The 57,671-nt window shown below is 37.8% G+C and carries 59 protein-coding genes (2 of these 59 cut by a window edge); 34 read left to right on the top strand and 25 right to left on the bottom strand.

Annotated features, from left to right (window positions below):
• From H6G06_RS19350 to H6G06_RS19325, 6 genes are all read left to right on the top strand, one after another.
• Nucleotides 1–814 carry the 3' portion of an acetylornithine/succinylornithine family transaminase gene (locus H6G06_RS19350; RefSeq protein ID WP_190563044.1) on the top strand. Its footprint begins 455 nt before the window's first position, so only the last 814 of its 1,269 coding nucleotides appear in the window; its start codon lies beyond the left edge, outside the window; its stop codon occupies nt 812–814.
• A gap of 114 nt (nt 815–928) precedes the next feature.
• A complete protein-coding gene (locus tag H6G06_RS19345; RefSeq protein ID WP_190563043.1) occupies nt 929–1,987 on the top strand; it encodes a YwqG family protein in 1,059 nt (352 codons plus the stop codon).
• A gap of 92 nt (nt 1,988–2,079) precedes the next feature.
• Nucleotides 2,080–2,448, top strand: a complete 369-nt coding sequence (locus tag H6G06_RS19340; protein ID WP_190563042.1) for a cupin domain-containing protein — start codon at nt 2,080–2,082, stop codon at nt 2,446–2,448.
• An 85-nt stretch (nt 2,449–2,533) separates the two neighbouring features.
• Entirely contained in the window at nt 2,534–3,589 is a 1,056-nt protein-coding gene (locus H6G06_RS19335) for a YwqG family protein (RefSeq protein ID WP_190563041.1), read from the top strand.
• Between the two features lie 23 nt (nt 3,590–3,612).
• Entirely contained in the window at nt 3,613–4,614 is a 1,002-nt protein-coding gene (locus H6G06_RS19330) for a pentapeptide repeat-containing protein (RefSeq protein ID WP_190563040.1), read from the top strand.
• A 177-nt stretch (nt 4,615–4,791) separates the two neighbouring features.
• Nucleotides 4,792–5,745 (top strand): DUF4351 domain-containing protein, encoded by a 954-nt coding sequence (locus H6G06_RS19325; protein ID WP_190563039.1) that lies wholly within the window; start codon nt 4,792–4,794, stop codon nt 5,743–5,745.
• A gap of 42 nt (nt 5,746–5,787) precedes the next feature.
• Here H6G06_RS19325 and H6G06_RS19320 read toward each other — a convergent pair whose 3' ends face one another.
• From H6G06_RS19320 to H6G06_RS19310, 3 genes are all read right to left on the bottom strand, one after another.
• Entirely contained in the window at nt 5,788–6,471 is a 684-nt protein-coding gene (locus tag H6G06_RS19320) for a Uma2 family endonuclease (RefSeq protein WP_190563038.1), read from the bottom strand.
• Between the two features lie 41 nt (nt 6,472–6,512).
• Entirely contained in the window at nt 6,513–7,259 is a 747-nt protein-coding gene (gene tsaB, locus H6G06_RS19315) for a tRNA (adenosine(37)-N6)-threonylcarbamoyltransferase complex dimerization subunit type 1 TsaB (RefSeq protein ID WP_190563037.1), read from the bottom strand.
• Between the two features lie 109 nt (nt 7,260–7,368).
• Nucleotides 7,369–7,617, bottom strand: a complete 249-nt coding sequence (locus tag H6G06_RS19310; protein ID WP_190563035.1) for a Ycf34 family protein — start codon at nt 7,615–7,617, stop codon at nt 7,369–7,371.
• A gap of 86 nt (nt 7,618–7,703) precedes the next feature.
• Between H6G06_RS19310 and H6G06_RS19305 the strand changes: the two genes are divergently transcribed.
• Nucleotides 7,704–8,975 carry a tRNA nucleotidyltransferase/poly(A) polymerase-related protein gene (locus H6G06_RS19305; RefSeq protein WP_190563033.1) on the top strand — a complete coding sequence of 424 codons (1,272 nt, stop codon included), beginning with the start codon at nt 7,704–7,706 and terminating at the stop codon, nt 8,973–8,975.
• On the opposite strand, the gene H6G06_RS19300 is transcribed toward H6G06_RS19305, so the two are convergent.
• Nucleotides 8,959–9,423, bottom strand: a complete 465-nt coding sequence (locus H6G06_RS19300; protein ID WP_190563031.1) for an SRPBCC family protein — start codon at nt 9,421–9,423, stop codon at nt 8,959–8,961. The genes H6G06_RS19305 and H6G06_RS19300 overlap by 17 nt on opposite strands.
• A gap of 213 nt (nt 9,424–9,636) precedes the next feature.
• Entirely contained in the window at nt 9,637–11,214 is a 1,578-nt protein-coding gene (locus H6G06_RS19295; protein ID WP_190563029.1) for a B12-binding domain-containing radical SAM protein, read from the bottom strand.
• A gap of 940 nt (nt 11,215–12,154) precedes the next feature.
• Between H6G06_RS19295 and trpS the strand changes: the two genes are divergently transcribed.
• Both trpS and H6G06_RS19285 read left to right on the top strand, forming a co-directional pair.
• Nucleotides 12,155–13,162 carry a tryptophan--tRNA ligase gene (gene trpS, locus H6G06_RS19290; RefSeq protein WP_190563027.1) on the top strand — a complete coding sequence of 336 codons (1,008 nt, stop codon included), beginning with the start codon at nt 12,155–12,157 and terminating at the stop codon, nt 13,160–13,162.
• Between the two features lie 229 nt (nt 13,163–13,391).
• A complete protein-coding gene (locus H6G06_RS19285; RefSeq protein ID WP_190563025.1) occupies nt 13,392–14,306 on the top strand; it encodes a methylenetetrahydrofolate reductase in 915 nt (304 codons plus the stop codon).
• A gap of 113 nt (nt 14,307–14,419) precedes the next feature.
• Here the strand turns inward: H6G06_RS19285 and H6G06_RS19280 are convergent, their stop codons facing one another.
• The 4 genes from H6G06_RS19280 to H6G06_RS27070 all read right to left on the bottom strand — a co-directional run bounded on the left by H6G06_RS19280 (nt 14,420) and on the right by H6G06_RS27070 (nt 16,859).
• On the bottom strand, nt 14,420–15,088 hold the full coding sequence (locus H6G06_RS19280) for a DUF262 domain-containing protein (RefSeq protein WP_190563023.1): 669 nt from the start codon (nt 15,086–15,088) through the stop codon (nt 14,420–14,422).
• A complete protein-coding gene (locus H6G06_RS19275) occupies nt 15,081–15,908 on the bottom strand; it encodes a hypothetical protein (protein WP_190563021.1) in 828 nt (275 codons plus the stop codon). The genes H6G06_RS19280 and H6G06_RS19275 overlap by 8 nt, the downstream gene beginning before the upstream one ends.
• 199 nt (nt 15,909–16,107) lie before the next feature.
• Entirely contained in the window at nt 16,108–16,560 is a 453-nt protein-coding gene (locus H6G06_RS19270) for a PIN domain-containing protein (protein WP_190563019.1), read from the bottom strand.
• Nucleotides 16,557–16,859, bottom strand: a complete 303-nt coding sequence (locus H6G06_RS27070) for a hypothetical protein (RefSeq protein ID WP_199306799.1) — start codon at nt 16,857–16,859, stop codon at nt 16,557–16,559. Before H6G06_RS27070 ends, H6G06_RS19270 begins: the two co-directional genes overlap by 4 nt.
• 206 nt (nt 16,860–17,065) lie before the next feature.
• On the opposite strand from H6G06_RS27070, the gene H6G06_RS19260 reads away from it, so the two are divergent.
• Complete coding sequence (locus H6G06_RS19260) at nt 17,066–17,779, top strand: Uma2 family endonuclease (protein WP_190563017.1); 714 nt, start codon at nt 17,066–17,068, stop codon at nt 17,777–17,779.
• 77 nt (nt 17,780–17,856) lie between these two features.
• Here H6G06_RS19260 and H6G06_RS19255 read toward each other — a convergent pair whose 3' ends face one another.
• From H6G06_RS19255 to H6G06_RS19245, 3 genes are all read right to left on the bottom strand, one after another.
• Entirely contained in the window at nt 17,857–18,987 is a 1,131-nt protein-coding gene (locus H6G06_RS19255; protein WP_190563015.1) for a CO2 hydration protein, read from the bottom strand.
• Nucleotides 18,988–19,189: 202 nt separating this feature from the next.
• Nucleotides 19,190–20,689, bottom strand: a complete 1,500-nt coding sequence (locus H6G06_RS19250) for an NADH-quinone oxidoreductase subunit M (protein WP_190563089.1) — start codon at nt 20,687–20,689, stop codon at nt 19,190–19,192.
• Nucleotides 20,690–20,840: 151 nt separating this feature from the next.
• Entirely contained in the window at nt 20,841–22,697 is a 1,857-nt protein-coding gene (locus H6G06_RS19245; RefSeq protein ID WP_190563013.1) for an NAD(P)H-quinone oxidoreductase subunit F, read from the bottom strand.
• A 658-nt stretch (nt 22,698–23,355) separates the two neighbouring features.
• Between H6G06_RS19245 and H6G06_RS19240 the strand changes: the two genes are divergently transcribed.
• The 12 genes from H6G06_RS19240 to H6G06_RS19185 all read left to right on the top strand — a co-directional run bounded on the left by H6G06_RS19240 (nt 23,356) and on the right by H6G06_RS19185 (nt 36,063).
• Nucleotides 23,356–23,664: a carbon dioxide-concentrating mechanism protein CcmK gene (locus tag H6G06_RS19240; protein WP_015212739.1), complete on the top strand. Its 309-nt coding sequence runs from the start codon at nt 23,356–23,358 to the stop codon at nt 23,662–23,664.
• Between the two features lie 221 nt (nt 23,665–23,885).
• Complete coding sequence (locus H6G06_RS19235) at nt 23,886–24,230, top strand: carbon dioxide-concentrating mechanism protein CcmK (RefSeq protein ID WP_015212738.1); 345 nt, start codon at nt 23,886–23,888, stop codon at nt 24,228–24,230.
• Nucleotides 24,231–24,236: 6 nt separating this feature from the next.
• Nucleotides 24,237–24,536 carry a beta-carboxysome shell vertex protein CcmL gene (locus H6G06_RS19230; protein WP_190563011.1) on the top strand — a complete coding sequence of 100 codons (300 nt, stop codon included), beginning with the start codon at nt 24,237–24,239 and terminating at the stop codon, nt 24,534–24,536.
• A 211-nt stretch (nt 24,537–24,747) separates the two neighbouring features.
• A complete protein-coding gene (locus H6G06_RS19225; protein ID WP_190563009.1) occupies nt 24,748–26,424 on the top strand; it encodes a beta-carboxysome scaffolding protein CcmM in 1,677 nt (558 codons plus the stop codon).
• 199 nt (nt 26,425–26,623) lie between these two features.
• Nucleotides 26,624–27,391 carry a beta-carboxysome scaffolding protein CcmN gene (locus H6G06_RS19220; protein ID WP_190563007.1) on the top strand — a complete coding sequence of 256 codons (768 nt, stop codon included), beginning with the start codon at nt 26,624–26,626 and terminating at the stop codon, nt 27,389–27,391.
• Nucleotides 27,392–27,440: 49 nt separating this feature from the next.
• The gene (locus H6G06_RS19215; RefSeq protein WP_190563005.1) at nt 27,441–28,235 is read left to right on the top strand and encodes a beta-carboxysome assembly protein CcmO; all 795 of its coding nucleotides are present in this window, start codon (nt 27,441–27,443) and stop codon (nt 28,233–28,235) included.
• 325 nt (nt 28,236–28,560) lie between these two features.
• Entirely contained in the window at nt 28,561–29,502 is a 942-nt protein-coding gene (locus tag H6G06_RS19210; protein ID WP_190563003.1) for a LysR family transcriptional regulator, read from the top strand.
• A gap of 162 nt (nt 29,503–29,664) precedes the next feature.
• Entirely contained in the window at nt 29,665–31,293 is a 1,629-nt protein-coding gene (locus H6G06_RS19205; protein ID WP_190563001.1) for a mucoidy inhibitor MuiA family protein, read from the top strand.
• Between the two features lie 132 nt (nt 31,294–31,425).
• A complete protein-coding gene (locus tag H6G06_RS19200; protein ID WP_190562999.1) occupies nt 31,426–32,661 on the top strand; it encodes an AAA family ATPase in 1,236 nt (411 codons plus the stop codon).
• Nucleotides 32,662–32,686: 25 nt separating this feature from the next.
• Nucleotides 32,687–33,730, top strand: a complete 1,044-nt coding sequence (locus H6G06_RS19195) for a hypothetical protein (RefSeq protein ID WP_190562998.1) — start codon at nt 32,687–32,689, stop codon at nt 33,728–33,730.
• The gene (locus H6G06_RS19190) at nt 33,727–35,307 is read left to right on the top strand and encodes a DUF262 domain-containing protein (protein ID WP_190562996.1); all 1,581 of its coding nucleotides are present in this window, start codon (nt 33,727–33,729) and stop codon (nt 35,305–35,307) included. The genes H6G06_RS19195 and H6G06_RS19190 overlap by 4 nt, the downstream gene beginning before the upstream one ends.
• Before the next feature lie 66 nt (nt 35,308–35,373).
• Nucleotides 35,374–36,063 (top strand): Uma2 family endonuclease, encoded by a 690-nt coding sequence (locus H6G06_RS19185; protein WP_190562994.1) that lies wholly within the window; start codon nt 35,374–35,376, stop codon nt 36,061–36,063.
• Between the two features lie 18 nt (nt 36,064–36,081).
• On the opposite strand, the gene H6G06_RS19180 is transcribed toward H6G06_RS19185, so the two are convergent.
• Nucleotides 36,082–36,282 carry a hypothetical protein gene (locus tag H6G06_RS19180; protein ID WP_190562992.1) on the bottom strand — a complete coding sequence of 67 codons (201 nt, stop codon included), beginning with the start codon at nt 36,280–36,282 and terminating at the stop codon, nt 36,082–36,084.
• 107 nt (nt 36,283–36,389) lie between these two features.
• Between H6G06_RS19180 and mnmE the strand changes: the two genes are divergently transcribed.
• From mnmE to H6G06_RS19165, 3 genes are all read left to right on the top strand, one after another.
• Nucleotides 36,390–37,784, top strand: a complete 1,395-nt coding sequence (gene mnmE / locus H6G06_RS19175; RefSeq protein ID WP_190562990.1) for a tRNA uridine-5-carboxymethylaminomethyl(34) synthesis GTPase MnmE — start codon at nt 36,390–36,392, stop codon at nt 37,782–37,784.
• Between the two features lie 430 nt (nt 37,785–38,214).
• Nucleotides 38,215–39,384 carry a formate-dependent phosphoribosylglycinamide formyltransferase gene (gene purT / locus H6G06_RS19170; RefSeq protein WP_190562988.1) on the top strand — a complete coding sequence of 390 codons (1,170 nt, stop codon included), beginning with the start codon at nt 38,215–38,217 and terminating at the stop codon, nt 39,382–39,384.
• Nucleotides 39,385–39,506: 122 nt separating this feature from the next.
• Nucleotides 39,507–39,959 carry a DUF7980 family protein gene (locus tag H6G06_RS19165; RefSeq protein ID WP_242039780.1) on the top strand — a complete coding sequence of 151 codons (453 nt, stop codon included), beginning with the start codon at nt 39,507–39,509 and terminating at the stop codon, nt 39,957–39,959.
• Nucleotides 39,960–40,039: 80 nt separating this feature from the next.
• On the opposite strand, the gene H6G06_RS19160 is transcribed toward H6G06_RS19165, so the two are convergent.
• Nucleotides 40,040–40,849 (bottom strand): prohibitin family protein, encoded by an 810-nt coding sequence (locus tag H6G06_RS19160; RefSeq protein WP_190562986.1) that lies wholly within the window; start codon nt 40,847–40,849, stop codon nt 40,040–40,042.
• A 343-nt stretch (nt 40,850–41,192) separates the two neighbouring features.
• Here H6G06_RS19160 and H6G06_RS27555 point away from each other — a divergent pair, with 343 nt between their 5' ends.
• The 4 genes from H6G06_RS27555 to H6G06_RS19150 all read left to right on the top strand — a co-directional run bounded on the left by H6G06_RS27555 (nt 41,193) and on the right by H6G06_RS19150 (nt 42,799).
• Entirely contained in the window at nt 41,193–41,624 is a 432-nt protein-coding gene (locus tag H6G06_RS27555) for an acyl-CoA dehydrogenase family protein (protein WP_338422963.1), read from the top strand.
• Between the two features lie 17 nt (nt 41,625–41,641).
• The gene (locus H6G06_RS28045) at nt 41,642–42,220 is read left to right on the top strand and encodes an acyl-CoA dehydrogenase family protein (RefSeq protein WP_338422962.1); all 579 of its coding nucleotides are present in this window, start codon (nt 41,642–41,644) and stop codon (nt 42,218–42,220) included.
• Nucleotides 42,208–42,468, top strand: a complete 261-nt coding sequence (locus H6G06_RS27545; RefSeq protein ID WP_242039779.1) for an acyl-CoA dehydrogenase family protein — start codon at nt 42,208–42,210, stop codon at nt 42,466–42,468. The genes H6G06_RS28045 and H6G06_RS27545 overlap by 13 nt, the downstream gene beginning before the upstream one ends.
• An 85-nt stretch (nt 42,469–42,553) precedes the next feature.
• Nucleotides 42,554–42,799 carry a DUF7219 family protein gene (locus tag H6G06_RS19150; RefSeq protein ID WP_190562984.1) on the top strand — a complete coding sequence of 82 codons (246 nt, stop codon included), beginning with the start codon at nt 42,554–42,556 and terminating at the stop codon, nt 42,797–42,799.
• Between the two features lie 568 nt (nt 42,800–43,367).
• On the opposite strand, the gene H6G06_RS19145 is transcribed toward H6G06_RS19150, so the two are convergent.
• The 4 genes from H6G06_RS19145 to H6G06_RS19130 form a co-directional block, all read right to left on the bottom strand.
• The gene (locus tag H6G06_RS19145; protein ID WP_190562982.1) at nt 43,368–43,922 is read right to left on the bottom strand and encodes a DUF1634 domain-containing protein; all 555 of its coding nucleotides are present in this window, start codon (nt 43,920–43,922) and stop codon (nt 43,368–43,370) included.
• 2 nt (nt 43,923–43,924) lie between these two features.
• Nucleotides 43,925–44,761, bottom strand: coding sequence for a sulfite exporter TauE/SafE family protein (locus tag H6G06_RS19140; protein WP_190562980.1), 837 nt, complete (start codon nt 44,759–44,761; stop codon nt 43,925–43,927).
• Between the two features lie 88 nt (nt 44,762–44,849).
• The gene (locus H6G06_RS19135; protein ID WP_190562979.1) at nt 44,850–45,491 is read right to left on the bottom strand and encodes a cadmium resistance transporter; all 642 of its coding nucleotides are present in this window, start codon (nt 45,489–45,491) and stop codon (nt 44,850–44,852) included.
• Between the two features lie 87 nt (nt 45,492–45,578).
• The gene (locus tag H6G06_RS19130; protein WP_190562977.1) at nt 45,579–47,033 is read right to left on the bottom strand and encodes an APC family permease; all 1,455 of its coding nucleotides are present in this window, start codon (nt 47,031–47,033) and stop codon (nt 45,579–45,581) included.
• Nucleotides 47,034–47,829: 796 nt separating this feature from the next.
• Between H6G06_RS19130 and H6G06_RS19125 the strand changes: the two genes are divergently transcribed.
• Nucleotides 47,830–48,483 carry a hypothetical protein gene (locus H6G06_RS19125; protein WP_190562975.1) on the top strand — a complete coding sequence of 218 codons (654 nt, stop codon included), beginning with the start codon at nt 47,830–47,832 and terminating at the stop codon, nt 48,481–48,483.
• A gap of 139 nt (nt 48,484–48,622) precedes the next feature.
• On the opposite strand, the gene H6G06_RS19120 is transcribed toward H6G06_RS19125, so the two are convergent.
• Nucleotides 48,623–49,390: a phosphatase PAP2 family protein gene (locus tag H6G06_RS19120; protein WP_190562973.1), complete on the bottom strand. Its 768-nt coding sequence runs from the start codon at nt 49,388–49,390 to the stop codon at nt 48,623–48,625.
• A 461-nt stretch (nt 49,391–49,851) separates the two neighbouring features.
• Here H6G06_RS19120 and H6G06_RS19115 point away from each other — a divergent pair, with 461 nt between their 5' ends.
• On the top strand, nt 49,852–50,649 hold the full coding sequence (locus tag H6G06_RS19115; RefSeq protein ID WP_190562971.1) for a sulfite exporter TauE/SafE family protein: 798 nt from the start codon (nt 49,852–49,854) through the stop codon (nt 50,647–50,649).
• A gap of 45 nt (nt 50,650–50,694) precedes the next feature.
• On the opposite strand, the gene H6G06_RS19110 is transcribed toward H6G06_RS19115, so the two are convergent.
• Nucleotides 50,695–51,357, bottom strand: a complete 663-nt coding sequence (locus H6G06_RS19110; RefSeq protein ID WP_190562969.1) for a cadmium resistance transporter — start codon at nt 51,355–51,357, stop codon at nt 50,695–50,697.
• Nucleotides 51,358–51,437: 80 nt separating this feature from the next.
• On the opposite strand from H6G06_RS19110, the gene H6G06_RS19105 reads away from it, so the two are divergent.
• The gene (locus H6G06_RS19105; protein ID WP_190562967.1) at nt 51,438–52,112 is read left to right on the top strand and encodes a cadmium resistance transporter; all 675 of its coding nucleotides are present in this window, start codon (nt 51,438–51,440) and stop codon (nt 52,110–52,112) included.
• Between the two features lie 22 nt (nt 52,113–52,134).
• Here H6G06_RS19105 and cysK read toward each other — a convergent pair whose 3' ends face one another.
• The 3 genes from cysK to H6G06_RS19090 form a co-directional block, all read right to left on the bottom strand.
• A complete protein-coding gene (gene cysK, locus H6G06_RS19100; RefSeq protein ID WP_190563087.1) occupies nt 52,135–53,097 on the bottom strand; it encodes a cysteine synthase A in 963 nt (320 codons plus the stop codon).
• A gap of 18 nt (nt 53,098–53,115) precedes the next feature.
• A complete protein-coding gene (locus H6G06_RS19095) occupies nt 53,116–53,598 on the bottom strand; it encodes an RrF2 family transcriptional regulator (protein WP_190562965.1) in 483 nt (160 codons plus the stop codon).
• A gap of 113 nt (nt 53,599–53,711) precedes the next feature.
• Nucleotides 53,712–53,951, bottom strand: coding sequence for a hypothetical protein (locus tag H6G06_RS19090; RefSeq protein ID WP_190562960.1), 240 nt, complete (start codon nt 53,949–53,951; stop codon nt 53,712–53,714).
• Here H6G06_RS19090 and H6G06_RS19085 point away from each other — a divergent pair.
• Nucleotides 53,938–54,525, top strand: a complete 588-nt coding sequence (locus H6G06_RS19085; protein ID WP_190562958.1) for a Crp/Fnr family transcriptional regulator — start codon at nt 53,938–53,940, stop codon at nt 54,523–54,525. The genes H6G06_RS19090 and H6G06_RS19085 overlap by 14 nt on opposite strands.
• An 18-nt stretch (nt 54,526–54,543) precedes the next feature.
• Here H6G06_RS19085 and crtH read toward each other — a convergent pair whose 3' ends face one another.
• Entirely contained in the window at nt 54,544–56,043 is a 1,500-nt protein-coding gene (crtH, locus tag H6G06_RS19080; protein ID WP_190562956.1) for a carotenoid isomerase, read from the bottom strand.
• Between the two features lie 694 nt (nt 56,044–56,737).
• Nucleotides 56,738–57,163, bottom strand: coding sequence for a hypothetical protein (locus H6G06_RS19075; RefSeq protein ID WP_190562954.1), 426 nt, complete (start codon nt 57,161–57,163; stop codon nt 56,738–56,740).
• A 101-nt stretch (nt 57,164–57,264) separates the two neighbouring features.
• Here H6G06_RS19075 and H6G06_RS19070 point away from each other — a divergent pair, with 101 nt between their 5' ends.
• Nucleotides 57,265–57,671: the start of a S8 family peptidase gene (locus H6G06_RS19070; RefSeq protein ID WP_190562952.1), read on the top strand. It continues 1,441 nt past the right edge of the window; only the first 407 of its 1,848 coding nucleotides appear in the window; its start codon is at nt 57,265–57,267; its stop codon lies off the right edge, out of view.

The following is a 57,671-nucleotide window of genomic DNA, read 5'->3' as shown; positions in this document are numbered from 1 at the left end:
TCACGGACGGACTTTAGCAACTGTCACCGCTACCGGACAACCAAAGTATCAAAAGAACTTTGATCCTTTAGTTCCTGGTTTTCATTATGTCAACTATAACGATATTAGAGCAGTTGAAGCTGCGGTAACTGAGTTAGATGAAGGTAATTATCGCGTTGGTGCGATTTTAATTGAACCATTACAGGGAGAAGGTGGGGTTCGTCCTGGGGATGTTGCCTATTTCCAAAGGTTGCGGCAAATTTGTGATGAAACCGGCATTTTATTAATTTTTGATGAAGTGCAAGTAGGGATGGGACGCAGTGGTAAATTATGGGGTTATGAACATCTGGGAGTAGAACCGGATATTTTCACCAGTGCGAAAGGACTGGGTGGCGGTATCCCCATCGGTGCGATGATGAGTAAAAAATTCTGTGATATTTTTGAACCGGGGGAACACGCTAGTACATTTGGTGGAAATCCTTTTGTTTGTGGTGTGGCTTTAAGTGTTTGCCAAACTTTAGAAAAAGAGAATATTTTACAGAATGTAGAGGAACAAGGCGCACATTTACGAGAGGGATTAAGAGCGATCGCTCTTAAATATCCTCAGCATATCTCACAAGTGCGCGGTTGGGGTTTAATCAACGGGATGGAAATCAAAGCAGATTCTTCTTTAACTGCGGTTGATGTTGTGAAAGCTGCGATGGATGAGGGTTTATTATTAGTACCTGCTGGTCCAAAAGTTGTCCGGTTTGTACCTCCTTTAATTGTCACTGAGGCAGAAATCAATGAAGCATTAAAAGCTGTAGAAAAGGCATTAGCTAAAGTCACAGCATAATTAACCCAATAATTCGTAATTCGTAATTCGTAATTTTAAGGATTATTAATTACGAATTTTTTTACCTCTTATCGTTTTTTTATCATTTCTGTTTACATTGGCAGATTAATTATCATGAAATGTAACAAAAAATTTGTTTGGCATTCCAGCTACAGAACTTCTATTTATCTAGATGACTGTACTGTTCTAGATGGTAGGGAGCTTTTCCAATTTTCTTCGGAAGCTGAAGCAGAAGCTTTTTTTGACCAATGTGTTCAAGAATTACTAGCAGATGGTTGGCGTGAACCATCTATTGCCAACGACGAAGAGAATAAAGACTTTACATTATATCAAGTATATGAAATGTATTTAGGATTGGAATCACGGCTAGATGAATTTGCTAATGCAACCGCCAAACCTTATATAGAAATAACTGCACATTCAACAACCGAAACTACTTTATGGCAAAGTAAATTTGGCGGTTTACCTTATTTTCCTAAACATTTGGAATATCCCACAAGCCCAAGAGGTATTCCCCTTAATCTTTTAGCACAAATCAATTTTGCAGAAACTCCTAAAATAGAAGATTTACCCGAAAAAGGCATTCTTCAGTTTTATATTGAAACATCAGAAAAAACAACCTATGGACTAGAAGATGATCCGCAATTAGCCCAAACTACTTTTCGAGTTATATACTTTCCTGAAATAGATTTAAACATTGATAATTTGCTAAATAATTTTGATTTTGTGCCAGAATTCCTGGGTCCATTATTAGAAGAAGAATGTTTAGCTTTGAAGTTCACCGCCAAATCTCATCCTATCAGTGTTACTGATTACCAGTTTAATGACTTTCATAAAAGATATTTTTCTATCTTTCAACAGAGTAATTTAACAGAAGCAATGAAGATGTCTTTAGAAGAAATGGCTGATGATTTCATATATGAGTATAGTGAAAAATATGAACATTTATTAAAAGGACACCGATTAGGAGGATATCCAAAATTTGTACAGGACGATATACGTTATTTTTGTATGCAAGAGGAAGGTTATGACTTTCTGTTATTCCAAATGGACTCTAATGATGATCACTCTATTATGTGGGGAGATGTGGGTGTAGGTCAATTTTTTATTCAGCCTTCTGCACTTAAACGTTTGGATTTTTCTAAGGTTCTTTACACCTATGCTTGTAGTTGAGAAAAAAGAAGCAGTAAACTTGATTTATGCTCAAAATTGAACAGTAAAAACAATTTCAAATTCAACTTCTTGAAACAAATAAACAAAGAACTATGCCAAAATCCACCATCATTTACTGGAATCCATTGAGTTCAGAAAATCAAGGAAAATGGCAACCAATCAAAGGTCTGGAACAAATAGCAGAAGAACTAACTCTGAGCATAGATGAAGAGACTGGTGAATATACCCGTTTAACTCGATTCCATCCTGGTGCTGATACAACTCATTTAGGTGCGAAAAGTCATCCTTATCCTGAAGAGATTTTTGTGATTAGCGGTCGTCTTTACGACGCAGCTTTTGATATATGGTTAGAGAGTGGATATTATGCTAGTAGACCACCAGGAGAAATTCATGGCCCATTCAAAACTGATATCGGGTGTGTTGTCCTGGAAATATCTTTTCCCAATCGAGTCAAGGAATAAATGATATCTTTACTTTCATGTCTAAGATTTTAGAATTTCTGAAATAGTGAATTTCACTTTTTTATCACATCACAGGTTAAGTTTTATGAAATGCAATAAAATATTGAGATTAAGTTCCCTCAGAACTTCCATTCATTTAGACGGCTGCAATGTTACCCATTATCAACAACTGCATGAATTCTCTTCTGAAGCCGAAGCAGAAGCTTTTTTTAATCAAAGTATTCAAGAATTACTCACACACGGTTGGTATGATATCGAGTCTATCCCAGTAGATGAAAATAACAAAGATTTTACGCCAGATGAATTGTATGGAATGTTCTTAGAATTAAAAAATCAGGTAGATGAATTTGCCAAGACCATTACTAAACCTTTTATAGAAATCAATCCATATTCAACAACAGAAACTACGCTATGGCAAAGTAAATTTGGTGGCTTACCTTACTTTCCTAAACATCTTGATTATCCCACAGCCCCAGATGGTACTCCCCTTCATCTTTTAGCACAAATCAACTTTTCAGAAACTCCTAATTTAGAAGATTTACCGGAAAAAGGGATACTTCAATTTTATATTGAAGCCGCAGGTGAAACAGCCTATGGTCTTGAAGAATACCTACAATTAGCACAAACAACTTTTCGAGTTCTTTACTTTTCTGAACCAGATTTGAATATTGATAATCTCCTAGATAATTTTGACTTTTTACCTCCAGGAATAGGTTTACCATTAGTAGACTGTTTAGCCTTGAATTTCGCCATTAAATCAAATCCAATTAGTGCATCAGATTATCGGTTTAGATCATTAGTTAAAAGCTATTTTCCCATCTTTAAACAAAGTAATCTAACTAAAGCAATGAAAAATTCTTTAGAAGAACTCGTAGATGATTTGATTAATGAGTATGAAGAAAAATATGAGGAATTATTAGGAGGACATCGTTTAGGAGGATATCCGGCATTTGTGCAAAATGATGATCGAGAAAATGTAGAGGGAGAGGAAGGTTACGATTTTCTGTTATTGCAAATGGACTCTGATGATGATAACTCAATTATGTGGGGAGATGCGGGAATTGGTAACTTTTTTATTCAGCCTTCTGCACTTAAACAGTTAGATTTTTCTAAGGTTTTGTATACCTATGCTTGTTGTTAAAATGTGAGGAGAACAATTTATTTATGTCTGAGAATAATACAGAAAGTTTCAAGAGTTTGTTGATAATTCTAGGGATTATTTTTTCTATCTTCTTTTTTACTGTTATCTTGATATTTTCTTTTTCGGATTTTGCGTTTTTAAATCCTAAAGGTTTAGAAATAGAGAAGAGATTACAGTATGGTCTTTCAGCCGTAACAACTACAGGAACAATTTTTGCTGGAATAGCAGTTTTTTTTAATGCTTACCAAGCATCGAGAAGTGCTAACGCTGCTAATGACAATGCTAAAGCTGCAAATAGAAATGCACAAGCAGCAGAAGATAAACAAATTACAGAACGTTTTTCTAAAGCGATTGAATTGCTTGGTAATAAAGAAATTGAAATAAAATTAGGCGGAATTTATGCCCTAGAACAAATTGCTAGAGATGCACCGGAAAAATATCATTGGACAGTTATGGAAGTCCTCACAGCTTTTGTGCGAGAAAATGCACCTTTGAAGAAAGAAGAGGAAGGAGAGAAGGAGGAAATACCAAAACTTCGGGTAGACATTCAAGCAGCCCTGACCGTTATAGGACGACGTAATTGTGAAAATGAGCAGGAAAATCAGAGATTGAATTTAACTTTTATTGATATCAGAGAGGCAAATCTTGATAGAGCAAACTTAAAGAGAGTTGACCTCTATTGCAGTAACTTAGACCTTGCATCGTTCCAAGAAGCTAGTTTGCAAGATGTATCTCTTTGGAATTCGAGTCTCCAATGGGTAAATTTTTCGGAAGCCATTTTGCAAAAAGTGAACCTTGCTGGAGCTAATTTGTGTCAGGCAAAGCTTAATAAAGCAACCCTACAAGAGTCATTTCCTTTAGCAGGAACGAACCTGCATTTGACAAACTTGTTTCAAGCAAACCTACAACAAGTAGACCTTTCTGGAGCCAAAAATCTAGAATTAACACAGATTGAAAAAGCAAATATCGATCAAGATACTAAATTACCTGATCATATTGAAGAAGTAATCAGATTTGAATGGTGAATTTACTTGGGACAGAATTTTTCATTTATTGAGACCAAACTCTTGTTTCTCTCTTCCTCTGCGCCTCTGCGTGAGATAAAAAAGATGTAGTTCATTTACCTAAAAATCTCTGTAAACAGACTTTCTTAACCCATCACTAAACAATATAAAATAACCGTACCATCTACCAAATAACAAATGACAGAAGAACGAGAAAGAGCCGACCAAGATAGCCCGTGGAAAGAAATATTAGAAGCATACTTTCCCCAAGCAATGCAATTTTTCTTCCCCCAAACAGCCGCATTAATTAACTGGGAAATACCCCACGAATTTCTAGATAAAGAATTTCAACAAATAGCCCGCGACGCTGAACAAGGAAGAAGATATGCAGATAAATTAGTCAAAGTGTGGCAACACCAAGGAGAAGAAATTTGGCTGTTGATACATATAGAAATTCAGGCTAAACCAGAAGAACTCTTTCCTGAAAGGATGTTTTCATACACCCTGCGGATTTTTGACCGTTTCGCTAAACCTGCCATTAGTGTCGCTATTTTATGCGATGCAGACCCCAAATGGCGACCAAACCAATACAGTTATAATTATCCTGATACCAGGTTAAACTTTGAATTTGGCACAGTCAAATTGCTAGATTACCAAAACCGTTGGACAGAATTAGAAGCCAGCGATAATCCTTTTGCAACGGTGGTAATGGCACATTTAAAGACACAACAAACCAGTAAAAAACCCACAGAACGCAAAACCTGGAAATTCAGCTTAATTCGTCGATTGTATGAACAAGGTTTGCAAGAAAAGGATATTCGTAACCTTTACCGCTTTATAGACTGGGTTATGATGTTACCAAAGGCATTAGAAGCGGAATTTTGGCAAGATTTTAAACAATTTGAACAGGAGCGAACTATGGCTTATATTACTACAGGTGAGCGCATTGGCTACGAACGAGGAATAACAGAAGGTGAGCAAAATATTGTGGTACGACTATTACAAAAAAGGTTTGGAGAATTACCACAAGAAACTAAAGCGAAAATTCAAACTCTTTCTCTAAATCAGTTGGAAGAACTTGGTGAAGCATTACTAGATTTTACCGCTATTGAGGATTTATTGAACTGGTTGGAAACTCATCAACAAGACTAGAAAGTTTATCTTTCATCAATTAATACAGCAAGGTTAAAATAACTATCCTAAGTTTTCCACAAAACTTTGATGTTCTGCACTTGCTAAACCTTGCTGTAAAATCTCTAATACTTTAGCTAAATTGCCCGTTAACAAAGCAGATTTATCTAACCCTAAACCAGGAAAAACCTGAGAACAAATCACACCTTCAGCATTAGCTTCTAGCTGGCGATATTCTCCATCTTTTAAAATAAACCAATCAAATTCACCATCATAAACTCGCCAGATTAAATATTCTTGTACTTGATTTCGACGATATACTTTCAGTTTATCATGGGCATCAATAGCCGCACTACTAGCAGCAATTTCTACAATTAATTCTGGCGCACCTTCAACATAATCATCTTCACTTATCCGCGACTGTCCACCGGTTTCAATTCTTAACAGTGCGTCTGGTTGAGGTTCGTTATCTGCATCTAGACGCACAGTGGCATTATCAGCTAGTTCTACCCCTGGTGTAGCCGATTCATAAAAACCTAACCAAGTCATGATGTAAGCATGGGGTTTTCCGTGACTTCTAATTCTTACTGGTGATGCCATATAAACAATTCCTTCAATTAAATCGGCTTTTTTCACCTCTGGCATGGTATGATAACGACGTTCAAATTCCATGCGGGTAAGTCTATCGCCGTTTTCCAAAGGTGGAATTAATTGTACAGTTTTGATAGTATCTTGAGTCAGTGTCATATTTCTTAACCCACTAATTCAACTATTAATTGATTCTATTATTAAAGATCTACAGGATGCTGTCCATAATATGGTAAAGCTTCTGACCAATGAGGACGTTTATTTTGTTGCCACTCTAAATAAGCTAATTCTAAAATACTGCTGACGGTTGCAGCTAACCCAGATGTGGCTTTAATTAATTGATATTCTGTATGCCAATTAGCTAAGGTTTCCTGCCATTTCTCTGGTGTAAATACAGTATCTGGTAATAATGCAATAATGCCAGAATTATCAGCAGCTATTTGATAAATTGCACCAAAAACTTGCCCTCTTTGTGCTTGCATTTCTACAGCAATAATTTGATCCCCCCTAACCCCCCTTAATAAGGGGGGAACATCTACTCCTTCATAGATAGGAACATCAACCCCTTTATCAGTGGAGATATAGCCCCCCTTTTCAAGGGGGGTTGGGGGGATCTGCCAAGCTACAGCGGCTAAAGTGGAAATTGCAAATACGGGAATTTCTAACTGTTGTCCTAAAGTGCGGGCTGTAACAACACCAATACGAGTTCCTGTAAAACCTCCAGGTCCTTTAGCAACGGCAATAAAAGCTAAATCTGTCCAGGTTTGGGGTTGAATCAAATCAATTAAATATTGATGGATATGACTAGATAAATCACGTCCTAAATTCCAAACATGGGTGCGGGTATCTTCTGCAAAGTTGCTAATTACTAGACCTAATTCGGGTGTAGTGGTGTGCAGTGCTAAAGCGTATTTTGTGGGGGGGAGAGGTTCTAGTTTAGTGGTCAAAGTGATTTATCAGAGTAACTGCAAATATAGATTATAAAATAAAGCATAGTCTCCTAATATCCCCGACTTCTTTGAGAAGTCGGGGATATGGGTATTTAAAATCTAAAATTCAAGTGGGTACTAATTCACCGGGTCGCAACTTAGCCCATTTACCCATTTCTTGTTTAAAGCTGAGACAACCCACTACATCCCATTCCATTTCAATTATTTCGCCTTTTGTGCGAATATTAACATTGATGGAAGGTTCATTAGGGTCAAAATTTGGGTTTTCGGTCAAGTGGGGCTGTTGGTGCTGTGCTTCTACAGCATTGTAGGTTGCACAACGGTCTACATAGTGGCAATTCACGCAAATACACATAATAGAACCAACTCCTAGAACCTTTATAGTTAATGTAGCTTAGGAAAAAGTGTTAAGCATTAGTTGGTGGGTTGATTTTTATTACAATGAATGATTTAGTTATTTCTCGTCTAGATGCCCAAAATTGGCCTTTCAGCCTGGAATTGTTGCCACAACCTGCTTACATGGTGGGTGGTGCAGTGCGGGATGCGATTTTGGGCAGAAGTCGGGAATATTTAGATTTAGATTTTATTATCCCAGATGATGCGGTAAAAGTGGCAAGTGCGATCGCTCGACATTATCAAGCTGGTTTTGTGTTACTCGATGCGGAAAGAAAAATTGCCCGTGTGGTGTTTCCCCATGCTACCGCTGATTTTGCCCAACAGGAAGGAGACAGTTTAATCACGGATTTGCATAGAAGGGATTTTACAATAAACGCGATCGCTTATAATCCCCATACCCAGGAAATTATCGACCCGCTGCAAGGTTGTGCAGACATAGAAGCCGGTTTATTACGCATGATATCACCCCAAAATCTGCAAGATGACCCTTTGCGGTTGATGCGGGCATATCGTCAAGCTGCCCAACTGGGGTTTACAATTGAACCAGCTACCCAAGCCACTATTCGCACCTTAGCAGCAGATATAAATAAGGTAGCATCTGAACGAGTGCGGGTAGAAATTGGTTATCTTTTAGCCAGTTCTCAGGGTACATCTTGGCTAACCAGTGCCTGGGAAGATAATTTACTAACAAGTTTTTTTACAAATTGCCACCGTGAAAGCTTGCAGAAACTAGCCGCAGTTGATAAAGCTTGCAGCTTGATAGGGGAAACATATCCACAATTAGGGCAAGAACTGGAACAAGCTATCCGTGATACCGTCAAAACGACTTGGTTAGGTATTGCCAAACTTGCTTGTCTTGTTCATCCAAACCCAGAAATAGCTGATGCTGAACTACAGCAACTAACTTATAGCCGTGCAGAAATTCGCGGTGTAACTACCGCCCTGCGACTGTTCCCGCAGTTCAAAGTAGTTAATATGTCCCTACGAGAACAGTATTTTTTGTTTCAGGACGTGGGAGTTGTATTTAATGCTACAACTGCCTTAGCCTTAGCAGATGATATAGTAGAGGCGATGTCTGGCGATAATCCGCTATGCGTTTATGCACCCTTGATCGACCGTTACCTGAACCCTGATGATTTGGTAGCTCACCCCTCACCGTTGGTGAGTGGTAAAGAGGTGATTATAGCACTCAATATTCCGGCTTCGCCACTTGTGGGTAAAATATTGAGTGAAATTGCTGTCGCGCAAGCTGAGGGGAATGTCACCACAGCAGAAGAAGCAATAGAATTTGCCAAGCAGTTCACGAAGAATACTTAGGAGAATTAGCTAGTTCTTCTGCAACTCGTTTGAAACGTCGCAGTTGTGCTTGCATATCGGCTTTTGTCCAAGATGCTGCGAAGGTATTAAAACCCCAACTGACGACAGGGTTAGGAATTTTAAACTCAAAACGGTTAACTAAGAGTGTACCTTTTGGGAGTGGTTGACATTCCCAGCGATCGCTACCTTGGAAAAATCCCTTAAATCCCCAGACTACCAAACCCGGTTGTCGTTCGACAACTACAGTCTTTAAAGTAGGTTTAATCACAGGAATTTGAATCATAAACCGACTGCGACTACCTATTTCGGTACTCCACACTTTTCCCACAGGTTGGCAACGCAGAACAGGGTTAAGCCAGCGGTGCATTAAAGTTAAATCTGTAAAACATTGCTCTACTACTGTAGCAGGGGCATTAATTTTAATTGATTGTTCTAAAACCTGGGACATTTTTTAGTAGTGATGCTATTACTGTATTTATGCTACTATAGCAACCCTAACTTATAGCGTTTCCCAGTCTAATGAAGTACATACCAATTTATTCCCTGTTCTCTCAAACTAAAAAACTTTGTACCTCACCAGCATGGGAACTGCTTTTTTGTGAAAATCTCTCAGGATCAGATACTCGGCTTTGTTAAACATCGGGTATCTTGTTTTTGTAAATCAACTCACAGTTTCTAATTGCAAACTTGCCGTTTCTTGCTTACCTTCTTGTAGTTTTAATAATGCTAACTCTGCTTCTAGTTCTGCCTTTACCTCACGACGCAAAGTGAAAAAATGCTCACCTATACCTAAAGTAATTAAATATTCATACAATAAATTAGGTTTGCTAAAACCTATGATCATCAACTGCCACCAGAAATAAAATCGGGTAGAACGTAATATACCTTGTCGCCAACAAATAGCCATTAAAAAACCCCATTCTGCCTTAGTTAAAATGCGGTTGTGTTGAGGTCTCCAATTTGGCATTTTTTGAAAATGGCGAAAAGTCCGTTTTAGGTAAGGTAAGGGTTCATATAAATTCCAAAAAGTCTCAATAAACTCGTTGACAATTTCTGTCATCGGACGAGTAGGGGCAAAATTCATGAGAGATTTTTGAGAAGTAAAATATTTCCCTAAACCATCTATTAAACGTCCTTCTTGTTGTAAACGAGTCCACATTGCTGTATTTGGTAATGCTTGCAGTAAACTGAGATGAGCTTGGGGAATATTCGTTGCTTCTACAAACTCTTGAATGCGTTTACCTGCACCTTGTTTTTCATTATCAAAACCCAGGATAAAACCAGACATGATTTGTAATCCTGCTATAGTAATTTTATCACAGGATTCTACCAAAGAACTCCGGGTATTTTGTTCTTTATTAACTCCCACTAAACTCGCAATATCAGGGGTTTCAATTCCCATGAATACCATAACAAACCCAGCTTTCACCATCAATTCTAGTAATTCATCATCTTCTGCAAGATTTAAAGAAGCTTCTGTGATTAAACTGAAGGGATAATTACGTTTCTCCATCCAGGGAATCAGTTCCCGCAGAAAAACTTTAGCATTACGTTTATTGCCAATAAAATTATCATCAACTATAAATATATAACGATGCCAACCCATCTGATATAATACTTCTAATTCTGCAAGAATTTGTTCTGGTGTTTTCGTGCGTGGCTTACGACCAAAAAGGGTAATAATATCGCAGAATTCACATTGAAAAGGACATCCTCTAGAAAACTGTACTGTAATTGCATAATAGGCATTTAAATCCAGCAAATCAAACCGGGGGATGGGAGTTTGGGTAACATCTGGTTTTTCTATAGAACGGAAAATTCCCTTTTCTTCTCCCTGTTCTAACGCTGCTAAAAACATGGGGATAGTACATTCCCCTTCATCCAAAATTAAATAATCTGCTCCTGCTTCTAAAGCAAATTCTGGTACAGATGTGGCAAAAGGTCCACCGACTGCAACCTTTTTACCTAACTTTTTACCTTTTTGAATTAATTCACTAAAATCTTGTTTTTGGATGATCATGGCAGAGATGATGACCATATCACACCATTGCCAATCTGCATCAGTTTCAAGACGAACATTGCGATCGCTCAATCTAATTTCCCAGTCACTTGGCAACATTGCTGCTACTGTGATTAAACCTAATGGGGGATTTGTAGCACCTAACCCAGCCAAATCAAGAGTTTCCTGATAAGACCAGAAAGAATTAGGCATGATTGGCCATAGTAGTAAAGCTTTCATGAAACATATTCCTCTGATTTGCTTACTTATCAAAACCCACTTATTCTGGAGTATAACAGATGGGAAAGTGAGTTTTTATCCATCGGTAGGTACAGATTTATGAAATTTCATTCTTAATAAAAGAAATGAATGCGGTATAGAAAAAATACAGTTTTAATGAACCACGAAGACACGTTCGCGTAGCGTCCTGAAGGGATAGAACACGAAGGAAGAAGAAAGGAAGATAGGTAATCAATCTTAGACCGAGAAGGCAGTAATAGACTTCTTGCCTAAAGTCTAGAAAGAATAGGATAAACTTTAGCAAGAGGTCTAACAAGTAGCGATTATAGATTTAGTTTAAAAGCTAATTTCTTTGTCTTGGTGTAGTTCTTTGTCTTGGTGCAGGTATATGGAAATCTATGTAAGTTCCTACTGCGACTTTGGTCAAATCTGTAAATGTTCCACGAGTTGAGGGATCAATTACTGCTAAAACTAATGAACCAAAAACCAAAGTTAATACAACAAACGCTAAAACTTGCTCTTTTTTGGAAAAGTTTATAAAGCCTCCAAAGGTTTTATTAGACCTGAAACGAGAGTAAGGAAGCAAGTAGACTAAAGACTCAGTACGGACAAGTTAGAACAAAATTAACTACTGCGACCAAATCCTCGCTTCAGACTTAAAGTTAACTTTAGTTGACCCTGTGAAAAAAAGAATGCTCAAATTGAACATTTTTATGTGTATTACAAAAATGTTCAAAATGAACAAATTAGTGAATCTACATACTATAGGTTATTCAGTTAGAACAAAATTAATTACTGCGACCCAAATCCTCATTAGAATGTGGGTCTTTTTACTCAAGTTATATTAACCAACCCCCCATCATGAATCCCCAATGACTACTAAAATAGGTCATGTAACCGCCACCTAACAAAGCGGGGAAGAGGAGATAACTAAGAAATAATGGGTAAGCAGCGCGTTCTGTCGGGAGTTCAACCAACTGGTAACTTACACTTGGGTAACTACTTGGGTGCTATTCGCAACTGGGTAGAAATTCAAGACCAGTATGAAAATTTCTTTTGTGTGGTAGATTTACACGCAATCACTGTACCACATAACCCCGCCACCTTAGCGGCTGATACTTACACCATCGCTGCTTTATATTTAGCCTGTGGCATTGATTTAAAATACTCTAACATTTTTGTGCAATCTCACGTTTCTGCACACAGTGAACTTTGTTGGTTGCTAAACTGCATCACTCCCTTAAATTGGTTGCAAGACATGATTCAATTTAAGGAAAAGGCCGTTAAACAAGGTGAAAATGTCAGTGCTGGGTTGTTGACTTATCCGGTGTTGATGGCTGCGGATATTTTACTTTATCAAGCGGATAAAGTGCCGGTGGGTGAAGACCAAAAGCAACATTTAGAACTAGCGAGGGATATTGTTAACAGGTTTAATCATCAATTTGCTAAGGATAAGCCTGTATTAAAATTACCAAATCCTTTGATTAGAAAAGAAGGTGCAAGGGTAATGAGTTTGACCGATGGGACAAAGAAAATGTCCAAGTCGGACCCGTCGGAGTTAAGCCGAATTAATGTTTTAGATCCACCAGATCAAATTATTAAGAAGATTAAACGCTGTAAAACTGATTTGGTGAGGGGTTTAACCTTTGATGATGTAGACCGTCCAGAATGTCATAACCTGTTAACTTTGTATATGCTGCTGTCTGGGAAGACGAAGGAAGCAGTAGCGACTGAGTGTGCAGATATGGGTTGGGGACAGTTTAAACCTTTGTTGACTGAAACAGCGATAAATGCTTTAAAACCGATTCAGGATAAATATAAGGAGGTAATGGAAGAAAAAGGTTATTTAGAGTCTGTATTGCGGGATGGAAGGGAAAAAGCGGAAGCTATAGCCAACCAAACTTTAGCAGATGTCAAAGCTGCATTAGGTTATACAGCAAAGTTGTAGGTAACAAATAAAGGCGAATATAATAGAGCCTCCGGCACGCTATGGCTAACGCCACGCTGCGCGAACGCGAACGCGTCTACACAAACAAAGTCCGCCTCTGCGGACTTCATAAAATCAACCCACGCAGGTGGGTTTTGTCTTTGTAGCTGCGATTTCTAATCGCTGAGGTTTAACCTAGAGAGTGTAATTCAGTTTACCTTTAAGAAAACCTCAAAATTAAAATTGAACTATGCAGGATAGCGATCGCACCAGTACATTAAACAACTTCCGCAAAGCGGTACAAGCAGGAGATTTTCTCATTACTGCGGAAGTAGCACCCCCAAAAGGGGGAGATATCACCCATACCATAGAAATGGCGGCGACTCTTAAGGGGAGAGTTCATGCTGTCAATATTACCGATGGTAGCCGCGCTGTGTTGGGGATGTCGTCTTTAGCAGCTTCGGTGATTTTATTGCAAAATGGCATTGAGCCGATTTGTCAGATGGCTTGCCGCGATCGCAATAGAATCGGAATACAAGCTGATTTAATGGGCGCTCATGCTTTAGGCATCCGCAACATTTTAGCTTTAACCGGCGACCCTGTCAAAGCAGGTGATCACCCCGATGCAAAAGCAGTTTTTGATTTAGAATCTGTGCGATTATTGCAGTTAATTAGAAATATGAATCAGGGTGTTGATTTTAATCATAAAACCCTGAATGATGGGGCATTAGATTTATTTGCCGGTGCAGCAGTCGATCCACAGTCTAAAAGTTGGTCAGGTTTACAAAGTCGGTTTGAAAAGAAAATAGAAGCCGGAGCGCAATTTTTTCAAAGTCAATTAATTACAGATTTTGAAAAATTAGAAAAATTCATGGATCAAATTGCATCTCGTTACAATAAACCAATTTTAGCAGGAATTTTTCTGTTGAAGTCTGCGAAAAATGCCCAGTTTATTAATAAAATGGTTCCCGGTGTGAATATTCCTGATCATATTATTGAGAGGTTAGCAAAAGCCAAACATCCGTTACAGGAAGGGATGAAAATTGCAGCCGAACAAGTGCAGATGGCACGGGGTTTGTGTCAGGGTGTACATATTATGGCAGTGAAAAAAGAAGATGCGATCGCGCCGATTTTGGATTTAGCAGGGGTGGGGAAGGTTAGTTAGAATAGATAGCGATTGCATTTATTGAATTAGGTGTGATCGCTCTCCAACTTCCCCTCTATTGCTAAACTAAAAGAAACCTCACAACACGCCATAATGCCATAATAAAAATCCAGCTATTGCTCTGCATTCCTGTATTTGGTTGATTTTTCAACTTCATCTTTACTAAGAGATATTCCACGTGTGTTTATCCTCATAAATATCTCAACTATGTCTGGATCATTTACATCTGTAATAACCTGTATTGGCACTTGATAATTTGTAAATCTATTGTGCATTTCGTATAACTCTTCTAGTAATGTTTCACTGTTCCTAAGTTTTGAAATCTCAGCTTGTAGCTGCATATATTCTCTAACCTTAAACAAAGATGACATATTTAAAAATACACTTTTTCCTTTAAATTTATCTGGAAATGAGAATTTTTTTCTTTCTAAATCATAGATAAGTGCAAAAGAATTGTCTTTTCCAAGAAGAACATTGTAAAGAGATGCAAGTCTCTGAGAACCATCTAATATCCAAAGCCGTTTCGTTGATAAAATATTTTCAGGGGAAATTTCCGGGAATAAAGTTAATTTATTAGAGGCGACTTCAAAATGTTTTTGATCATGTTCAACTGCTATTAATATTCCAATAGGGTAGCCACCGTTAATACTTTCAAAAAGCTCTTTAACATTTTCTTTACGCCAAACAAATCCACGTTGAAATGCTGGAACAGTGAGACTACCGTTCTCCATCAAATGCAAAATACTATTGATCGTATAAGTATTAATATAATTTTTAGCCATTGATGTCTTCCTCTACATCTTCGTTGTCTATCAAATTACCTCCCAATACCTTCTCTCTAGACTCTAGAATAATTGACTCTAACAGGTGTAGAGTATGGCTCAAGTAACCCACCTTAAAACGACTAAATGCGAAATCCCATTTCCATTTACTTGTATCTTTATCTAAAGAAATTCTTTGCTTTTCATAAAATTTATGTGTTAAGTCCTTCAGGACTTCTTGTAATTGAGTTGTAATTTGTATTTCTGCTTCAACATAAACATCTTCTTCATTCCATTCCATATCAAAGATTTTTGCAGGAGAAGAAATATATACATGGTACGCATAATATCCATCATCTCTTTCTTGGCTATATTTTCTATATTTCAAATTATGCTCTTTTGCGTATTCAATGATTCTCTTTGCGATGAAAGCAGGACCATCTATAAATCGGCATACTAAAGTGCCTCGCACAAGATCATTGAATTGGGTAAAAATGTTTTGATGATTGACCCAACCCTTCTTAGGTTCTTTTGGAAAATCTTTATTCCATAAAATATTTACTCTGTATGTTTTCTCAATGGCGGATTCGTATGGTTTTGTAACTAATCTTGGATCATTACTACCCATGAAAAGGTCTGAACAAGTTTTTTGATTGTATTCCTCTTGCCACCTTGAAGCTTGGGATGAGAAAAACACAAAAAAGCTGTGCTGCGTTATCGCATTGTAAATATTGGTTAAATTAGTTTCATAAAGTCTTGCAATCTTTGGATTACTAAAATCAATAGACAGGTTTTGTTTAGCCCAGTCTCGATATTCATCTAAATTAGTGGGTTTGAGCATCCTAACCTCTACAACTCAAGCCTGAAAATTTGCCCTACTGCTAGATAGTCTTTGTAGGCATTGGATACCAACTTTAGAAATAGGCGATAGGATCATTAGCGATTATCGTGTCAGTATAACTTCTCACACGAAACTTACAAGGTTTGTTGCATTTAATTAACACACCCTACAAGATCAGCGATATCGCCCTATAATTTTCTCAATTAATAACCTGCCAATCAGAAGCCGTAATAAATCGACTTAAATGACCAATATTTGTCGTTGCAACGATTACTTCTGTCGTATCATTAGCAATTAGGCGAGCTTGAGCAGAGAGAATAATATCTCCATCTAAGGCTTTGTCGTCGGCTGTAGGTTGCCCGGTTTGTCTTGCTTCTGCCCAAAGCTTTGCTGCTAATAGCATAGTCTCTGTTTGAATAGGAATATATTCAAGGGTTTGTTTTAAGTTATCGAGACGATGGACACTTTTTAATAAATTTGCACGCAGTAATTCTCTACGTACTTCATAATCTGCAATTTCTGGGATTGCAAACCGTTCACCTCGTGCTAAAAGTCTTTTTAACCATTGTTGACAGGCTAGAGGAAGACCTTTTGCTTTAGGATTTGTTACCATTCCTAGAGGACCAGAGTCTAATAAAATTAAACGATTCATGGAAATAAAGGGCGATCAGATAAACGATCTTCATCAAGAGTATTTTTGAGAAATTCCCAGGCTTGTTGATGTTCAGTAGCATCTTCATTTTCATTCAGCCAAGAGTCTAAAAGCTCAATTGCTGCCTGATTTTTTTGAGCTTGTTCTGGATTGATAATGGGTGAATTTGGTAAACTAATTTTCTCACGAAACTGGCGTAATGTGTCTAGTAATTCTGTCCAGTATTCTTGGGGTGTTGCTTCAATTTCACTGATGAGAGATTCTAAGGATATTGAGGATTGATTGCAAGAATTTACCATAGTTAAAATCACAAATATAGGTTGTAATTAAATTTTAGCGTAATGCTTCAGCTTATGGTAGACAGAATTTACAAATAGGTGATCTCTCTAAAAATGGAATTACTGAAAACTGCGATCACTATGTTCAAAATGCTGTAAGTCATTCCTTACCCCAACTTCCCCTATATTGCTAAACTAAAACAAACCTCACAACCAGCGAGGACACCATGACCTCTGCAACCAACCGCCCCTACACAGAAACCAGTCTCCCAGATCATACCCAACTCCCAGAAATTAATGGTATAAACTGGCAAGAACATCCCCAAAGCATTCTACTAACTCAGTCCATTAAACCAGTATTACAAAAACGCCATCCCGATGGACAATATACTATAGGTCAAGATTGCGGTATTTACTGGCGTATTACCGATCCCCCAGAACGCGGTGCAGAAGCACCTGATTGGTTTTATGTTCCCAATGTTCCATCATTATTAAATGGTAAAATTCGCCGTTCTTATGTGCTTTGGCAAGAATATATTTCGCCATTAATTGCCTTAGAATTTGTTTCTGGAAATGGTGAAGAAGAACGAGATCAAACTCCTTGGCAGGGTAAATTTTGGATTTATGAACAAGTAATTAAACCAGCATTTTATGGTATTTATGAAGTGAATAAAGCCAGTGTAGAAGTTTATGAATTAATTGGTGGACAATATCAGTTATTACCAGCAAATGAACGGGGACATTATCCAATTACACCGATGGGTGTTGAAATAGGTATTTGGCAAGGACAATATCAAAATATGGAATTACCTTGGTTACGTTGGTGGGATTTAGATGGTAATTTATTATTGGATGGTGATGAAAGGGCTGAACAAGAACGGCAAAAAAGCGATCGCCTCATTGCCCAATTACGTGCTTTAGGAATAGAACCAGAAATATAAAAAAATATCCTCTACCACTCTTGTGGGGTGGGCATCTTGCCCGCCCTTTCCATTGCAAATGCAATTTACTAACTATCCTATTTATTAACTTCCAATATCTGCGAAGTTTTTAACCTGTCCATCCACTTTTCTAAATAAACCTGATTCGCTTTTTGCTCAGACAAATCTTCACTATCCAAAGAATAAGGTAACAGTCCTAAAATTGCAGCGGTAGTTACACAAAACATCGACTTTTGGAAACTTATACAAATTTGTACCCGCAAATCATCTTCACCGCGACGACTGCGACGATAAATACTGTGTAAGTATTCTGGTAAATAATGGCGCATATCCTGCATTAACAAAGTAGGAGGAATACCCGCACTACCAATAGGTAAAGGATCAGCGTATAATGCACCATATTGAAATCTAGATTGATCTGGGGGAACTTGATATGCTTGCGCGTTCAGGGAAACTGTACCCAAAAACGGAGTTCCCCGGAAAAATACTGCTTCTACATAAGGAATTGCTGTATCTGCTAAAAATGTTAAACCAACTGATTTAGGAATGATTTCATAGACTTTACCATCAATTTTCACATCGTAGGTAATTGGCTTAACTGCATCTGCAACCAAACCAGCTTTAATATGATCTACAACTTCAGGAATTGATTTAATTTTCCCTTGATCATACAGGTCTGATAAGCTGAGGAAAATATCAGCCATGACTCGCCAAAATTGACCTAACCCACTATAATAAGCAGAAACGCGCACCTGCTCTATTAAAAAGTCGGGAAACAGTTGATTCATGCCCAACATTACGGGATTGTTCTTCAATTTAGCACTAATCACCACTTTGCATATATCAGCAAATTCCTGACTATCTAAATAAGTATCTAAACCACCTCCACCATGCCACATCATGGTTTTCATGCAATATTCTGCATATTCAAAATTAATTCTGTCATGCCACAAGTGACGAAATAATTTCTGGACAGAAATCTCTCCATCAAAATATTTAAAAAAGGGAAAAATTACTAAAAATTGATGTTCTGCAATATAAATTAGATTTTTAGAATAAGCATCTAAAACCACACCATAACTTTTGAGAATGCCGACAACTTCTAAAACATTTTCGGGACTGTCTTTAAGTAAAGCTTCCCCAGTTTTTAAGCGATTAACATACTCAGCTAAAGGATGATTAACAGGTTTATTTTTAATCTTAACCATTAGTGTTTCTCCAGAAAATTAAAAATAAATACATGAGACTATAGCGTTTCCCAGTCTAATGAAGTACACACAAATTTATTCCCTGTTCCCTGTTCCCTAAAACTAAAAAACTTTGTACCTCACGAGCATGGGAACTGCTATGAGAGAAATTTTAAAATTAGGTAGTAGTATAAATAAAACTCTACTACAAACCTAACACCTTTTAATTTCTCTCAGCTTTATCTACTGGCATAGTTGCCACTAAGCTGGGTGTGTTTACCATTGCTGTAATCGTAGCTTCTGTCCAATGCACTAACCAAGCGGGTTGGATGCCAAAAATCACAATTAATACAGCTAAGATAAATGCAGGAATGCGATCGCTCCAATAAACTCTGGGCAAATTCATTACTTGTGTGGATAAACGCCCAAAGAAGGCACGATTAAGAAGAATTAAGAAATAAACCGCAGTTAAACCTGTACCCAGCATTGAAATCAGGGTTTGAACGGGGAAAACCTCAAAACTAGCCCGAAAAATAATGAATTCGGAAATAAAACCTACCATTCCTGGTATACCTGCGCTGGCCATGACACCTAAAACCATCAAAGTGCCGATCACAGGCATACCCCGTTCTGGGTTCAGCAGTCCTCGAATCACGTCTAAATCACGGCTACCAGCTTTTTTATACACAACCCCGACCAACAGGAACATGAGGGCAGAAATCAAACCGTGACTAATCATTTGCATGACTGCACCCAAGACGCTTAAAGGTGTTGCTGCTGCTGCTGCTAATAAAATATAGCCCATGTGTCCGATAGAACTATAAGCCACCATTTTTTTCATGTCAGTTTGAGCGATCGCACAGGAAGCACCAAACAGCACACTAATCACTGCCCATGTTGCTAACCAAGGTGCTATATATACCCAAGCATCTGGTAACAAGTTCATCCCAAATCTCAGTAAGCCGTAGGTTCCTAATTTCAATAATACCCCAGCTAAAAGCACAGAAATTGGTGTAGAAGCTTCGACGTGGGCATCAGGCAACCAAGTATGGAAGGGAACAAGAGGAATTTTAATGCCAAACCCTACCAAAATTCCTACTAATAGTAATAGTTGTGTTGCCAAAGATAGATGACTGGTGTTTAAGGTTGCTAGTCCAAAACTGGGAGAATTACTCAACCAAACCATCCCCAAGAAACTGGCTAAAATTAAGATTCCCGAAACTGCGGTATAAATCAGAAACTTTGTTGCAGCATAACCCCGTTTTGCACCACCCCAAATTGCAATCAAAAGATAGAGGGGAATCAATTCCAACTCGTAAAACAGGAAAAATAATAATAAATCCTGTGCCAAAAAGGCTCCTATCACTCCAGCACTTAATAGTAGAATTAAGGAGTAATAAAATCTTGGACGCTGAAGAGATTCATCGCTGCTGTAGATGGCAATACAAGTCAAGAGTCCATTCAACAATAGTAATGGCAAGGATAAACCATCTATGCCTAGATTATAGTTCAAACCTAATGCATCTATCCAAGGTAAAGATTCAGCAAACTGTATCCCAACTTCCCCAGGATTAAATTGAATTGTCAGGAAAACTGTCCATGAGAAAATAATGAGCGCAAATGCTAACGCTACTCTACGGGCTATTTTCCCACTGATAGCAGCAGGATAGAAACCAATTAACGCTGCACCCAGTAAAGGCAGCAAAATCAACGTACTCAGCATCATAAGCTTGTCATTAGTAATTAGTCATTGGTCATTGGTCATTGGGCATTGGTCATTGGGCATTGGGCATTGGGTTATTAATCTTCACCTGCTTCCCTTGCCCCTGTTCCCTCTTGACTGTCACCTGTCACCTGTCACCTGTCACCTCTTCTTAAAAAGGCAATTTATCAAGTAAACCCAATGACCAGCTAATGAAGAAACCAAGGACGCTGATCACTACGAGGATGGTTAACATATAAGCTTGGGATTGACCGGAAATGCTGTATTTTAAACTTTGTCCGCCGAAAATAGCAGCAAAGCCGACTAAGTTAACTAAACCATCTACTAAATAGCGATCGCTCCAGGCGGAAATTTTTGACAACAGAGCTACAGCACTGACGATAGTGACACGATAAACTCTGTCAATGTAAAAATCATAACCTAATAAATCTTGGACAAATCTCCATGCCAGAATTGTGGATCTTGACCAACCTTTATGCAGGTAAATTGTTGAGCCAATACTCACCCCTAATACGGTAGAAGCCAACAAAGATATTAATATGTACCAATCAATACTTTCCCAGTCTGGAAGCAAGTACCATTGCTGGAGCATGAGAGGTAATAGTAGGGTCAATATAGTTAAAGTCACCATTGGAAAAGCCATTTGCCAACCAACTTCTGGGGCGCGGCGTGTTTTCTGTTGTGGTTCTCCCCAGAATATGAGGCGGAAAACCCTAGTTAAATTCAAGGCTGTCAAGCCATTAACTAATACTAAAACTGCAATTACCCAAGGGCTAACTTTCACTAAGCCATCAGCCCAGGCCAACATTGCCCAAAAGCTTCCTAGTGGTAATAGTGTTACCATTCCTGCTGAACCAACCACAAAGGCTGTAGTAGTAGCTGGCATCCGCGACCACAAACCACCCATTTCTGTCAAGTCTTGACTTTGGGTAGTATATATAATAGAGCCGGAACTCATGAATAATAATGCTTTGGCGATCGCATGAGTTAACAGCAACATCAAGGCCACACCACCTTGTTCTAAACCCACTGCCAAAAATACCAATCCCATATAGGCACTGGTGGAATGAGATAAAGCTCGTTTAATATCAATTTGGGCAATTGATACTAATGTTGCTCCCACCGCAGTCACTGTACCCATGACTACCAAGGCATTCAGCGCCACTGGGGATAGGGCTAATATTGGTTGAATTTTGTACAAAACATAAGCACCACCACCTACCACCAGGGAGTTTCGCATTACCGAAGCGGGGTTTGGTCCTTCCATCGCTTCATCTAACCACAGATGTAGGGGAAATTGGGCGCACTTACCAGCAGGACCTGCTATCAATGCTATCCCTAGTAATGTTGATGTCAATGGGCTTAAATTGGCAGTTTGCACCCACTCATACAAATCGGAAAAGTTCAAACTACCAGCTTGGGTAGAAAGGGTAACAACACCCATCAACAATAATAAATCTCCCACCCGCTTAGTTAAAAACGCATCTCGCGCTGCTGTTACTACCAACGGTTGAGCATACCAGAAACCTACCAGCAAGTAAGTGGAAAGAGTCAGGACTTCCAACAAGGCATAACTTAAGAACAAAGAATCACTAATCGCTAAACCAGTTAGGGCGGCTTCAAAAAATCCCAGTAACCCAAAAAACCTTGCTAACGACCAGTCTTTTTCCATGTAACCCAAAGCATAAATTTGGGCTAATAGACTTAATCCTGTGATTAAAACTATTGCCCCAATACTTACTGGTGACAATTCCAAAGCAAAGGTTAACTTAAAATCCGCCGCTTGGAACCAAGTAATTATTAAAGTTTCTGGATCTCTATTCCAGATATCTCGAAATACAAACAGGCTATGGACGAAAGCCAACAAGGTCGTCAACAAGTTGAAGTAGGCAGCAGGTCTGGGTCCTGTACGTTGAATTAATCCAATGCCCCACGGCAATGTTAAAATTGCCCCGAGTAAGCTATAAAAAGGCACAAACCAACTTGTGAAAAATAGAAAGTCATTCATTTAAATTTTCCTTGACGACTCAGCTTTTAGTTTATTAAACAGCCTGAAAACAATCATTTACTTTAAAAAAGTTAATTTTGGAAAAATCAAGTTTTTCTTAACTATTTCTCAAAGAAACTTGAATCAGTATTTCTACTTTAACCTGCACTATTCAATGGCAGTTAAATATAAGTTTACAGATTTAACAGCATTTACTTATCTTCACTAATCTTCTAATTGGCAATTTGTATTTTTACTCTGAGCAAAGAATTTTATAGTTTATATTTTAAAAACTTATATATTTTTCATCTAATACCTGTGCAGATAGCAAAAATTGAGGAAAGACTGAGACGGTACAATATACAGCCTCTGATCAATCCTGACCAGATATGGTTAGCCCTGGTTATGAATGTGATTTTCTAAATGTAATAAAGAAATTATAAAGCATAAGCGGCCACTCTAGGAAACCGTGAACATTGATCGAATTCAGGAGTGCATTAAGTTTTGTTAAGTTTTTTAAAACTTTTTTATTACAAACTATTATAGTAATTTATGTTGCCAGGGATGCCAAGGTTTCATATGCTTAATTTTAGAAGTATTTTCTTCGCTCAAAATGAGCATCCCCGTCAAAAATTTCCACCCATAGTACAGATTGTATTAAATTTTTAGGAGTTCTGCGATGCCAATTGCAGTTGGAATGATTGAGACTAAAGGCTTTCCGGCAGTAGTAGAAGCTGCTGATGCGATGGTGAAAGCAGCCCGTGTTACCTTAGTAGGATATGAGAAAATCGGTAGTGCGCGTGTTACTGTGATTGTCAGGGGTGATGTATCTGAAGTACAAGCTTCAGTAGCAGCTGGTGTTGACGCAGCCAGAAGAGTAAATGGTGGCGAAGTGTTATCCACTCACATCATCGCTCGTCCCCACGAAAACCTAGAATATGTCTTACCAATTCGGTATACAGAAGCAGTAGAACAGTTCCGCACTTAAAATACTGTTTAAACAAAGTGATTAACGGGGTCAAACCAAAAGTAAATTCAAATGCCTACGGGCTATGATCTAGAGGGCTTGCCGTTTAGCCCTTGAATGCCTTTCGTTATCGAAAGGATCACACTTTCAAAACTCACGATTTTCTAGAAGTTGTGACAACGGTTGCTTGCTTGAGCAGGAATTTTTGCCTGTCGTAAAACTTGATTTAAGGATTTAAAATAATGTCGATTGCAGTGGGAATGGTTGAAACGCTGGGCTTTCCAGCAGTAGTAGAAGCTGCTGATGCGATGGTGAAAGCTGCTCGCGTTACCTTAGTAGGGTATGAAAAAATCGGTAGTGGTCGGGTGACAGTCATCGTTCGCGGTGACGTTTCCGAAGTACAAGCTTCAGTAGCAGCTGGTGTGGAAAATGTGAAGCGAGTTAACGGTGGACAAGTGCTGTCTACTCACATCATTGCTCGTCCTCACGAAAACTTGGAATACGTTCTCCCAATTCGTTATACAGAAGATGTAGAACAGTTCCGGGAAGGTGTAAACGCCATTCGTCCTTTTGGTAGAAGACCATAATTTATAATGCAAATTGCCAAAGTTCGTGGCACAGTAGTTAGCACGCAAAAAGATCCCAGTCTTAGAGGTGTCAAACTACTGCTGTTGCAATTAGTAGATGAAGACGGAAAACTCCTGCCAGAATATGAGGTAGCAGCCGATATTGTGGGAGCAGGAGTAGATGAGTGGGTGCTTGTCAGTCGTGGCAGTGCCGCTCGTCAAGTTCTTGGCAATGAACAACGTCCGTTAGATGCAGCAGTAGTGGCGATAATAGATACCATTTACGTTGAAGATCGCCTCATTTACAGCAAAAAAGACCAATTATAGATAGTCAGGTGACAGGGAACAGGGAACAGGGAACAGGGAACAGGGAACAGGAAGTGAGAATAAAAATTATTTATTGCCTTTTGCCTCTTGCCCTTCGGGTTCACCACTTGCTTTATGTCGGGAAACCCGTCCACCGCAGTGGTTCACCTTTTGCCTTTTGCCTTCTTCTTCTAAGCACTGACAAAAAGCTTATTTCAGGAGGAATCTCGCGATGGCAGTCCGCAGCACGGCGGCACCCCCAACCCCGTGGTCAAGGAGTTTGGCTGAACCCGATATACATCAAACCGCATTTGTACATTCTTCTTGTAATTTAATTGGGAATGTACAGATTGGTCAGAATGTGATTATTGCTCCAGGAACTTCGATTAGAGCAGATGAAGGAACACCTTTTTTTATTGGTGAAAATACTAATATTCAAGATGGTGTAGTAATTCATGGGTTGGAGCAAGGCCGAGTAATTGGTGATGATGGCAAAAACTACTCAGTATGGGTTGGTAAAGATGCTTCTATTACCCACATGGCGCTCATTCATGGACCAGCTTATGTAGGGGAAAGTTGCTTTATTGGCTTTCGCTCCACTGTGTTTAATGCCAGAGTAGGGGCTGGTTGCATCGTCATGATGCACGCATTAATCCAAGATGTAGAAATTCCCCCTGGTAAATACGTAGCTTCTGGATCGATAATTACTACACAGCAACAAGCTGACCGATTACCAGATGTACAAGCTCAGGATCAGCAATTTGCTCACCACGTTGTGGGGATAAATCAGGCTTTGCGGGCTGGTTATCGCTGTGCAGAGGATCTTAAGTGTATTGCCCCGATTCGGGATGAACTTAATCTGGCTGGGGCTAAATCTTATACAAGTATTGTTGTTGAAGAGTTGGAAAGGAGTAGTGAAGTGGCAAGCAAATTGGGCGCAGAAACAGTAGAACAGGTACGCTATCTACTAGAGCAAGGGTATAAAATTGGTACAGAACACGTTGATCAAAGACGTTTCCGCACAGGTTCTTGGCAAAGCTGCCAGCCAATTGAAACTAAGTCTTTAGGACAAGCGATCGCAGCATTAGAATCTTGTCTGATAGACCACAGTGGCGAGTACGTGCGTTTGTTTGGCATTGATAATGGCAGAAAACGGGTATTAGAAACCATCATTCAACGTCCAGATGGTGTAGTAGCTACAAGTACATCCAGCTTTAAAGCTCCTGCTGCATCTTACAGCAGCTACAACGGTAACGGCAACGGTAACGGTAACGGTAACGGCAACGGTGCAGTTGCTAGTGGTAGGCTCAGTGCGGAAACTATTAACCAAATTCGCCAACTCTTGGCTAATGGTTACAAAATTGGCACAGAACACGTAAATGAGCGTCGTTTTCGTACAGGTACTTGGGAAAGCTGCCAACCCATTGAAACAAATTCTGCCAATGAAGTAGTTGCTGCTTTGGAAGAATGTATGGTCAACCACCAAGGCGAATATGTACGTTTAATAGGCATTGACAGCAAAGCTAAACGTCGGGTATTGGAAGCAATTATCCAACGTCCCAACGGTCAAGTAGTATCTTCTGGTAGTGCTAAAACAGTAGTAGCTGCTACAGGTGGTGGAACCGCAACCGCAACCGCAACCAGCACTCGCTTGAGTACAGAAGTAGTAGACCAACTGAGACAGTTGTTAACAGGCGGGTTTAAGATTAGCGTTGAACACGTAGACCAACGTCGTTTCCGTACGGGTACTTGGGCAAGCTGCGGTCAAATTCAGGCTGCATCTGAAAGAGAAGCGATCGCTGCTTTAGAAGCTATCCTTTCTGAATATGCAGGCGAATACGTACGCTTAATTGGTATCGACTCCGCAGCCAAACGCCGCGTGTTGGAAGCAATTATCCAACGTCCATAGGAGGCAGGAGGGGAGCCACTGCGGTGGACGGGTTTCCCGGCATAAAGCAAGTGGCGTTCGCCGTCAGGCGTGCCGGAGGCATCACCCGAAGGGCAGAAGGCAGGAGGCAGGAGGTAAATATTTCTCCCCACCTCCCCACCTCCCCACCTCAACTTAATTTTCAATACTCATTCTTCCGGCTTCCGAGGTAATAAATTCCATGTCTGTGCCGTTGCTTCGCCTCAGCGACAGATTTGATTCTTATATTAGTGGCGAGGTGAATATTCATCCCAGCGCGGTACTTGCTCCAGGGGTAATACTTCAAGCAGCTACCGACAGCAAAATTATTATTGGTCCTGGGGTTTGTATTGGCATGGGGTCAATTCTCCAGGTTAATGAGGGTATCCTAGAAATAGAAGCAGGAGCAAACCTGGGAGCCGGGTTCTTAATGGTTGGTTCTGGTAAAATCGGTTCTAATGCTTGTATCGGTGCAGCTACGACAGTATTTAACTGTTCTGTAGCACCTCAACAATTAGTACCACCAGGATCAATTTTGGGAGATAGCAGTCGGCAGATTGATGAAAATCAAACGGAAGCAAGGACTTCCACAAATACCACTTCTACAAATCCCCCAGAGCCACAACCACAGGAAAAGGTAATTAACTCTACTCAATTTTCTGCTGCGGCTTTCATAGATTTTAAACAACAATCTACTTCCGTATCTCCACCTTCTCCTACCCCTAAAAGCCAGTCTCCTCCAGTGGCAGAAACGCCCCTGGTTACTGACTCCACCTCGACAGAAACAACTCTCCCAGGTTCTCCAGAAACTAACTCTCAGGAATCCGAAACCAGTCCAGCTAAGTCTGAAGCCCCTAACACTTTCGGGACACAGATATATGGACAAGGAAACATTAACAGACTGTTAGTCACATTGTTTCCCCATCGGCAATCCTTGAGTGACGAAAACTCTGACAATTACTCAGAATAAGTGTTAATTGTTAGTTGTCTTTTTTTGCGAGTATCCTGGAGAATTCACGATGGAAACATCTAATCAACGGTCTCTTACAACTATCCAGCCATCACGTCGTCGTCAGCGAGACAACTTCAAGGATACTGCCTTGGGTTTAGTATCGACTCTCAGTTTCCCGGCTATTGTTGGCACAGCTGACATGATGTTAAAGTCGGCTGGAGTTCACTTAGTAGGCTATGAAAAAATTGGTAGTGGTCACTGTACGGCGATTGTCCGGGGTGGCATTGCTGATGTGCGTCTGGCTGTAGAAGCCGGTGTACAAACTGCTGAACAATTTGGTCAGTTGGTTTCTAGCTTAGTGATTCCCCGACCTTATCCCAACCTCGATATTGTGCTGCCAATTACTACCCGCATCAGTAAATTGATGGATGAAGGCAATTACAGCCGATTGAGTAATCAAGCAATTGGTTTAGTGGAAACGCGGGGTTTTCCGGCAATGGTAGGCGCTTGTGATGCCATGCTCAAATCCGCTGATGTTCATTTAGCTGCTTATGAAAAAATTGGTGCGGGTTTGTGTACAGCTATTATTCGTGGTTCTGTAGCTAACGTTGCCGTAGCAGTGGAAGCGGGAATGTTTGAGGCAGAACGGATTGGGGAATTGAACGCGGTGATGGTGATTCCTCGACCGTTGGATGAAATGGAGCTAACCTTGCCTGTCGCTAGTTGTTGGATAGAAGAACGTGAACCGTTAAATATACCGTTGAATATCAAAGATAAGATTGTAGATGCGGTAGCAGTGGAGTTGCCAGATTTAGCGAGATTGCCTGTAAAAATTAAGGAAGAAATATGGAACGATGAATGATGAATTCTAAATAATATATTCAATATTCACCATTCATCTGGGGTTGGAAGGCATTTTACGCTATGCTCGTTTTCTGATGATAACTTCTCAAGTTCATAAGTCCAATACTGCACTTCTAATAGCGAGGATAGACTTTTGTCTATACTTAGACTTATAACTTGGTATGTGTGGCACTACATAATTTGTTGGTTTTCAGTGATACTAAAAATATATCTATAGGAGCAGGAAGAAAGGTGGAAAGGGACGACATCAGTGTATCTCTTAACATCTTTTAAGAATCCCCTAGACTTCAGTCAGGAGAATACGTCAAGAGAGGAGAATCACCTTGAACCAAGCGACGTTGCACCAGTTGAAGGTGTTCGAGGCCGCTGCACGGCACGGTAGCTTTACTCGTGCTGCTGAAGAATTATTTCTCACCCAACCTACCGTATCGATGCAAATCAAGCAATTGACAAAATCGGTAGGCTTGCCTTTGTTTGAACAGGTGGGGAAACGTTTATTTTTGACAGAAGCGGGACGGGAATTATTTGCCACTTGTCGCCAGATTTTTGAGACTATAGCCCAATTTGAAATGACAGTAGCAGATTTAAAAGGGCTAAAGCAAGGTCAATTGCGCTTGGCGGTTATTACTACAGCGAAATATATTATTCCGCGTTTGTTGGGTCCATTTTGCCAACTTTACCCTGGAATTGATATATCGCTACAAGTGACGAATCATGAACGGATTTTGGAGCGGATGATTGGTAATCTGGATGACTTGTATATCATGAGCCAAGTTCCAGATCATCTGGATATCAATTTCGAGCCTTTTTTAGAAAATCCTTTGGTAGTTTTTGCACCTGCTCATCATCCTTTGGCAAAGGAAAAAAATATTCCCATCGAACGATTAGGACAAGAACCGTTTATTATGCGCGAACCTGGTTCAGGTACTCGTCGCGCTGTGCAGTCTCTCTTTGATGAACATGGGGTAAAGGTGAAGGTGAAGTTGGAATTAGGAAGTAATGAAGCGATTAAACAGGCAATAGCTGGAGGTTTAGGAATTTCGGTTTTATCTCGTCATACCTTATTGACAGATGCTCATGAGTTCAGCATTTTGGATGTGCAGCATTTTCCTATTAAGCGCACTTGGTACATAGCTTACCCAGCAGGTAAGCAGTTATCTATTGTAGCTCGTACTTATTATGAGTATCTGCTAGAAGCAGCAAAGAAGATTATTGAGCAGGATATTCTGCCTCTAAGTATTACGGTTGAGCGACCTCCAGAATAAAGTTTACATCCAAAACTTTCTTCCTTCTTGACGGTGAACCCGCAAACCATTGACAATTAACCAACAGAACCATTAAATCAGGGAACAGGTAAAAAGTAACAGTGGTAACTGGTAACTGATAACTGATAACTGATAACTGTTAAACATGGTGGAAAACTGGCAATGGTGAACCCGGAAATATCATCTTGGCGCAAAACTATACAAAGTGAAATTGTTGCTGTCACAGTCTATGGTGACAAAGCTCTAGTTACAAGACGAGGTGTAATATCCTTAACAGGAGAAGAACGTGAGTTATTAATTACACCATTGCCTGTAACTCTGGAAACTGAATCTGTGCGGGTAAGCGGTACTGGTACGGTAGGAGTGCGGTTGCTGGGAGTAAGCAGCGATCGCATTTACACTACTGAACCTGTGGCAGAAAGAGTGGCACAGTTGACCAGACAAATTCAGCAGCTAGAAGCAGAAAAGCGCCATCTCCAAGCCCAAATAGATGCTTTGGGATTACAATCTAGTTTTATCGCTGGTTTGGGTGAGAAGACTGAAGAACCTTTTGCTCAGAGTTTGTCAAGGAAAAATCTGAGTTTGAGTGAAACTTTGGATTTTCTCAACTTTATTGGTAGTCAGTATAGCGAATATGCGATCTCCTCTGGAGAATGTAAAACCCAACAGCAAGAATTAGAAAAACAATTACAACCTCTTCGCGCTGCATTACAAAAAATCCAAACTCCTCACCCCAAAGAAAGTTTAAGCGTGATTGTGGAAGTGGAGGTGACAGGGGCAGGAGAATTTGAGCTAGAAATATCTTATGTGGTAAACCGTGCTAGTTGGAAACCCCTTTATGATTTGCGGGTTGATAGTAAAAATAATATTCTGCATTTAACTTATTTAGCAGAAGTGAACCAAACTACAGGGGAAGATTGGATAGATGTACCTCTGACTCTTTCTACTGCTAAACCGGGATTAGGTTCGCTGCCACCAAAGCTAAAACCTTGGTATATCGACACTCCTCGTATACGCGCTGACGATCCTCTGACTGTTCAGCGTTCTATGTCTCCTCCACCTGCTATGGCCATACTTTTACCTGCTCTTCCAAGTATGTCAAAATCAGCAAAGGAGGAGAATGAAGAAAATTTTATTGATGCTGAAACTGTCGTTACTGAGGTATCGAAGCAAGGCAGTGTGGTGACATTTAAAATGAATAGTGGTGGTCATCTTCCCAGTGATGGCACACCTCATAAAACCACAATTTTCCAAGCTGATTATCCTTGTAATTTCAATTATGTGGGAATGCCACGTTTAGTTAGTTTTGCTTATTTACAAGCTCATGTGAAAAATAGTCCTGATGGTGCGACTTTATTACCAGGTACAGCGAATATTTTCCGTGATACTGTCTTTGTCGGTACTACTCAATTAGAAAATATTGCCCCAGGACAAGAATTTAAGATTAATTTGGGTATAGATGAAGGTTTAAAACTTGAGCGTGATTTAATTGAACGTCAAGTAGATAAAAAACTGATGAGCAGTCAACGTAGAGTCACTTATGCTTATCGGGTGCTGATTACTAATTTGTTAAATCATGAAGCAAATTTGAATTTAACTGAACAATTACCAGTTAGTCGTAATGAACAAATTAAGGTGCGGCTAACTCGTTCTAATCCACAAATTCAATTAGGTGAAATGGGTGTGTTGGAATGGGAGATTGTGCTTGCACCACAGGAACAGCAGGAGTTGTATTATCAATTTACTGTTGAACATCCACCAGAGTTAACGGTTTTGGGATTGGATATTTAGAAGATAATATTAAGCGAACTTAATTTACAGATACAGTGTAAATACAAGGAGAAGTATCATATCAATGATTATGATTACTTCTCATAATTCATTTCGGAGAATCAGAATACTAATTTATAAGGTTTATTAATCATGGTAAAAATCAAATCTGTTTCTTTTGAAAATTATAAAGCATTTTCCGAAAAACAGACGATGCAATTAAAACCAATTACTATTTTTATTGGTAAAAATAGTTCTGGTAAAAGTTCTATTGCTAAATTGTTTACTTTGCTGGAAACTTCCCTCAAGGGAGATATAGATGAACCTCTTTTATTAAAAAATAATGGAGTAGAATTAGGTGCAGATTTTGATAATTTGTTTCCTGAAAATAAATCTGGAGGAATTAGTTTAAATTTTCAAATTATATTTGAGAATAATGTGAAATTGGATGTTGGTTTACTGAAAAATGTAGATGGTTATGGTTTAGATATTTGGCAATGGAAATATAAAGATAATAAACAAGATTTTGAGCTAGAAGATATGAAGATATATCCTTTTACTAACGGATACATTAATGAGATTGATCAGCAACTTTACGAGTGCCAATTTAAAGGTTTTATACCCAATAAATTTATAAAAGAAGGTACAAATGAGAATTTGTCTGTAAATTTTAAAATCCCCCAAATGGATGTAGATTATATTGGACCTTTTAGAATTTTGCCTCAAAGATGCTTTTCTTTAACTGGAAAGATAAAATTTAGAGATACAGGTATTACAGGTGAAAATGCTTATTTAATGCTTGGAGTCAGTAAATTAGAGAAAAAAGATAAGTTGTATGAAAAGGTGGGAGAGTGGTATAAGGAACATTTTGACGGTTGGGAATTGATAGTAGATGATACAAGTAAAAAACCTCTTATTCAAATTTTACTTTCTAAAAATGACACTGAAGTAAATATTATGGATGTGGGACAAGGAATGAATCAAGCATTACCTTTAGTTGTTCGTGCTAATGTTACTGATAGACCTGATTCAATAATTGTTTTAGAACAACCAGAATTACATTTACATCCTGCTGCACATGGTGATTTAGCTGAACTATTTGCAAAGTCAGCAAAGGAAAATAATCAGACTTTTATTATTGAAACTCATTCTGAAAATATTATCTTGCGCTTGCGTAAGTTGATAGTTGAAAATAATTTTGGTTTTACCAAAGATGATTTAATAATTTACTGGATAGAAGATGCTGAATTAAAAGGTAAAGAATTACGGGAAATAACTGTTGATGAAGAAGGGGTTTTAAGTGATTGGCCAGAAGATGTTTTTAATGAAGGTATGAAAGAAATTTTAGAAATGCAAAAAGCACTGAGAAGAAAAGAACAAGAACAATAACAGTAACTATAACCAGGATACCAATATGATCATATCTTTTAACCCCGCAATTTTTCAAACTCAAGATGATGATATGCAGTCTATTCTAGCTGATATCCTTATTGAGCTTCTTGAAAATAACCATTTTATAGATACTAGAAGTATTAAAAGTATTTTTTTTGATAATGATAATAAATATATTTTTAATCAAAATAAAATTGCTCAAGCTCATTTTTCAGATACTAAAAGGCAAAATTTAAAAGATTATATTTGTAAGAAAATAAATCAGAATCTTACTCAATTGCATAGAAATCATCTTACTCATTTAATTATTGGAACTAATCCAGAAGAAATACACCCAAAAGATGCTTTTAAAATTCTAACAGAGCGTTCTATAATAATTGTAGAAAATGGAATTAATGATCGTAAGTTTATTGAAGGAATTGCCCAAAAGTATAGTAGTTCTAAAGAAAGACGTTCTATTTATGTATTAATAAGTAATGCTATCAAAAGAGAAACTATAGAATTTGATAATGCTGGTGGAAGTGGGGAAATACAAAAAAGAATACAATACTTGATGAATGCTCTTCGTTATTTTAATATATATAAATATAAGTTAGTGGCTATTTTTGATAGTGATAAAAATTTTGATAATGATTTTAATGCAAGAAAATACAAAAAACTGATTGAATTTTTTAAAAATCGGGAAATCAGCAATCCTCCAAGTGAAAATGATATCAGTTATGAAGATCACGATTTGATTATATGGCATATTTTATACAAAAGAGAGTTAGAAAATTATATTCCATTGGAGATATTGTTTAAAAAAGCTCCATTAATTACTCAAGATCAGAAAGACCATTTAAGTAGTAAAAGCGAAAGTGATTTGGATTTTTTAGAATATAATAAAAACAATAACAAGATAGGTCAGATAAAAATAAAAGAAGAATTTCCAGAAATGTTCCTGGGTGATTTTTCTTACAGACTACTTGAGCAAAGATGTGAACATCATAAAGTGTTTCTCCCTGAAGCAAATGAATTGGTTTCTGAACTTGAACAAATTTTACTAAAAATAGCGAAAATAATATGAACGATAAAATAAGTGTAAAACCAGATATCATATTTATTGAAGAATTATTAAAAGATATAGCTAATGGGGAATATAAAATACCCATATTTCAAAGAGAATTTGTTTGGCAAACTTCTCAAATGCTTGAATTATTTGATAGTATTTTGAAAGGCTATCCTATAGGGAGTTTATTATTTTGGAATACTCAAGGATATAAAACTAAAGATCAAATAGGTCCTTATATTATTAGAAAAAACAATAATAATAACACAAAATATATTTTAGATGGTTTTCAAAGGATATCAACATTATTTGGTGCTTTAATTAACCCTAAAGATTTTCCTGAAACGAATGAAAATGATGTCAACGATTTTTTGATTTATTTTGATATTAAAGAGAATAACTTTAGTAAAAGAACTAGAAAAGGAAATATTTTTTCCATACCCTTACACAAGGTTTATGATAATCGTGAATTATTTGATTTTGTTCGTCAGTTAGATAGAGAAAATCTTACAGAAATTGAAAGAGAACAATATATTGATAATCTTAGAAATTTACATGACATATTGCACAAGTATAAATTACCTTATGTAGAGATTAAAGGAGGTGATATAAAAAGTGCTGTGGAAATTTTCTCAAGAGTAAATTCAACAGGAACAGAAATTTCTGAAGATTTTATGCTTTCAGCACTTAGCTATAATCAAGAAACAGAATTTTTACTGAGTGCGTCAATTGATGAATTTTTAACCAAATTGAGTATTTATAATTTTGAAGATTTAAAAAGAGATATAATTTTAAACTGTATTGCTAGTAACATTAATAATGTAGATGGAAAAATTTATTTTGATGTAAAGCTAGAAGAATTAAGATATAAATCTGATTTAGAGTTATGTACAAATAATGCTTACGACTATATTAAGCAAGCAATTGAGTTCCTATATAAAAGATTATTTGTAATAAATGTACGTTTATTACCATATCCTGCTCAATTAATTTTTATATCTGACTACTTCAGACTAAATCCAAATCCTACATCTCAAGAATTGCAATTGTTAGAAAATTGGTTTTGGATAACTACCTATTCTAATTATTTTACAATATATTCTTTAAGTCAGCAGAGGAATGCTTATCAAGTTTTTTGTGAATTTGCACAAGGAAAACATCCTAATGGTATTTATAAGATAAATGATGATATGGAATTTAGTACACCTAAGTATCCAAGTAAATTGAATTTTACAGGAGTCAGGCCGAAAGCATTACAATTATTTTATTTAAAATCAATTCTCGGTGATAATAAACCTCAAGATATGGAAGGAATCAAAGAATTTTTTATTTCTTCTAAAAAGGATAGAACCCCTGGAAATATCATTTTAAGATTGTCCTCTGAATTGGATCAAGCACCTGAGAAAAAAACATTAGCTAACTTTTTTATTATTATTTCTGATAATGATATTTTAGAAAAGCATTTCATAACAAAGGAAATGTTTGCTTTATATATACAAGATAAAATAGATGATTTTGTTGCTCAAAGAGATGATTATTTAAAATGTAAAGAACGTGAATTTGTTGAAAGTTTAAATATTAAATATGTAGATTAAATTCTATAAAAAATCAGGTAGTGTTACATTAGACTTAACCCCTTTATTACTAAATCACTGATTACCATGACTCTAATCCAAGATATTCCAATACCAGAAGATGTTATATTTCCTCCAGGAGATTTATATAGTGATGAACCACCTTTGGAAACTGACTTACACCGACTACAGATGACGCTGCTCATTCAATGTCTTGAATGGTTGTGGCAAAATAGAAATGATTTCTATGCTTCTGGTAATATTACGATTTATTACAGTCCTCGCCAACTAAAATCAGAACATTTCCGGGGTCCAGATTTTTTTGTCGTCTTGGATACTGAACGTAAACCCCGCAAAAGTTGGGTTGTTTGGGAAGAAGATGGTAAGTATCCTAATGTGATTGTAGAACTGTTATCAGATTCTACAGCCAAAACTGACAAAGGTTTAAAAAAACAAATTTACCAAGATATTTTTCGCACACCGGAATATTTTTGGTTTGATCCTCAAAATTTAGAGTTTGCTGGGTTTGTGCTTTTAGCTGGTAAGTATCAACCTATAGAACCTAATGATCAAGGTTGGTTATGGAGTCAGCAGTTAGGGTTATTTTTGGGGGTTGAGGAAAATAATTTACGGTTTTTTACTGCTGAAGGGGAATTAGTTCCCACTCCCGAAGAAGTAGCAAAACAGGAAAAAATACGTGCTGAGGAAGAAAAACGATGCAGCGATCGCTTGGCGGCGAAGCTGCGAGAATTAGGTATTGATCCAAATACGATTTAATTAATATTCATCTATTAATTAAACATCTTCAGGAAATACCCATTTTGGCGGTTCTGTCATTTTCCTCCGCAATCTTTCTTCAGCCATTTCTAACATTTGATCCAAAGAAGTCTCTTCAATAAACTTAGAAGTTGCTTCTCTAAACTCGATATTGGGACATTTATCGCCTAAAACGCAACCGTTAACGCAAGCTTCAGCGCAATTAATTGTCTGCTCCACAGTAAACTCCTCTTTAAAGTAAGGCTTTATTACCCTTTAGATAAATATTACTATTAACTTTGTAGGTCAGTTATCACTGTTCACTGTCACCTGTCACCTCAACTCCCATGTCGGAATTATTAGCTCATACTGGAACGATCGCTGCTATAGCTACTGCTGTTGTCCCCCAACAAGGTAGTGTGGGTATTGTGCGGGTTTCTGGTGTTCATGCAATAGCGATCGCTCAATCTCTATTTTATGCCCCTGGAAAACAAGTTTGGGAAACTCACCGCATCCTCTATGGTTACATCCGTCAACCCCAAACAAAGCAGGTTGTTGATGAAGCTTTATTGTTGATCATGAAAGCACCCCGTTCTTTTACCCGTGAAGATGTGGTGGAATTTCATTGTCATGGGGGAATTATGGCCGTACAACAAGTATTGCAACTATGTTTAGAAAATGGTGCGAGATTAGCGCAACCAGGGGAATTTACATTAAGAGCATTTTTAAATGGTAGATTAGATTTAACCCAAGCTGAAAGTATTGCAGACTTAGTTGGTGCAAAATCACCCCAAGCAGCACAAACGGCTTTAGCTGGGTTACAGGGTAAATTAGCTCAACCGATTAGAAATTTACGATCTCAATGTTTAGATATTTTAGCAGAAATTGAAGCGCGAATTGATTTTGAAGAAGATTTACCACCCTTAGATGAACAAAGAATTATTAATGAAATTGATCAAGTTACGTTAGAAATTACTAAATTATTAGCCACAAAAGATAAAGGTGAATTATTACGAACTGGGTTAAAAGTAGCAATTGTTGGCCGTCCAAATGTGGGAAAATCAAGTTTATTAAATGCTTGGAGTCAGAGCGATCGCGCTATCGTTACAGACTTACCTGGTACAACGCGTGATGTAGTAGAATCTCAGTTAGTTGTAGGAGGAATACCTGTACAAGTTTTGGATACTGCGGGTATTAGAGAAACAGTAGATCAGGTTGAGAAGATTGGTGTAGAGCGATCGCGTCGTGCTGCTAATAATGCTGATTTAGTATTATTTACTATTGACGCTTCCGCAGGTTGGACAAATGCAGATCAAGAAATTTATGAGCAAGTAAAACACCGTCCTTTGATTTTGGTAATTAATAAAATTGACTTAATTTCCATAGAAGAAAAACAAACTCTGCAATCTAAAATCCAAAATCTAAAATCTAAAATTTTCACTGCTGCTGCAAAAAATCAAGGAATTGATAATTTAGAAACAGCGATATTAGAAACAGTTCAAGCTGGAAAAGTCCAAGCTGCTGATATGGATTTAGCAATTAATCAAAGACAAGCAGCAGCATTAACAAAAGCTAAAATTGATTTAGAACAAGTGCAAAAAACCATTATTGATCAATTACCCTTAGATTTTTGGACAATTGATTTAAGAGGTGCGATTTATGCGTTAGGAGAAATTACGGGTGAGGAGGTGACGGAATCAGTTTTAGATCGGATTTTTAGTAGGTTTTGTATTGGTAAATGAATTTTAAATTTTGGCATTTGTCTGAATCAGGATGTCCAGGATTTGAGGATTTACAGGATATTTTTTGATGATTTTTTGTGAGGATGTGGGGGATTTTTAGGATATTTTTTGATGATAGTTTTTAAATTATTATAAACAATCTAAAAATTACTATCCTGTTCATCCTTATAATCCTGGTTATCCTGATTCTGACAAAATAAAGACATAAAATCAAACCATCAATTTATCAATAACATCCTGTACATCCTCAAATCCTGGTTATCCTGATTCAGACAAAAAAAATTTTGAATTTTGAATTTTGAATTTTGACTTCCCGAAGGATATCCTGATTCAGACAATTAAAAAATTCAAATCCCCTTTCAGAAGTCGGGGATCTAAATAGTTTATTATCTTAAAATATCAACATATCAAACCCGACCAAGGTAAAACCATGAAAAAATCACTCAAACTACCCCAAAAATTAATGTTACTCGGTTCAGGAGAACTAGGAAAAGAATTTGTCATTGCTGCACAACGCTTAGGTAATTATGTGATCGCAGTTGATCGTTATGCAAACGCTCCCGCAATGCAGGTTGCTGATTGTTCAGAAGTAATTTCTATGCTCAGTGCAGAAGATTTAGAAGCGGTAGTCAGTAAACATCAACCTGATTTTATTATTCCCGAAATTGAAGCCATTAGAACCGAAAAATTACAAGAATTTGAACAACGGGGAATTACAGTTATCCCCACAGCAGCAGCAACTAATTACACGATGAATCGTGATAGAATCAGAGAATTAGCACATAAAGAATTAGGGGTGAGAACTGCTAAATATGGTTATGCAGTTAGCTTAGAAGAATTGATTGCAGTTTCTGAAGAAATTGGTTTTCCTAATGTTGTTAAACCTGTAATGTCATCATCAGGAAAAGGCCAATCTGTAGTTAATGATAAAACAGAAGTTGAGAAAGCTTGGAATTATGCAATTGATAATTCTAGAGGTGATAGTCAAAAGGTAATTGTTGAAGAATTTATCAATTTTGAAATTGAAATTACTTTACTTACCATTAAACAATGGGATGCAGAAACTATTTTCTGTCCTCCTATTGGACACAGACAAGAAAGAGGAGATTATCAAGAATCTTGGCAACCAGCAGGTATTTCAGAAGATAAAATATTAGCATCTCAAGAAATAGCTAAAAAAGTTACTGATGCTTTGGGAGGTGCGGGAATTTTTGGCGTTGAATTTTTCATCACTAAAAATGAAGTTATTTTTTCTGAACTTTCACCCCGACCCCATGACACGGGAATGGTGACATTAATTTCTCAGAATTTGAATGAATTTGAATTACATCTACGGGCAATTTTAGGTTTACCTATTCCCCACATTGAACAGTTAGGATTTTCTGCAAGTGCAGTGATTTTAGCTTCTGAAAAATCTGATTCTATTGCTTTTACTGGTGTTGCTGATGCGTTAGCAGAAAAAGATGTAGATATTAAGTTATTTGGTAAACCAACTGCTCATCCTTATCGACGCATGGGAGTTGCTTTAGCAAAAGGTACTAACGAGAAAGAAGCAAGGGAAAAAGCCACAAAAGCAGCAAGTAAAGTTAAATTGGTTTAAATATGTCTAAATCTGGTGAGTGCTGAAGCACTCACTACGAAACTTGAATCCTTGAGCATGACTATAGACTTTTTTTACTATTTATGGTTAAAATACACTAAGTCTATGGGAATAGTGTATTTATGAATAAAATACCCGGAATCAGTCCAAACCTCAACACCACCTTGGAGGAAATAGAGCAACCTGTTTTGCTGCAACCAAGCATTAAGATTTGGAAGAAGTTAAGAGGTGGATTTTTTTTAGTATTAGGATACTTGCTTTCTCCTTTATGTTGGTGGAATGACTTATTATTTAATCTACCAATTGCCTACTTTTTTGGGTATTTATGTAGTTTTATGTCACCAAAATTACTTTTACCCTGTACCATTATTGGTTACTGGCTCTCAAATATTATTGGTATCCTCTTGATGCAGTTTGGTTCAGTAGATATTTTCCAAAAAGAACCCAAAGAGCGTAACTTGAAAAAAGAGTTATTCAATACTTTAGTTTCTTCAACGGTTTATACATTAGTGATCATCTTTCTAATTCAGTTAAAAATAATTGATATTCCTATAGGACTTATCAATAATTCCTGAAAATAAGATATCCAATTTTTCAGAGAAGACTGGTATATGATAGCGAAAATTCCTTACTTATCTTCCTCATTTCGCCATCTTTAATTTTCACTGGCTGTAATTAACTGCTGAATATCCCAAAGCTTGAGACTATCTTTACCCATGATTAATGGTAATTTACCATTCCATTTTTCCACAGCTTGCTTTTGCAGTAATTCTGGGGTCAAAATGTTTTTGAATAAACTGAGAGATTCAACTTCTCCCTTTGCTAAATTAACTTTAGCCTCAGCTTCTTTTGCTGCTTTTAAAGCTACAAACTCAGCCCGTTTTGCTTCCTGTGCAGCAATTTGTTTTGCTTCTACAGCTTCTCTAAAGCTATCAGAAAAGCGAATATGAACTAGAGAAATATCATCAACGGCAAGATTATAGCTATCTAACCTTTTGGTTAAATTTTCATCTAGTCTAGTCTTGACATCTCCACGCTTGGTAATTAGTTCTTCGGCAGTATATTGGGCAATTACGGCTTTTGAAACTTCTTCAACTGCTGGATTGATAATCATTTCAATCACATCTTTCTCTTCACCAATTTGTTGAAAAATCCTGTTTACTTTCTCCGGTATAATATGCCAATTAAGAGCAACATCTGTAAAAACATTTTGTAAGTCTTGAGACGCAGCTTCAGTAGATATTGCCTGTTTTTGGATTCTAATACTTAATTTTTTAACGGTATTAACTACAGGGATAATGAGGTGTATTCCTTCTCCTAATACCTGATCTTGAACTTGACCAAATTTCATTAATACACCACGCTCGCCAGCATTAACTATCACAACAGGCGTGAGCAAGATGGTGAGCAAACATAGTAAAGCTGTCAGCTTCCCGGCATTGTTTAAAGTATTAGATTTTTTCATCTCTAGCTCAAATTTTAATAATCTTTATAAAATTTCCTGTAATTGTATCTACCTGAAAAATTTGATAATGCCAAAATTAAAAAAATACACTAAATAAATATACCAAAGTACCGTAGTTAGTAAGCAAGAATCATATATTACCATATAAATTTTAGAATAACAAGCAGCCTTAGTCATAGCAATGCCGAAAAATTGTATTCACAAATACTGCTATTTTCAAATTTTTGTGAAATACTTCTATCCAATTCACATAAAATACAGTAATTCGACTGAATTACTGTAGATTAAAAGGTTTTCCTCAATTCCTCCTCCCCAGTCATAACTAGGATATCAACAGACAATCGTGCAAATATTTTTTCAAGAAGAATCTCAAAATTGGATTCAAGTCACTTCTTCTCTATCTCAGAAACTCGCGTCTAGTGGAGTAGAAAGAGATATCAAAAGTGGACTTCCAAATATAGAAATCCAACGGCTCAAAGAAATCGGGTTATTATCTTTAGTCATTCCCCAAAAATACGGTGGTTCTGGTGCTACTTGGGTAGAAGCTTTAAAAATTGTCCAAGAACTATCACAAGCAGATGGTTCCATTGGACAATTGTATGGCAATCATCTCAATTTAACAGCCTTGGCTCATGTTTTAGGAACGCCCCAACAAAAAGAAAGATATGATCGAGAAACAGCCAAAAAGAATTTATTTTGGGCAAATGCTATCAACAAACGAGATAAAAAGCTGAAAATTACTCCAGACGGGAGCATTACTTTGTTAATGGTGTAACAAGCTTTGATAGAGGTGTGGAGATAGGAGATTTTCGGGTTTTTTCTGCACTGCAAGATGGTGTAGAAATACCATTACTATTTGTAATTCCTCAAGATAGAGATGGTGTTATTGCTAACAAAAATTGGGAAAACTTGAGCCAGCAACGTGCAGACAGCGATAAATTTATCTTCCACAACGTTTTGGTAAAAAAAGATGAAATTTTAGGATATGCTTATCCTCCTAATGGTGCTTTTATGACATTTTTGGGAATCATAACTCAATTAACCACAGCTTACGTCTATTTAGGAATTGCCGAAGGCGCTTTAGCAGTTGCTACAGAGCATACCCGAAGTTCTACCAGACCTGAGAATATATTTGGGATAACTAGTATTAAAATAGATGGATATTTTATGCATTCCTACGGTCAATTGTGGACAGAACTGCAAGCGGCAATTGCATTAGCTGATCAAGCCGCTATCCAAGTACAACAGGGGTGGGAACAAGATATAGACCTAAATATACCTCTCCGGAAATATGGTAGAGACGTTCCGGCGGAACGTCTCTACAAAGGTTTCAAACCACGCACATTTAATTACCGGAGATGTCTAATATAGAGGTGAGAGAAAAGATAGCGATCGCTGTCCTTTCAGCGAAAGCATTTGCTAACCAGGTTTCTTTAAAGATCACTGGCCATATCTTTGAATTTCTGGGTAATAAATCCACAGCTACTAAATATAACTTTGATCGATATAGACGAGACTTACGCACCCTTGTCCTCCAAGATACCTTAGATTACAAACTGCGTGATATTGGCAATTGGTTACTCAACCAAGAATTCCCCATTGTTATCAAGTATTCCTAAAACACAAAAGCTGTCAGCAGTAAAAACATCTTGTTACATGGGGTTATCAATAGATTTTGTACTTCATTTACCTGCAATATGCTGTATGAATCAACACTCTAATTTTCTTACAGAAATATCTGATTTTCTTTATCCACAAAGTCCATATCATGGACAGTTTGAACCAGAATATTTAGTGTTTAATGCTCATCTTCAAGATTTTTCTCAAAGAGTGAACCATATTTGTGGTCTACAAACTAGTGGTAAACTTTCCTCAGAGGATGCTTATAAACAAATTCAAATCCTATGGAAACAGTTAAAAATGACTAAGAAACAACTGTCAATTCGCTAGTAAATATCTTAGAGGTTGTTTGAAAAGTATTAGATGAAACCAATAATCTTCAGTAACCTAACCCCCCTTTCCCCCTTCCCTACGAGGGAATGAGGGTTTCAAAGCCTCTCCCCGCACCCCCCAAGTTCCCCCCTACAGGGGTGAGTCCATAAGTTCCCTCTCCTTTCAGGAGAGGGGTAGGGAGAGGTGGAGAGGTTTGGAGAGGGGTTTATTTATACATTCAAAACTTTTGAAACATCCTCTTATACCAATTTTATGTGAGGCTGCACAGAATGATGACATCAATTCAAGTATTTGTATTTATCTGTAGACCTCTCCGGAAATATGGTAGAGACGTTCCGCCGGAACGTCTCTACAAGGGTTTCAAACCACGCACATTTAATTATCGGAGATGTCTTGTGTTTATCTGTGTTTATCTGCGGTCAATTATTCATGATATCTTATTCCATGCAACTTCATAGCAATGTGGTATTGATGTTTGTAAAGTATCAACCAGTAGCGATATCCCCCTAAATTCTCCTTTTAAGGGTGAGTAGGGGGGATCTAGTGACTCCTGAATTCTTACATATTAGTAGGCGCTAACTAGACTGTAAGTAAGAGTAGCAAGCACTAACGAAGTAATGATTACATACATAAATTGTCGCTGTAATAGAAAAGTGACAAAAGAAATAATTACTCGCAAAATAGGTACAGCAATTAGTATTAACAGCCCTAGTTGAATAATTCCACGCCGACTACCTGATAAAATCGCTTTCACTACACCTATGGGTGAGCAAAACTCAGATGATGTACCTCTAAATATGTGATATTCAGCCGGTTCAGAACCATGATGAATTAAATATAATATTCCTCCTATAAATACCACAGCACTAGCAATTAAAACGCCATACTTGAGCAAGTTACTGAGCAGATTTTCTAATTGTTGTTCATTTGCTGATTTTGTTAGTTTTTGATTACTAGCCATTTCACTGTGATAATTAATCTGGCTAACATGATTAAAGTGCTGTTTTTCTAAACGTTGAACGTCATAATCTTGTTCTTCTGGCATTAAAGCCAGTGCCATTACTTCAGTTTCTGCTTGTGCTGATGAAGTCCACCGAAACCCAGAATTTAGTTTATACATAACTACAGTCCCCCTATTAGACCGTTGTAGACCATTTTTAACGCCATTACTACCAGCACAAAGCTGAAGATAATTCTCAAAGTTTGGGTTTTAGCACCGATTAAAATTCTTGCTCCCAAAAAAGCACCTGGTAAAACCCCTAACATAACTGGCATAGATAAACCTGGGTCTATATATCCCCGGCTTAAATAAACACCAGCAGAAGTTGCGGCTGTCACACCAATCATAAAATTGCTAGTAGTGGTGGAAACTTTAAAAGGTAGACGCATAGCTTGATCCATTGCTAACACCTTGAATGCTCCCGAACCAATACCTAATAAACCAGAAAGCACTCCTGCTATTAACATAATGCTAAATCCAGCTGGTAAAGAATTTATATAATAAGGCATTACACCATTATCAGTTGGGTAAGTACCATTTAGCTGAAGATATTCAGCAATGGGATCTGGCGCAACAATTTCCTGATGTTCTGGTCTTGGTCGTTGAGACAAATATGCTGAATAAATCAGGACTACTGCCAGAATAATTGTGAGGAATTTTACGGAAACAAAAGCAGCCAATAAAGCCCCAATAATTGCACCAATGGTAGTGGAAACCTCCAGAAACATTCCTAAACGAAGGTTAGCAAATCCTGTTTTAATGTATGTAGAAGCTGAACCTAATGATGTAGCAATGACTGAAACGAGTGATGCACCAACGGCATAACGAATATCAACACCAAAAACTGAAGTTAATAAAGGAACTATGACAACTCCACCACCTAAACCTGTTAATGCTCCCACCAAGCCAGCACTAAATGATCCCAGCCAAACTAATAAAGAAAATGCTAGTATGCTCAAATTTTTTTCCTCTTTGGTTATTGGTCATTAGAGGCGAAAGGCAAGAGGTATATGATTCTCCTCTGCTCCCCATTTCCCTATTTTTCTGTTATCTATTACCTAAATTGATGAGACTGAAACTATTACTATCAAGGAAAATAAAAGCACCTAATCCAATCAATATATAGGGCATAAAACGATTTCCATATTTGGTGAAAAGATTAGCGATCGCTTGGTTATGAGTTAACCTATATGCCACATAACACAACACTCCCACCAACAAAAAAAATACACCCAAAATTATCAAAAGACTCTGCCAATTACTGCTGGCAAATATCGGCACATAAATACTAATATTATCTGTACCATTAGCGAAAGTAATAGCAGCCACACTATACGTTTGCAGATTAAAAAATTTAGCTAAGAGTGATTGATGAGAGACTTCCATATTTGTGTCTACATCCTCTGATTCTTCAACCTCTGAATTTAGTAAACTTTTAATTCCAATAATGATTGGTACTAACCCAAATAAACCAATCCAAGGACGAGGGAAAATTAAGCCCCCAAAAAAACCAGGCAAACTAGCCAGAACTAAAGCGGTAAATCCTACATATTGACCAGTAATAATATGCCAACGGCGAAACTTTACATTTACTTGTGAGAAAAACAAAGTCAGAATGACTAAATCATCAATGTTGGTAGCACTGAAAGCGGCTGCTCCCGTGCTAATTGCTGTTAATAAGGCACTCATAGCGATTTTTGATTTTTGATTTTGAATTAGAAATAGAGGTTCATTGAGGATTGAGTTTGATTCTTCCCCATCACCAATTACTAGCCATTAATAGTTATTTCTATCCGCGAAACTGGCATGAATTTCTTCAACTCGTTGCTGCATTCCTGCTACTAGATGGGGAGAACGTTGTTTTTGCATCAAAAACCAACCACAACTGGCGAGGAGATACATTAAAAACAAGTAAGGAAAGGTATTGTAAGGAGCTTCTGGAACTGGGAAAAGACTACTGCCAGGAAGACCTACACTACCTAAAATTGGAAGCATCATGAAAGCTACTGCTAAAACAGAAAATACCACATCTATCGGACGGATTTTTTTGATTTTGTATAGATAGACTGGAGCCGCAACAGAAATTAGAATATAGACAGTTAAAAATCCATAACTGCAAATAGATCCTAAATAGCCCATGCACTCGAACAGTTTGATGTGAAATAAGGACATCACCGCAGGGATAAGAAATGTTAACAATGAACACATGGTTACTGCAACATGGGGCGTTCTATTAGCTGCGTGGGCGTTACCTAAAGACGCATGAAACAAACCATGACGAGCCATTAAAAAAGCTACCCTAGCCGCAGGATTGATACTTCCTAAAATGCAAGCAAAGAAACTAAATAATGCTCCTAAACCTACTAATTCTCCCAAAAAACCTACTCCTGCTTGTTGAGAGAGAAAACCCAAAGGTTCTTCTGTTTGAGCAATAGATACCCCAGTACCACTAAAACCAAGAACTTCTATATAAGTAGTGGAAACAAAAAATAACCCTGCAAGGATAACACTACCCATAACTGCTCTGGGAATTGTGCGTAATGGTTTTTTGGCTTCATCTCCTAAGCTAGTAGCACTTTCAAAACCAGAAAAACCAAAGATTACTAAAACCAATCCTGTGGCTACATTACCTGGAGTCACACCAGACAAAGTTAACTGAGACATATCCACAGCAAAACCTTTATGCGCCCAGATAATAAGACACAAGACTATAATCAACACTAAGGTTGCAGCTTCAATCCAAAGCATGGCTACTGCTGAAAGTTGAATATCTTTATAAGCTGCATACCAGGAAATTCCTGCACCAATAGCTAACAGTGTAATGCTAGAAGGATGAATTCCCAAATGACCAATAAACATTCCGCTAAAATTAGCAAATCCGCAGAGAACTGACATTCCCGTAAATAAATAAGCCAACACCAAACTCCAACCACAAATTACACCTGCTGTTGGTCCTAAACCTTTGGTGATGTAGGAATAGAGCGAACCAGGAGAAGCGGAACGACTCGCAAATTGGTTGATATTAATGCTAACTAACAATAGCCCCACTAAACCAATCACAAAACTGAGCCAAGCACCATTTCCTGAAAGTGCCACAATCAAACCGATATTAGATGCTGGTATGGTTGTTGGTGCAATAACAGCAAAAGATTGAGCTAAGACTTCCGAGAAAGAAAGGCAATTTGGCTTTAAACCGTGAATACTTTGATGTGACTCGATTTCCGTTTTCATTTTCAGGATTCTCTATGGTAAAATGACGCATATATAGATAGGAATGGGAAGCTTTTTATGTCTGTTTGAGCAATACCTGATGGCAGCTAATAAAAATTTCAAATCGTCCTTTTTTTGTGAATAATTACAAACAAGCCAATTTGACAGAACTAAATTCCTCGTCTGTATTGGGCTATGGCTAATTTTTAGTTATAGCATCTGGGTTCGTCAGACCAATTATTTCTATGTTCTGTACAAAATTACCTGTAATAATCTTCAACTGTATTCATAGATAATCCCCCATATCTATTATTTACAGTTACTATTATTAGTTGTAGTTTGTTCGACAAATCAAATAGTACCTGATGTATTTCTATTATGCAAGTGCTGAGTATCACTTTTTAGAAAAATTATTTTGAATTGATAAATCCTCAAAAGTTCATCGGAGTTTGTGGGAATTTATTTATATAAAGAATTATTTTTACAATTCACTATTAATAGTATGAGAAAATACACTACTTGATTATGAGTCATCCAAATATTTATATCAATGCAACCATTGAAAAGACTGGAAGTATTGAATATATAGATACGTAATTTAGATAAAATACTGGGTATCACAACAGCAAAAAGGATCTTGTTGCTAATCTGAATGGATGATGGTAATTTAAAATTGCCAATTATCCAGCGAGTAAAAATAAGTATGATTTTGCAGTTTGATGTTGGTCAAAAAGATGATTTTTGACATCTTCTCAAAGTCTTTGCTACTTATGCTCACAGGGATAAGCTCAATATTATCAAGCCAGGAATTACTGCCATGAAAAGTCTGAAGTCCATATTAATAATCGCAATATTCTGTATCAGTCTATTATTTACTGAATCTGCATTGGCAGATCCGCCACGATATACGAAAAATCCTGATTACATAGCACTAACTAAACAACTAAATCAATTAGAAGCTGCCAAAGCTACCCAAACCCCACCCGAAAGCTATACACCAGAACAACTTGACCAGATCATCAGTGATTTAGAATTACAAAAATTGGCTTTTGAGTCAGGGATTGATTGGGGTCAATGTAGTAATCAAACAGGTAAAACTCTAGCTATATATGGACCAGAGCCAAATTTAGACGATGATGATTACTCGCAAGGAGCAGCATTATATTTTTTAGGTGATGGTCAAATTACAAAAAATAGATGGAATTGTAAAGGAATCTATGTTCCGGTAGATATCAACGTTGTAGCTTTAGGATTAGAAGGACAAAACCAAGAACTAACTGGCGGCGTGGTTATTAAAGTTCCTAATGGCACTAAATTAGTCTTGAAAACCAACCCAGATACAGGCGCAATTGAGTTTAACCAAGCGGGAACACAAATCCTCAAACCCGGTGAAATTAACTGGTTTATTCCTAATGTTTCTCAAGCAATTGTAGATGCAAGAGTTACTAACGCACCTACTAAAAAGGCTTAATAGTTAGTGGTGATTAGTCATTCTAGAGAAGATGCAAGAAATCAGGCTTGATAGCATAATAACTAAACCTTTTTTTCAGGTCTCAAAACTCCTTAACTTCTCCTCCTGACTGCTGTACAGACGTTCCGGCGGAACGTCTCTACTGACTGACTCCTGAATTCTGTTTTTCTTCAGGAAGCAGAGTAGTTTCAGTTTGTATGCTGCTATTAACAGCCGTAACTTTATGCAAGTTAGGTTTGATAATGAGACTGACACCAATAGCCCAAGCTAACGCAACCATCCAACCGGCAAGAATATCACTGGGAAAATGAACTCCTAAATATAGGCGTGTCCAAGCAATGGACAAGAGGTATAAACTACCAACAGTCAAAACCAGCCAGCGCCAAGGACGATGCCAAGTTAAAATGAGTAAAATTGCTACTAGCGTCATACTTGTCATCGCATGACCACTGGGGAAAGCATAATCAAATTCAGGTGCTTTTGATACCCACAATTGAGGACGCACTCGGTGCATGAATTCTTTAGCAGTGCGATTGATGATCAGATTTCCCACAGCCGTAGTCAGTAAATAAGCAAGTGTTCTCCATCTGCGTTTGCGTAATAAAATCAGAGCGATCGCACTCAACACGGGTAACGCAGTCCAGAATGATCCCCACTTAGTCAATACCACAGCGATCATATCTAGTCGGGGATTAGCCGTAGAATGAATGGCCATCAAAATGGGTACATCCCAGGGAAAACTGCCTTCATTTTGCCAAATTTTCACCGCCAGGATTTCCACAACCTGCAAAGGTAAATACACACCCATCAACATCAGCAATAAAGAACGCCAATGGGAAACCAGCAGGTTTTTGAGAAAAATAATCGGTGACTTGCGTCTATCCTCAAATATCTTACCTTTATTCATCACTACCAGCCTGATTTATATTATCTGTGGTCAAATGCTCTAACGCGAACAGATAGAGAGTTTGTAGACCATCAATTAGATAAAAATTATATTAAACCATTAGCCATCTCATATTTTTTATTTGACTACTTATTTAGTTTAATCAGCAATACAATCTCACGCAACTGTAGTTTGTATTGTTCGGGATTCTTAATACTGTTATTCTCTATCCTTGTCCAGAGAATCACGAAAAAATATATCTATTTACAGACATTTACACTAGACTTTTGACAATTTTGATATTAAAATACGGTAAGTTGATCGGAATTAAGTAGTTTTGAGCAACGTTAAAAAAATAACCGCCTGCATTTTCACCAAGTAGAAAAACTCATCCTTCAGGAGTTATGACACTCTACTCACAAGGTTTATAGTCATCCTCAACTCTTGCATCTCACAGCTAAAACTCACTACAGAATAGGAATATGGACTACTTATTACTACCCATTTTCAGCTTTTTCATTGGCATCATCGTTGGTTTAACAGGAATAGGTGGCGCATCTCTGATCACTCCCATGTTGATTTTTGTCTTTCAAGTACCGCCTTCTATCGCTATCAGTTCTGATGTTGTAGCTGCCACATTAATGAAAGTAGTAGGTGGGGTCAAACACTGGCAACAAAAAACCCTTGATCTAGAAGTTGTCAAATGGCTGGCAATGGGTAGTGTTTCTGGTTCATTACTGGGTGTAGGAGTTTTGCACCAACTTAGAAGTGGTGGAGGACATAACATAGATAGCCTCTTACTGCGGTTATTAGGAATAATGATTTTGATAGTTACATTGACAGCCTTAATACAAATGTTGTTAATGACATTTTTTCCCAAACTCAATTTACCCGAACTGCCAAAATTAAATGTCAAAACTAATAAAGGACGTTTTCTTACTTTACTTATTGGCGCAATTTTAGGTTTTTGTGTGGGAATGACAAGCGTTTCATCAGGCTCAATGTTTGCCTTAGTTTTGATATCATTCTTTCGTCTAGATGCACGTAAATTAGTGGGTACAGATATTACTCAGGCAGCAATTTTATTAATATTCACATCCCTTGGACACCTGACATTAGGAACAGTAAATTGGAGTTTAGTATTACCAATTTGGCTAGGTTCAGTTCCAGGAGTTCTCATCGGTGCTAAACTTTGCCAAATCACACCTCAACGTCCCCTGCGATTTATTATTTATAGCATCTTAATGATGGTAAGTTGGAAATTAGTAGCACAAGCATGATCATCTCTGCATACGTCTGTGCTAAACGCTGTAGATCTCTACATTTTAATCTCTCTTCAGAAGCAAGAGGTCAAAAGTACCTCGTTCGTACATAATAAATAACCCCAAACCAATTAACACAAACGGGACTACAGCCTTACCATAACGGCTTAAAATATAACCAATAGCAGCTTGACGACTTAATAAATAAGCAATACCACACCAAACCCCTACCATGCCTAAAAATACAGCCAAAATAATTCCTAAACTGGCAAAAGTTTGTCCAGCAAATAGGGGTATGTAAATACTAATATTGTCACCACCATTAGCAACAGTCACAGCTGCAACTTTATAAGTATTTGGGTGGAGGATACTCAATAAAAAGGATAATATAGAGTTAGGATGTGATGATTCTACAAAATCAGCGTTGACAGTCTGAACTTCTATATTTTCTTCTTCCCGATTTAGTAATTGTTTAATACCAATTAATATTGGTAACAGTCCTAGTAATCCAATTAATTCCCGCTTGATAACTAAGCCACCAAAGAAACCTGGTAAGCTAAGGAGAATAATTGCCGCAAAGCCAAGGTATTGACCAATAAAAATATGTCTACGGCGAAAATTATGATCTATCTGCGAAAATAAAAGCAGCAGAATAATGATATCGTCAATATTAGTGGCTGCAAAAGCAATCATGCCTTGACTAACAGCAGTTATCAAACTATTCATGGTTATATTTTATAATATACAATTTATTAAAATATCAACATTTGTTACCCTAAAGTTCATAAATATCAAAAATATCTAAAATGAATGATTTCTGCACTGCTATTATTACAGGAATAGCTGCCTTTACAGCCACTAATATTGATGATTTTATAATTTTATTGCTATTTTTTGCTCAAGTAGATGATAATTTACGACCTTGGCAAGTTGTGATTGGTCAATATTTAGGTTTTACTATTCTTATCATCCTCAGTTTACCAGGTTTATTTGGTGGCTTGATTCTACCTCAAGCCTGGATTGGTTTATTAGGCTTAATTCCTCTAACTATTGGTATCAGTAGCTTAGTGAATAGAGAAACAGATTCATTAGCGGAAATACCAGCAGAAATCATACCATCTTCAACATCAATAAGCAATATTTTTGTCAATGCCCAAATTTACACCGTAGCCATTATCACCATTGCTAATGGTAGTGATAATATTAGCATTTATCTACCATTATTTTCTAGCACTAAATTAGATAGTTTTTTAGGAATGATCTCTTTATTTTTTCTCCTTTTAGCAGTTTGGTGTTATGCAGCATATAAATTAACCCACCAGAGAAAAATAGCTGATTTTTTAACCAAGTATGGTAATTATTTTGTACCTTTCGTGCTGATGGGTTTAGGGGCTGTAATTCTCTGGAAAAGTCAGGCTTTGAGTCCGCTAAAACTCCTTGGTAGTTGTATTTGTTTGCTAGTTTTGGTGAAAAAAACTTGACCAATGACTAATGACCAAACTCTCAAACTTTCGTCAACCATTCACTCTCTTCTGGGTCTTTAAATAGTGAAGTGCTGAGGTAACGTTCACCAAAGCTAGGCTGAACCATGACTATCAGTTTTCCTTCATTTTCTGGACGCTTGGCGATTTGCAACGCCGCATATAAAGCAGCACCAGTAGAAATTCCTGATAACAATCCTTCTTCTTTTGCTAACCGACGACTATAAGAAATAGCTTGTTCATCGGTGACTTGAAGGACTTCGTCAACAAATTCTGAACGGTAAATGGCGGGAATAAATCCGGGTCCGATACCTTGAATTTTGTGGGGTCCGGCTTTTCCCCCTGCTAATACTGGACTATTGACTGGTTCAACTGCTACTGCTTGAAAACTGGGTTTGCGTTGTTTAATCACTTCGGAAACGCCTGTAATTGTTCCTCCAGTTCCTACTCCCGCTACCAGAATGTCAACTTCCCCATCTGTATCGTTCCAAATTTCTTCAGCGGTGGTGCGAGCATGAATTTGAGGGTTAGCAGGATTGCTAAACTGTTGCAACATATAAGCATTGGGGGTTCTAGCAACAATTTCTGTGGCTTTAGCGATCGCTCCTCGCATTCCTTCAACCCCTGGTGTTAACTCTAATTTCGCTCCATAAGCCATCAACATCAATCGTCGTTCCTGGCTCATAGTATCTGGCATACTTAAAATCAGACGGTAGCCTTTAGCAGCTGCAACCATCGCTAAAGCAATGCCTGTATTTCCAGAAGTCGGCTCAACTAAAATGGTTTTACCAGGAATAATTAAGCCCTGTGCTTCGGCTGTTTCCACCATGCTCACGCCAATTCTATCTTTGACAGAAGCCGCAGGATTCATACTTTCTAATTTGACAACAATTCGTGCCAATGCTCCCCAGGTTTGGGGAATCTTGTTTAATTGCACTAACGGAGTGTTGCCCACTAACTCGGTGATATTTTTTGCTATTCGCATCATCATACCTCTTGATGACTAAATGTAATACATGGGACTATTTTGAGCGCGAGTTTCTCTTTCCTGACACAAGTCTTGGAGTGTATAGCCACGCAGTACCTCAATTGAAGCAGCGTTAGCTTGTTCCCAAATTTCCAAAACCAAAGTTTTTTCTATAGTCGGAGTCTCAGAGTTTTCTTTCTCTTTGCGTTCCCCTTCTACCAAAGTGACTATTTCTAGCAAAGTAATCTGCCAAGGTTCACGTACCAACAGGAAACCACCTTTTGAGCCACGCTGACTCTGCACCACACCCGCACGTCGCAGGTTAGTCAGAATCTGTTCCAGATAACGCTCTGGTATCGGTTGCTTGACAGCAATCTCGTTCATAGTCAGAGGGACTTTTTTATCGTGATGGCTGGCAAGTTCTAACAGTGCCAATAGTGCGTATTCCACCTTGGCAGAAAGATCCAGAAGAGCGTAGCTTTGGCTATTCAAGTCCGTATTTAGAATACTACTGTACATTGATAGACTTAACGAGGATTTTACGAAATTAGTTTTCTTTTAAGTGTTAAATGTGATGTCATTCCACTTACAATAATAAAATATCATAACTCTATCGATTTACCGGGGTTTATTTACATAATTCTCAAAATTGCTTCATCTTTCGTAGGAATTGCAGTACGAGTCAGGAGTAAAACCCGCTTAATACCGGATTTTTGACTTAAATTTTGCACTTCATTTACCTGCAATCTCTTGTATCTAAACTTCTGTGCCAAGAGATTACCGATTAGACATAGTTTTTTAGAGTCTGCATCATGTATACTACGGTTAGTACATCGGAAATTAGTAATATAACCGCTGATGTCATTATACACAGGTCTTACACAAACAGCTACTAACAGCAATCGCCAAAATTTCACCCGGCGATCGCTTTTACCGATTAAAAAAAATGCTCTCTGGCAAATAGAAAGCGGCTTTGTGCTGACTTATACTTATCTAGAAGACGGGACGACAGTGGCTTTAGGATTATGGGGTCCAGGTGATGTGGTGGGTGAACCCTTATCAAAAATGAAACCATATCAAATGGAATGTTTAACCACAGTAGAAGTAACAATTTTACCTGTGGATAATTGGCATCAACTCACAGAGACTTTACTTCACCACATCCAGCAAGCGGAAGAATTAATGCTAATTCGCAGCCATAAAAAAGTAGAAACCATGCTGATGCAACTATTAGCGTGGTTATCAAAAAAATTTGGCTCACAGGTAGAACAAGGACGCTTAATAGATATGCGTCTAACACATGAAGATTTAGCAGCACTGATCAGTTCTACCCGTGTGACTATCACTCGTTTGCTGGGACAATTAGAACAAGAGGGATTGATTGATAGACTTTCTTTGAATCGGATTGTAGTTCGACAAGAGGATATTTGGTATTACGAAATTTGATTTCAAGCCTTTTCTCAATCAAAGTCCTAAATCTACAGCAATACGATGAGCGCAAGCAAACCCAGAAAAAGCCACTGCATTTAAACCCTGACCGGGAAAGGTACTATCTCCCACACAATAAAGGTTAGGTATAGCTGTGCGGTTAAAAGGCATTGCCAATAACCCCCACAACTTACGTTTGGGTATGGGTCCATAAGTACCATCTACCCGACCTAAAAAACGACGATGGGTAAGCGGTGTCCCCACTTCCATATAATCCAACCCCGCATCTAAACCTGGAAAAATCTGCTCTAGTCGGTCAATAATTTCTCCTGCTGCTTGCTCTTTTTTTTCTGCATACTCCGTGGGTGTAAGTCCCTGCCAATCAGTAATCCAGTCAGGTGTAAAAGCATGAATAATGTGGTATCCTGTGGGTGCTAAATCTGGATCTAGTAATGTGGGAATAGAAACAAAAATTGTCCCTCTTGCTAATTCCATATTTTGCCAATCTTCCAGCAAAATATGATGGCATTCTGTAACAGCAGGTAAAACATACGCTTTTACCCCGATATGCAAACTCAAGAAACTGGGTGATTTTTTATATTGCTGTTGCCAATTTTTTTCATTAGCTGGAATTTTATCCGCTGGCAATAACTTTTCAAACGTATCCCATCTTGTGGCGTTGGATACAATGCGTTTACCGTGATAAACCTTACCATTAGCTAACTGTACACCAATAGCTCGTCCCTGTTCCGTGAGGATTTTCGTCACCCTAGCTTGGTATTGAATTTGACCGCCAGCTTTTTCTAAACCCTCTACCAATTTTTGGGCAATTTGTCCTACTCCACCTTTAGGATAATTAACTCCCCCATAATGTCGGTCAGAAAAAACCATTCCTGCATTAATCATTGGTGTCATGTTGGCTGGAACTACTGACCAGCAGTAACACTCAATATCAATAAACTTTAATAATAAGGGATCTTTGATGTAGCGCCGCGCCACATCTCCCGCATTTTGGGGTAAATACTTAGCTAAACCAAGACAAGCTAAAGGATGCTGAAAAAAGACCCGCAGTACATACCCTAGTTCTTCTAATGATAATAATTCTATACTATTGAGGCTATTGAAAACTTTTTGACATTCATCATAAAAACTGCGAATCCCTTTTTCTTCATTGGGGAAATAAGCAATTAAATTTTGCAAAAATTTTTCATAATCTCGGTCAACTTTCAAGTTTAAACCGTTAGGTAGATGATAGTGTATCTGTACTGGATCTGTAATTGATTCTATGTGAAGATTTACAGCTTCTAAAGCGTGGGTGAGTAAGTTGGTTGTACCCTTGTTTCCCAAACCAAAAATCATGGATGCACCAACATCAAATGTATATCCTTGATGTTGAAAATAACCTGCACTACCTCCAGGAATGAGGTAACGCTCTAGAACTAATACTTTAGCTCCTTTTGCTGCTAATTGGGTGGCTGTTACTAAACCCCCAATACCAGAACCGATGACAATAACATCAAATAATTCATAATTCATAAGCAAGAATTCAGGAGTAAGGAGCCAGAATATCTACCAAAACAGGAATATATAGGGTTTTTTATAATATACAGCAGGACTCAGGAGTAAAACTGGCTTTGTATAAAGGTTTCAATTTAGATTCGTACCGTATGGCTACGCCACGCAAGCTATCGGCTGACGCTCACGGAAGCCTCATTGATCTGCAATCTGTTGTATCAAGGATGACACTCTTAATTAGAGGATGTCTAAAAACTTTTTAGACTCGCATATCCCCCTAAATCTCCCTTAAAAAGGGGGACTTTGAGTAATTTATCCCCTGAGAAAGAGGGGATATGAATAAACCTTGATGGTTCTCACACATCCTCTTAGATTTACCTGAGTCGAGAGCGCAGCCTTAGCTGCTCGCTACCTGCTTACAAAAAATTACAAAAAAGAGGGACAAGCCTGCTACCGCTGGCTAATCCCGTCTGCCGATCCTTTAAAGAGAGGAGAACACTGTATAACAGTATAGCCTTGATTGAGAATATGTGTCAACTATTAATGAAAAACTTTAGCAATAAACTTTAGAAAGACTTAGTACATAAATTGTATCATTATTGACAGTATAGAACTTTTAAGCCGGAGAGTGTCTATTAATTAACCTTTAATAAAGCTCAAAAAAACAGAAAAATTTTCCTGGTCATAACCCTACACCCAAACCCCCACACTCTGATTATGCTTTCTGTAAATTCTGCAAAAATCTCTGCAAAAACTTACCCCATTCCGCTGCTAAAGGAATTTCTGTAAAGGGAACTCGTACCGATTTAGAAGATTCGGAAAATATAAATTCCAACTCAATCACACTACCTTTTTGGGGTGGGTTTTCTATATCTACTTTTTTATCATTGACCAAAAAATGAATTTCCTGAACATCCAATAAAGAAAAAGTTTCCAGTTTAATCGGTCCCTGTGGTGTGGGTTTTCCCCAAGTAATATCGTTACCTTTTTGACCAATAACCGCATAAATATCATACTTAGCCCGTTCAAATTGTTCAGCCCAAGTACGATAAGCTTCAAGCTTTTGATATTCTTTTGAACCTTGCCAAGCTAACCAGAAAAATGCTACTAACAGAGGCAACCATAAAAGACCACGTTCCATAATTCGTAATTCGTAATTTTTTCTAGTCTCCATTTTGCCAAAAATACCACTAGATGAGTTATCGTAGTGTGCAAACTGACAAGAAGCGGTGATAAGTTGATATGAGAAGACTTATATTATTGTGCTTGTTTGTCATCGGCTTGGTTGCTGCCGTGTTCGGGTTCCTGAATTTTCAGGGATTGGCAACCAAAGGTGAATTTGAGACAATTTTACTGGATTTTCGAGAAGATATACCAGCGACAGTAATACAGCAGGATTTACAGGCGATCGCTCAACAATATAACGTTACACCCCGACTGGATAACCAATTTTCAGCGGCTGATAGTGTGTATATTATCAAAGGCGATCGCCAAAGGTTGAAAGACCTAAGAAAATCCCCATTTGCCAAAACCACAGAATTCATCGAGCCTAATTATATTTATAAAGCAGTTCCCATCGGCGAAACTGCCTGGTTAGGAGACTTTCTGCGTCCCCAAGATGATGAAGAAGCAACTCCCTCATTAACAGG

Source organism: Anabaena sphaerica FACHB-251, from assembly GCF_014696825.1.
Classification (GTDB): domain Bacteria; phylum Cyanobacteriota; class Cyanobacteriia; order Cyanobacteriales; family Nostocaceae; genus RDYJ01.
Note: the sequence above shows the minus strand (reverse complement) of the source record. Positions and strands in the feature narration are given on the sequence as shown.

Excerpts from the sequence above, each read along its gene's own strand:
- H6G06_RS19345 (WP_190563043.1), top strand. The coding sequence starts at position 929 with ATGAAATGTAACAAAAAATTTGTTTGGCATTCCAGCTACAGAACTTCT.
- H6G06_RS19340 (WP_190563042.1), top strand. The coding sequence starts at position 2,080 with ATGCCAAAATCCACCATCATTTACTGGAATCCATTGAGTTCAGAAAAT.
- H6G06_RS19335 (WP_190563041.1), top strand. The coding sequence starts at position 2,534 with ATGAAATGCAATAAAATATTGAGATTAAGTTCCCTCAGAACTTCCATT.
- H6G06_RS19330 (WP_190563040.1), top strand. The coding sequence starts at position 3,613 with ATGTCTGAGAATAATACAGAAAGTTTCAAGAGTTTGTTGATAATTCTA.
- H6G06_RS19325 (WP_190563039.1), top strand. The coding sequence starts at position 4,792 with ATGACAGAAGAACGAGAAAGAGCCGACCAAGATAGCCCGTGGAAAGAA.
- H6G06_RS19320 (WP_190563038.1), bottom strand. The coding sequence starts at position 6,471 with ATGACACTGACTCAAGATACTATCAAAACTGTACAATTAATTCCACCT.
- H6G06_RS19310 (WP_190563035.1), bottom strand. The coding sequence starts at position 7,617 with ATGTGTATTTGCGTGAATTGCCACTATGTAGACCGTTGTGCAACCTAC.
- H6G06_RS19305 (WP_190563033.1), top strand. The coding sequence starts at position 7,704 with ATGAATGATTTAGTTATTTCTCGTCTAGATGCCCAAAATTGGCCTTTC.
- H6G06_RS19300 (WP_190563031.1), bottom strand. The coding sequence starts at position 9,423 with ATGTCCCAGGTTTTAGAACAATCAATTAAAATTAATGCCCCTGCTACA.
- H6G06_RS19295 (WP_190563029.1), bottom strand. The coding sequence starts at position 11,214 with ATGAAAGCTTTACTACTATGGCCAATCATGCCTAATTCTTTCTGGTCT.
- trpS (WP_190563027.1), top strand. The coding sequence starts at position 12,155 with ATGGGTAAGCAGCGCGTTCTGTCGGGAGTTCAACCAACTGGTAACTTA.
- H6G06_RS19285 (WP_190563025.1), top strand. The coding sequence starts at position 13,392 with ATGCAGGATAGCGATCGCACCAGTACATTAAACAACTTCCGCAAAGCG.
- H6G06_RS19280 (WP_190563023.1), bottom strand. The coding sequence starts at position 15,088 with ATGGCTAAAAATTATATTAATACTTATACGATCAATAGTATTTTGCAT.
- H6G06_RS19275 (WP_190563021.1), bottom strand. The coding sequence starts at position 15,908 with ATGCTCAAACCCACTAATTTAGATGAATATCGAGACTGGGCTAAACAA.
- H6G06_RS19270 (WP_190563019.1), bottom strand. The coding sequence starts at position 16,560 with ATGAATCGTTTAATTTTATTAGACTCTGGTCCTCTAGGAATGGTAACA.
- H6G06_RS27070 (WP_199306799.1), bottom strand. The coding sequence starts at position 16,859 with ATGGTAAATTCTTGCAATCAATCCTCAATATCCTTAGAATCTCTCATC.
- H6G06_RS19260 (WP_190563017.1), top strand. The coding sequence starts at position 17,066 with ATGACCTCTGCAACCAACCGCCCCTACACAGAAACCAGTCTCCCAGAT.
- H6G06_RS19255 (WP_190563015.1), bottom strand. The coding sequence starts at position 18,987 with ATGGTTAAGATTAAAAATAAACCTGTTAATCATCCTTTAGCTGAGTAT.
- H6G06_RS19250 (WP_190563089.1), bottom strand. The coding sequence starts at position 20,689 with ATGCTGAGTACGTTGATTTTGCTGCCTTTACTGGGTGCAGCGTTAATT.
- H6G06_RS19245 (WP_190563013.1), bottom strand. The coding sequence starts at position 22,697 with ATGAATGACTTTCTATTTTTCACAAGTTGGTTTGTGCCTTTTTATAGC.
- H6G06_RS19240 (WP_015212739.1), top strand. The coding sequence starts at position 23,356 with ATGCCAATTGCAGTTGGAATGATTGAGACTAAAGGCTTTCCGGCAGTA.
- H6G06_RS19235 (WP_015212738.1), top strand. The coding sequence starts at position 23,886 with ATGTCGATTGCAGTGGGAATGGTTGAAACGCTGGGCTTTCCAGCAGTA.
- H6G06_RS19230 (WP_190563011.1), top strand. The coding sequence starts at position 24,237 with ATGCAAATTGCCAAAGTTCGTGGCACAGTAGTTAGCACGCAAAAAGAT.
- H6G06_RS19225 (WP_190563009.1), top strand. The coding sequence starts at position 24,748 with ATGGCAGTCCGCAGCACGGCGGCACCCCCAACCCCGTGGTCAAGGAGT.
- H6G06_RS19220 (WP_190563007.1), top strand. The coding sequence starts at position 26,624 with ATGTCTGTGCCGTTGCTTCGCCTCAGCGACAGATTTGATTCTTATATT.
- H6G06_RS19215 (WP_190563005.1), top strand. The coding sequence starts at position 27,441 with ATGGAAACATCTAATCAACGGTCTCTTACAACTATCCAGCCATCACGT.
- H6G06_RS19205 (WP_190563001.1), top strand. The coding sequence starts at position 29,665 with ATGGTGAACCCGGAAATATCATCTTGGCGCAAAACTATACAAAGTGAA.
- H6G06_RS19200 (WP_190562999.1), top strand. The coding sequence starts at position 31,426 with ATGGTAAAAATCAAATCTGTTTCTTTTGAAAATTATAAAGCATTTTCC.
- H6G06_RS19195 (WP_190562998.1), top strand. The coding sequence starts at position 32,687 with ATGATCATATCTTTTAACCCCGCAATTTTTCAAACTCAAGATGATGAT.
- H6G06_RS19190 (WP_190562996.1), top strand. The coding sequence starts at position 33,727 with ATGAACGATAAAATAAGTGTAAAACCAGATATCATATTTATTGAAGAA.
- H6G06_RS19185 (WP_190562994.1), top strand. The coding sequence starts at position 35,374 with ATGACTCTAATCCAAGATATTCCAATACCAGAAGATGTTATATTTCCT.
- mnmE (WP_190562990.1), top strand. The coding sequence starts at position 36,390 with ATGTCGGAATTATTAGCTCATACTGGAACGATCGCTGCTATAGCTACT.
- purT (WP_190562988.1), top strand. The coding sequence starts at position 38,215 with ATGAAAAAATCACTCAAACTACCCCAAAAATTAATGTTACTCGGTTCA.
- H6G06_RS19165 (WP_242039780.1), top strand. The coding sequence starts at position 39,507 with ATGAATAAAATACCCGGAATCAGTCCAAACCTCAACACCACCTTGGAG.
- H6G06_RS19160 (WP_190562986.1), bottom strand. The coding sequence starts at position 40,849 with ATGAAAAAATCTAATACTTTAAACAATGCCGGGAAGCTGACAGCTTTA.
- H6G06_RS27545 (WP_242039779.1), top strand. The coding sequence starts at position 42,208 with ATGTCTAATATAGAGGTGAGAGAAAAGATAGCGATCGCTGTCCTTTCA.
- H6G06_RS19150 (WP_190562984.1), top strand. The coding sequence starts at position 42,554 with ATGAATCAACACTCTAATTTTCTTACAGAAATATCTGATTTTCTTTAT.
- H6G06_RS19145 (WP_190562982.1), bottom strand. The coding sequence starts at position 43,922 with ATGTATAAACTAAATTCTGGGTTTCGGTGGACTTCATCAGCACAAGCA.
- H6G06_RS19135 (WP_190562979.1), bottom strand. The coding sequence starts at position 45,491 with ATGAGTGCCTTATTAACAGCAATTAGCACGGGAGCAGCCGCTTTCAGT.
- H6G06_RS19130 (WP_190562977.1), bottom strand. The coding sequence starts at position 47,033 with ATGAAAACGGAAATCGAGTCACATCAAAGTATTCACGGTTTAAAGCCA.
- H6G06_RS19125 (WP_190562975.1), top strand. The coding sequence starts at position 47,830 with ATGAAAAGTCTGAAGTCCATATTAATAATCGCAATATTCTGTATCAGT.
- H6G06_RS19120 (WP_190562973.1), bottom strand. The coding sequence starts at position 49,390 with ATGAATAAAGGTAAGATATTTGAGGATAGACGCAAGTCACCGATTATT.
- H6G06_RS19115 (WP_190562971.1), top strand. The coding sequence starts at position 49,852 with ATGGACTACTTATTACTACCCATTTTCAGCTTTTTCATTGGCATCATC.
- H6G06_RS19110 (WP_190562969.1), bottom strand. The coding sequence starts at position 51,357 with ATGAATAGTTTGATAACTGCTGTTAGTCAAGGCATGATTGCTTTTGCA.
- H6G06_RS19105 (WP_190562967.1), top strand. The coding sequence starts at position 51,438 with ATGAATGATTTCTGCACTGCTATTATTACAGGAATAGCTGCCTTTACA.
- cysK (WP_190563087.1), bottom strand. The coding sequence starts at position 53,097 with ATGCGAATAGCAAAAAATATCACCGAGTTAGTGGGCAACACTCCGTTA.
- H6G06_RS19095 (WP_190562965.1), bottom strand. The coding sequence starts at position 53,598 with ATGTACAGTAGTATTCTAAATACGGACTTGAATAGCCAAAGCTACGCT.
- H6G06_RS19085 (WP_190562958.1), top strand. The coding sequence starts at position 53,938 with ATGTCATTATACACAGGTCTTACACAAACAGCTACTAACAGCAATCGC.
- crtH (WP_190562956.1), bottom strand. The coding sequence starts at position 56,043 with ATGAATTATGAATTATTTGATGTTATTGTCATCGGTTCTGGTATTGGG.
- H6G06_RS19075 (WP_190562954.1), bottom strand. The coding sequence starts at position 57,163 with ATGGAACGTGGTCTTTTATGGTTGCCTCTGTTAGTAGCATTTTTCTGG.